This window comes from uncultured Thalassolituus sp. (genome assembly GCF_950066645.1).
Classification (GTDB): Bacteria; Pseudomonadota; Gammaproteobacteria; order Pseudomonadales; family Oceanobacteraceae; genus Thalassolituus.
Genome location: NZ_CATMFB010000017.1, coordinates 1 through 57671 on the forward strand (window position 1 = coordinate 1; position 57671 = coordinate 57671).

A 57671-nucleotide genomic window follows, 5' to 3' on the forward strand; every position below is an offset into this window, starting at 1 on the left:
CATTGCCATTACCTGCACTCACGATAACCGCTGTTTCAGCGACCGCGGGGACGGCAACGATCAGTGCTGCGGAGATCAGGGTATTTCTGAGTAAATTGACTAATTTCATACGGCCTTCTCCTTAAAACACCAGTGCCATACCAACGCGGTAAACCATGCCGGACTCACCTTCTGCGCCACCGACGAGTTCTTCATCGTTACGCTCTGCTTCAATCTTGAAGGCGGTTGCGCTGTCATAGTCGTAGCGGACACCCAGAATTATGCTGTTTTCTTTTGATTCCGCATTTTTCTGGAGTACTCCTACCACGCCGCTTTCCAGCTCATCTTCAGTGGCTACGTAAGTCAGATGGACGGTCGCCATGCCAAAGCGTTGAGCACCTCCGATCATGTAAGACACGCTGTCGTTGAAAATCGCGGTTTCGTGGTCGAGGCTGGTCCACTCAGCAATCGCGGAGGTGGAGCCGTTGTCATAAGAGAACGATGCCTGATAATACTTGGTATCGGACTCATCGGCAGTAAATTCATCGCCGACGCCAGCCAGAGTTGCTCCCGCGAGGAAGTTATCGAGGGCGCGGCCGGCGGTCGGGTCCAGATCCATTGAGAGCTTGGCGTTGTGATAACTGATGCGCCCGGTGATATCGCCTGATGTCAGGCTGAAGATAGCACCCCGGTTCGGATTCAGATCGAGATAGTATGTGTCACCGCCTGTTTCAAGGTCGCCACCAAAACGCCCGGTGTAAAGCTGAACATAACCATCCATGCCACCCAGAGTGAAGCGATGGGTCAGATCAATACCATTGAACGAAGACAGAGCGCTCGGCAGGTAAATCAGTGAGGAAGGTGTGATCCAGTTGTAGGCGTATCCAACTTCCAGGAAATCAGAGTAATGGTACGTTGGAGTGCGCAGGCGCCCCATGCGGATATCGGTATTCTCGTTCACTGAGTACGTGAAATATACCCACGAGGCCTCTGTTTTATAGTCATCGGCGCCACGGGATACCAGCTGCACAGTTGCAGAGGTTGAATCATTCACCTGCTTAACCAATTGCAGGCCTGCGATGGTCTGGTTCGCAAATGAGAGATCGCTGTCATAGCCGTCAGACGAGATGTCATCGGTGGACGTTATGCCGGCATTAACGTTCATAAAGCCATTGATCATCAGGTCACCCGCGAGGGCACCTGAACTGATGCCAGCCAGAGCGACGGCAAGTGCAGCGGATTTAAGTCTGAGCATATTAATGATTCCTTACAGGTAAGACTCACTAATAACCCTAGATTAACTTCCTCAGATGGCCTGTCGGGAGTGTTGCACCAAACCTGACATTCCTGTCAGCTTATATAATCATCAGACTTTTTCGGTCATCGATGTGATGTGCTTGATCTGGCGTGCAATCAGAGATTCTGTTTTTTCTGGCAGGCTGTCGAGCCAGTAGGCCGTCTGGCTGCTGCCATGGAAATCGCGGATGGCCGGGCCTTCGGTCCAGATCACGTCGTGTCCATGTTCCATCATTTCGATCATGGTCTGGCTGACCAGTATGCGACGCTCTTCGCTCTGAGTTGCAAGGTGTGCCGCCCAGTGCACTGTGTCACCGATGAGGCTGTACTGAGTAGAAACATCGTCCTGTAAGGGTGCCATCAGGACGGGGCCCCAATGTGCGGCGATGTTAAATTCCAGCGGCAGGATCCCCGCGTTATTTTCTCGCAGGTAATCTACCAGCCCGGTAAACAGGCGGGCAGCATAAAGGCAGTGCATGGCAGCGTTGCGATCTTTATTCGGAATACCGAACAGCATCACCACGCCATCGCCCAGAAAGCGGTCGACTTTGCCGTTGTATAGCTTTGCTGCCTGAGTCAGTAAACGGTGGTACTGATTGAGCGTACGCGTTAGCTCTTCTGCAGAGAGGCGTTGCTGTAGCAGCTCGAGATCCTGGATCTCGATAAACAGCATGGCACAGTCGTAATATTTCATCGGCTCCGGAAACGGACTCTCAGAATTGCCGATAAACTGCCCCAGGGCTTCATCCACCGCCTTTTTCTGTTCTTCACGGCGGGCAATTTCTTTCAGGGTATCGTGCAGAGAGCTGAGCTCCGGGTTATCTGGTCCCATCGGCAGACGCAGGGAGTCACCATCACGCCATTGGTTCAGGCGCAGCTGCAGTTGTCGCAGATAACGGATGTAGCGCTCGCTCAGCAGCCAGCCTGCAACTCCGCAGATCAGTGTCATCATGGCTGTCACTAGCAATGCGAGTGCGGCGAAACGTCCCGCCGAGGCGGTCGCAGGTGCGGTACTGGTATAGCCTTCAATCTGCCCGTAGAGGACGCCGTCCTGGCGGATTTCAACGGTAAGAGGCACAAGCCCTTCCTGATTTCTGCCTTTGGTCGCCAGGGGTTTGCCTTCGCGGTCGAGCAGTCGCAGTGCCGGAATACTGGCACCGGACTGCCACTCATCGAGGGTCAGATTCAGGGTGATTCTGTCGTCGCGAACGAGGCCGGGGGTCAGCAGGGCACCAAGGTGCTGTAGCTGACGTCTGTCATTGTCATTCTGTTCGCTGACGAGTTGCGTATAGAGGTGATTGTAGGTCACAGCGCTGATGATCACGCCGGAAAAGAGCACCATGACCGCTGCAAGCAGTCCCGCCCGTTGACTTGTGTTCAGTGTTTCACTGATTGAGCGGAGAATACTCATGTCACAACCTGAAATTTCGAAATTTTCCTTAACTTTAGTGATATTATATGCCGCCCCTGCCGTAACACCAGTGAAGTGTCCCGAATGGGTGAACGAATCGACAATCCGGTCGCGTGCTGAGCGGCCGGAAAACAGAATCCGATAGATTGAATAACCGAATTAGCTACGAGGAAAGATCATGAGTGATGTGAAACAGTCTCTGCAGGAAAAGCTGGAAAAGTTGGAAAAAGGCCTGTTCCTGATGAGTGTCGACCGTGTTCGCGCTCTGTCTGTTCACGAAACCGTTGAACTGATCGAAGAACTGCGCGCTGTTGTCGCCGCAGCAAAATCTGACGCAGACAAGCTCTGAGATTCTGCCAGCGATAACAGGAAGCGTCTGTGACTGAATTGGTATTGATCCGGGTAACTGGTGCTGACAGGCCCGGAGTCACTGCAACCATCAGCAGTATTCTCGCTCAGTACGATGTCACCATCATGGACATCGGGCAGGCGGAAATACATGACACCCTGTCTCTGGGGATTCTGGCGGCGATTCCTTCGCGTGCTGAGTCCGCACCGGTGCTCAAGGATGTGCTGTTTAAAGTGCATGAACTTGGGCTGTCGGTCAGTTTCACACCGGTTACCCCTGAGAGTTACGACCACTGGGTGGCTCAGCAGGGTAAGCCCCGCCATATCATTACCCTGTTGGCCCGCACGATCGAAGCCGGTGCCATTGCGCGGGTGACCACGATTGCAGCCGAGCACGGCCTGAATATTGACCAGATCAATCGTTTGTCTGGCCGGGTGCCGTTAGATAACGTCGCAGACACTACCCGCGCGTGCGTCGAGTTTTCGGTACGCGGTGCCGCAGATCAGGCGACCATGCGTGCCCAGTTCCTCGAAGCCGCCAATGAATTGGGCGTCGATATCGCCTTCCAGGAAGACGACATGTTCCGTCGTACCCGTCGGCTGGTGTGTTTTGATATGGATTCGACCCTGATCGAAACCGAGGTCATCGATGAGCTGGCCCACGCGGCAGGCGTGGGTGAACAGGTCGCGGAAATCACTGAGCGTGCAATGCAGGGCGAACTCGACTTTACCCAGAGCTTCGAGCAACGGGTGGCCTTGCTGAAAGGTCTGAGCGGTGATGTTCTGGAAGGCATTGCGGAGCGTCTGCCAGTGACTGAGGGGGCAGAGCGCCTTATCAGCAATCTGCGCGCACTGGGCTATAAAACGGCCATTCTCTCAGGTGGATTCAACTACTTTGGCCGCTATCTGCAGAAACGACTGGGTATTGATTACGTTTTCGCCAACGAGCTGGAAATGGAAGATAACCTGGTGACCGGCCGTGTGACCGGACGTGTGGTAGATGGTCAGCGTAAGGCTGAACTGCTGCGCGAGCTGGCTGATCAGGAAGGCATTCGTCTGGAGCAGACGATAGCCGTCGGCGATGGCGCCAATGACCTGCCGATGCTGTCGATTGCCGGTCTGGGTATTGCGTTCCGGGCGAAGCCTCTGGTCCGCGAAAATGCCAAGCACTCCATCTCAACGCTGGGACTGGATGGCATTCTCTACCTTCTCGGGTATCACGACCGCGATATCCACTGACAGGTTGCCGGAGGTTCAGCCTCCGGCGTCTTCGTCCGAGAAATCATACGTCATACCGGCCTGTGGGCCCTGGACGTAATAGCCCTGAATAAAGTGCACGCCATATTGCCAGATGCTGGACACAGCTGAAGCGCTTTCAACGAAGGGCGCGATACTCTTCTTGCCGCGTTCATGGATGTCGCCCAACAGCTGCTTGAGTACTTTTCCGCTCTGGGGATTATTCTCAAGCTCCTGAGTAAACGAACCATCGATCTTAACGTAATCCAGGTCCACCTTCTCGAGCAGATCCATCGGTGACAGTTCACAGCCAAAGCGGCTGACAGCTGTGCGGATACCGACGGCATGCATCTGATAACAGAAACGTTTCGCCGGAGCGATATGCCGTACGGCGTCCTCTTCTGTCATCTGGAAAATCACTGAGTCATGCTTCAGCTCCGCCGCTTTCAGAGCAACCTGCACCCAACCAGCCAGGCCATCATCACGTAGCGAGGCACCGGTCAGGTTAATAAAAATCCGGGTCTGGTTGCCTTTGCGCTGATGAACAGAAAGCAATTTGGTGGCGTGAAGAATCACCCAGCGATCTACTTTGCGTTTCAGTTCATCACTGATATCTGCGCTCAGCAGGAAGTCACCTGCGGAAATCTCGCTACCGTCTTTGTCGGGCATACGCAGCAGAACTTCGTAGTGCTCGGCATCTTCGCCACGCAGATTGATCAGAGGCTGGAACAGCAGTTTCAGGCGATTAGTTCTGACAGCTTCTGCCAGTTCGTCTTCCGCTTTGCGGAGTTCCTGTTCCTGATGCTCGTCTTCCGGCATGTAGAGATGGATGCCGTTGCCGGTTCTGTCGCCTTCGCTGACCGCTTCGGCCGCATTATGGGCCTGCTGCAATGCTTCGGCAGCGGCAGGGCTGTTGTCTGTGATTAGGGTAATACCGACACTGATGGTTGGTCTGATGGTCTGCTGTTCGAGATCAACCAGCAGGCCTGCAATGGCATCGACCAGCGCCTGTGCTCGCTGCTGAGCTTCTTCTGGCTGACGCCCTGGCATCATCCAGGCAAACGCTTCATCACTGATACGGGCGGTAATATCATACTGAATGGCATGTTCACTGAGGCACGCAGCAACCGCGCGTATGACTTCATCCGACTGCTGAATACCAACCGCACGTTTGATGTTGTCAAAGCCATCGACAGAAATGTACATCAGGGTGCTGTAACTTTTCTCAAGAACGGCCTGGTCAATCGCCCGGGTCAGGCGCTCCACGAAATAGTTCTTGTTATAAAGGTTGGTAGTGGCGTCACGTATACGCAGCTCATCCAGCTCAGCCTCAAGTACCTGAGTGCTTTCTTCACGCTTGATCTGCAGTTGCGTACAGGTTTCGTCGGCATACATCGCTTCACTGAACGACATCTGCATTGGGAAGTGAGAGCCATCAGGCAGGGCTCCGGTCAGGTGCAGAACGCGCCCCTCCGGTACCACGCCCTGATATTCTTTCAGGAAGGCTTTGAAGTCGCCCTGACTTTCAGCAGCGACCATATCCATGACCGGCATTCCTTCAAGTTCTTCGACCGAGTCATAGCCAAACATTTCCAGATACGCCTGGTTTGCGTAAACGTGCATGCCATCGTGTACGTAGGCAATGGGGTCACGCGAGCTTTCAAGCAGCAGACGGCAGCGTTTTTCTGCTTCGCGCAAACGGATCTGCAGAACCCGGATATCCTGACGTACACGCAACTGCTGAACTTCGCGTTGAATCATCAGCACCAGTGTATTGCTTTCTTCAAACGCCACCATGCCGGCGACACCCCGCAACAGGGCAGTCTCGTGCAGCATAGGTTCAACTTTACGGGGGGCGAGAATCAGTGGGATGTCGAGGTTCAGGCGATTAACCTGGTTTATCAACTCGCTGAAATCGATGCCATCCAGTTCGGGGTCGGCAACGATGACATCCCAGCGCGTAGCGCGGATGCTGTCTTCAAACTGTTGATGAGATGTGACCGTCTGTGCCCGGGTGGCCGAGCCGGAATTGCGGATCAGGCTGATCAGCTGTTCGGCATCGTTCTGGGTTTGCGTCAGCAGCAGCAAGTGCAGCGTATCGCGGGTGGAGACGGACATAGTGACCTCAGTGACGGAAAACCTAGGATTATAAAATGGCTGGCGCGCGTAAAAAACGCCAGAAAGTGACAAAGCTTGTCACTTTGTGTTCAAGGTCTCAGAGTTTGTTCCAGAGAGAGTCGAAATCGTCTTCGATCAGACTTGAGCCGGCCCGAGAGACTGGCTGCTGCGTGGCTGGCGTCATGCCTGCGGCGCGGAACTGGAACTGACCAAAACTGCTGGTAGAGGTCAGGCTGCGGCTCAACTGATAGCGTCCCTGCAGCTCATTATGCTGAAGCTCTATCTTGTTGCCGGTACGGAATGGAATACGTGGCAGAAGTACCGTTGCGGGCTGGGCAATGGCCTTGATGGCTGGCAGTACCAGCGCGCGCATCTGTGGTCCGTTACTGCCGGTTTTCTGCAGTAAACGGGCGGCAGCAACCTCGGCTTTGGGTGCCAGAAGCTCGACCCCCAGTTGTGTTCCCTGATCACGCAGATGACGGATCCAGCGGATGACACCGACAGACCAGTGGCGGACACCGGATTCCTGAATACCTATCAGCTCACCGGCCTGAATCGACGAAGGAACTTCGCCTTCCCAGTGCAGGCAGTAGCCGCCGGGGCTGGTATTGATCAGAACGACCGGATAGTTACTGTAGCGGACATCACTTTCACGGGCCGGGGAATTCTGGCCTTTGTGTTTGTTGATGAACTCGATGGCATCCAGATTCATGCTTGAGTTTTCTGGCATACGTGCGCTGCCACCGGCATCAAAGGCGTCGGCCCAGATGTCATCGGAGGCGACCCGGCCGGTATCAACTGAGCGGCCGGTATTCTGATCGCCCTCATAGGCACTCGGTTTGAAACCGAGCATGACCTGTTCGAAATCGCGGCGACCCGCCGTAAAGTAATGCAGTGCAGACAATCCCACACACACGGTCAGCTTGCCTTCGGTAGGCTGGCGCCGGAATGAACGCTGCCAGTGGATTCCCCAGGCCTGTACGGCGTGTGACACCAGGGTGTCGCTCATTTTGTCGGGAACCACGACGTCAGCATTGTCATCTGCTGCTGAGCGGTTCCAGCTCTTAAGACCATTCACCAGCTTGTTGGCGTTCAGGCTGCGGAAACTGGCTTTCTGTGCATCGCGGAGGTGGTGACGGTACTGGCCGGCACGGTCACGGTGCAGGTTAATGATGAAGAGCGCGCTTTCGTCGTCGGCAGGCGTCAGCTCAACCTGTTCAGACCAGAGTTCGCAGGCTTCATAAATCATGGCCAGATCCTGCTGGCGCAGGTTGCTGGGCTTAACAGTGCCGAGCAGATGAATGCGTACAAACACATCTTTGATACTGGTCGCAGTGCAGAGTCTGTTCTGCTGATCTTCGATCTCCAGCTTCTGCAGACGACGTGCCTCAGCCATCAGATACATCTGGTTGATATCAAGCCAGGATCGCTCTGGTGGCTGACAATAGAGCTGGAATGCCCGCAGGATGGTCTGTGAGCTGTCGGAGATTGCCCGGTGAAGTGCCGTTGGCAGATGGCGTGGCGTTTTCTCGCCAGAGGCCATATGTTGCAGGGTATGCGCAACGACCAGCTTGTAGCCAGTGGCCAGATGTCCCTGCAGAGCCTGACTCAGATTAGCAATTTTGAGCTGCTTATCATTCAGTGAGATTGATGATTGCAGGAAATGCTTATTCAGAACGGTACAGACTGAATAGATATACGGCCGGATAATCTCCAAGAACTCAAATCGGGTTGCCGCATGAGTTTTCCAGTTGTTCAGCTCGCGGATTGCCTGGTACAGGCGTCGTGACGCTTCCCCGGTGTTGGCCATGGGTAATGACTTGGCCCATTCGGAAAAGCTCTGTGCATTGGGTGCACAGAAAGACAGCTCTGTCTGACTGACCGTAGGGATATGTAATCTGATCGGTGAGTGTTGGCTGTCCATGCAATCCTGCTGATTATTTTGTACCTGAGAAAAAGTATATAGCCCTGATGGCGTGTTTTTTCCAGCTCTAACCTGCAATTAAATCGTTTAACGCGAAGAATGTGAATTGTGTTTACATTCGGTCGCTGCCAAATAGTGCGTTATTGGCCCGAAGTGAGTGATATATAAGGAACTTTATATGGCTCACCGGCAATTTCTCTGACCAGTTGCGGAACAAGATAACCGGGCAGGGTACTGCGTAATTGATGGTGCAGTCGCAATGCCGTGTCGTCGCCACTATCAAAGTGGTGAGTTCCCGTCACCGGATCGGGGAGGTGAAGGTAATAGGGTGTGATGCCAAAAGCAAACAAACGTTCGCTTAAATCAGAAAGAATCATTAGATCATCATTTACGCCTTTCAGAAGCACTGCTTGATTTAATAGCCATGTCCCTGAATTTCTTAATAATTTTAATGGTTCTTTGTGCGCTGGGGTCAGTTCGTCCGGGTGATTAATATGTAATACCACCACAGTGTTCAGGCGCGATATTTCCAGGCGACGGATAAGGGCGTCGGTAATACGTTCAGGGATAACGACGGGTAACCGGCTGTGAATACGCAGGCGGGTCAGATGTGGAATCGCCTCCGCCAGGCTGATCAGTTCCGACAATGCATCATCCTGCAGCATCAGAGGATCGCCACCACTGAGAATCAGCTCGCTGATGCTGCTGTCTGCGGCAATGTACTCCAGCGCCTGCTGCCAGTCGCGGCGGCCAAGGCGGTTAGCTGAATAATCAAAGTGGCGCCGGAAACAATAGCGACAGTTGATCGCGCAGCCTCCGGTCGCCAGCATCAGTGCGCGGCCCTGATACTTGTGAATAATGCCCTGGCGGGCATTACTGTGCTTTTCCGCCAGTGGGTCGGGCACGTAAGCCTCCACCTGCTGATTTTCGTCGGCGCGGGGTAGTACTTGCAACAACAGCGGATCGCGCGGGTCTCCGGGCTTCATCAGTGCGGCGTAACCGGGCGGCACCAGAACCGGAAACTGCTTAACGGCGGCTTTAATGGCGTCGCCTGCAATCAGTTCCGGTGAGAGTTGCAGGTACTCAAGCAGAGATCCGGCATCACGGAATGAAGCAGCAAGAATACTCTGCCAGTCGGCATGATCGGATGCCGGGACAGAGGAGCCGGATCGGGTTATGATACGCACCTGATTCAGTGTTCCTGACAATATTAAGTGGAAGTCGAAATGGCTAACTATTCTACCAACGAATTTAAATCAGGTCTCAAAGTGATGCTCGACAACGAGCCTTGCTCCATTATTGAGAACGAGTACGTCAAGCCGGGCAAAGGCCAGGCATTCAACCGCGTGAAGCTGCGCAACCTGCGCAACGGTCGTGTTGTTGAAAAAACCTTCAAGTCCGGCGACAGCCTCGAAGGCGCGGATGTGATGGAAATCGATATGGAGTATCTCTATACCGATGGTGAGTTCTGGCACTTCATGGCAACCGATGGTTCTTTCGAGCAGCACGGTGCTTCTGCTGAAGCGGTCGGTGAAACTGTGAAATGGCTGAAAGAGCAGGACGTCTACGCGGTTACTCTGTTCAATGGCGCGGTTCTGACCGTGGCGCCACCGAATTTTGTTGAACTTGAAGTCGTTGAGACTGATCCCGGTGTGAAGGGTGACACAGCCAACGGTGGCAGCAAGCCAGCGACACTGAGCACCGGTGCTGTGGTTAAAGTGCCACTATTCATCAACATTGGTGAAGTTCTGAAAATTGACACCCGCACAGGCGATTACGTCAGCCGTGCCTGATCAGAACCTCTGGAAACCTTCCTGTACCCGGGCTGCACTTGCAGCCCGGGCTGCGTTTTACCGCAGCATAAGGACGTTTTTTGCAGAACGGGACGTGCTGGAGGTTGAGACTCCATTGCTAAGCAGCGCCCCGGTGTCTGACCCCAATATTGAGCCCATGCAGACTGTTGAAGGTCGTTGGCTGCATACCTCTCCCGAATACGCGATGAAGCGTCTGCTCTGTGCTGGTAGCGGCGATATCTGGCAGCTCTGCAAAGTGTTCCGCGCCGGTGAGGCTGGCCGTCGCCACAATCCTGAATTTTCCATGCTGGAATGGTACCGGCTGGGCTGGACGCTGGATCAGCTGATGGACGAAGTCCGCGATCTGGTGCGAACCCTGTTTCAGCCCCGCTGGGCCGAGCTGCCGGAGCTGCGCATCAGCTATGACACAGCGCTGAGACAGTACGCCGGATTGGATGTCCACAATGCGTCTCCGGAAGAGGTTGCCGCATTGGGTATTCAGACCGCAGGCCAGGATTTGCAGCTCGGTCGTGACGGCTGGCTGGATGTCATTATGTCGCACCTGGTTGAACCGGCACTGCCGCAGGATACTCTGGTCTTTATTTCCGGGTTCCCTGCCTCTCAGGCCGCACTTGCCCGGGTAGCGAGAGCGCCAGATGGGCATCTTGTCGCGCAGCGTTTCGAGTTATTTTTTAATGGCACCGAGCTGGCGAACGGTTATCACGAACTGACGGATCCCGAAGAGCAGCGCCGCCGCTTTGACAATGAATCCCGGGGCCGGCCAGTTGATGAACGACTGCTGGCGGCCATGGTGTCCGGACTGCCCGACTGCTCTGGGGTCGCCATGGGCGCAGACCGCCTGTTGATGCACCTGACAGGCAGCCCGGCGATTGCCGATGTTATCAGCTTTGACTGGCACAGGGCCTGATCATGAAGTTGCGCACTCAGCTGTTTCTGTTGATTGCGGTGCTCTGTGTGATGATGGCTTTCAGTGCCATCGTTTTCTTCCGTCTGAGTGTTGAGACCGGCTTTTCCCAGTACCTCGAAGAGCGCGAGCCGCCGTTTCTGAAGACCCTGCAGCGACAGCTGGAAACCTATTACAGCCAGCACGGGAGCTGGCAGGCTCTGCTCCCGCAATGGTGGGAGTTCGTTGACCAGCACACGGCGCCGCCCGGGCCTCCGCCGGGTGACAGACCGGCGGCTGAGCATAAACCGGATGACCGGCCGCCCCCTCAGGCGAATGATGGCCCGGATATGCGCGAGGGCGGACCACCTCGTCTGCCGCTGTTTCTGCTGGATGCCGACCGTAGTCTGCTCGCCGGTACTGAGCGCGCCGAACCCGGCACTCTGCTGTCGCCACTGACGGTTGATGATCAGGTTGTGGGGTGGCTGGGACTGGCGCCGCGTCCAGAGGACACCGATCGCCGCAATCAGGGGTTTCTGGATGAGCAGTTATCGAACCTGCTGATAATTACTCTGGTGCTATTGGTTGCAGCACTGCTGGCTGCCTGGCGAATGTCCCGGCTCTGGCTGCGGCGTGTTGACGATATCATGCTGGGCATGAAGCACTACAGTCAGGGCGACTACGATTTCCGGGCGTCTGTAGCGGGGCGTGATGAGCTGGCATTGCTGGCGTATCGTCTGAATGAGTTAGGGCATACCCTCGCTGCAGGCCGCAGCGCCCGTGAGCGCTGGATGGCCGATCTGTCGCACGAGCTGCGCACGCCACTGTCGGTGTTACAGAGCCAGCTTGAAGCACTGCAGGACGGCATCCGCCCTCTGACCACTGAAGCGGTCGATACCCTCCATCTGCAGGTCACGCGGCTCAATGCGTTGGTCAGTGACCTTCAGCAGCTGACACTGTCCGATCTCGGGGCACTCAGTTATCAAAAAGTCTCCGTGGATATGGAACAGTGGCTCCGGGATCAGACATCACTCTGGCAGCCACTGGCAGATAAACAGGGGCTGAACCTGACGCTCGGGCAGGTCGCCGCGGTGAAGGTGCTGGCAGATACCAGTCGCCTCGGGCAACTTCTGGCTAACCTCCTGACGAACGCCATTAAATACACCAACGCCCCCGGAAGTATCTCCCTTTCATCGGTGAAAGATCGGGATTCGGTGCGTCTGGTGGTCGAGGACAGTGCTCCCGGATTATCGGACGAGGCACTGCAGCGTATGTTTGAGCCCTTGTTCCGGGGGGACAGCTCCCGCTCAGAAACTGCAGGCTCAGGCCTGGGCCTGAGTATCGCGCAGCGAATTGCAGAGGCTCACGATGGGGTGCTCAGTGCCGATGCTTCTCCCCTCGGAGGCATACGGATGACCCTCGTTCTGCCGGTATTGCAGAGGGAGGTGACGTGACCGGAATTCTGATCATTGAAGATGAAGTCGCCCTGGCAGAATTGCTGCGGGATTACCTTCTGCATGAGGGCTACCAGGTCACGCTGGCACATGATGGGGTGAGCGGCGCACAGCTGGCGCTCTCGAAGGCGTGGTCACTGATCCTGCTGGATGTCATGCTGCCGGGCAAAGATGGTGTGACACTGTGCAGAGAGTTGCGGGGTGTGTCAGCGGTGCCTGTGATCATGCTCAGTGCCCGGGTTGAAGAAGTGGATCGCCTGATTGGTCTTGAGTGCGGGGCCGATGATTACGTCTGTAAACCCTACAGCCCGCGGGAAGTCGTGGCTCGGGTGAAGGCGCAGTTGCGGCGCACTCAGATGTTAACGACGCCAGGGCGGGTGCGTGGACTGGTTGCCGACGAATCCCGCCTGGAAGTGGTGTTCGGTGATCAGCGGGTGATGCTCAGCACGGTTGAGTTCCGCATCCTGCATACTCTGATGGCCCGACCGGGACAGATCTTCAGTCGCGATCAGCTGATTGACCGCATCTATGATGACCGCCGGGTAGTGAACACCCGTACGATGGATTCTCACATCAATAAGCTGCGTCGCAAGCTCGCGACGATTGAGGCAGAGGGCGCGGTAGGGGCCGTTTATGGCGCCGGTTATCGCTATCAGCCCGACGTGTTATTGGGGGATGGCTGAACCGCAGGCGGATGACCTGCGGTTCGTTGTGTCAGGCGAGATCGGCGATGGCTTCGCCCATGCGTAAAGGCGAGCCCGCTGTCAGAGTTTCTTTCCAGTTCACGACGCCTTTCGGATGACACAGAATAACGGTGGAACCAAGCTTGAATCGTCCCATTTCTGCGCCCTTTTCCAGGGTAACGTCGACCGGTACGCCGTATTCACTGACTTTCAGTTCGCGCCGTGGCGGAGCAATATGTCCCGCCCAGACGGTTTCGACGGCGGCGACAATCATAGCGCCGACCAGAACCATGGCCATAGGCCCTTTGTCGGTGTCAAAAATACACACCACGCGCTCGTTACGGGCAAACAGGCGCGGCACATTTTCAGCGGTGGTCTGGTTAACTGAAAACAAGTCGCCAGGAACGTAAATCATCTCACGCAGCTTACCGGTCATCGGCATATGCACGCGGTGGTAGTCTTTTGGTGAGAGGTAAATCGTTGCGAATTCACCCCCCATAAAAGGTTCTGCGCGGGCAGTATCGCCGCCAAGCAATTCTGTCAGGCAGTAGTCCTGCCCTTTGGCCTGAAAAACCCGGCCATCAACAATTTCACCCAGTTGCGATACAGCACCATCCGCCGGTGAGGAAAGAACGGAGGCATCGCCTTCGATCGTGCGCGCGCCGTCTTCGAGTTCGCGCGTAAAGAAGTCGTTAAAGCAACGGAATTCAGCCGGTGTCTTACGCTTAGCTTCGTTCATATCGACGCCGAACTGTTTAATAAACAGGCTGATCAGTGGGTTTTTCACCCATTCCATCTCGGCGTCTGCCAGACAACCTACTGCGCGGGACAACAGGTGCTGAGGCACCAGATACTGGCTGGCAATAAATACTTTATCTTTGAAACTCATCAGGGTTTGTCTCCGGTTGTCACAGGTGTCGATTCGTCGTTGCCCCACTCAGACCATGAGCCCGCGTAGCCACGGATATCGAGGCCAAGAATTTTACCGACCAGATAGGTGAAGCCTGAGCGGTGATGGGTCTGGCAGTGAGTTGCGATGCGCTTGGTGCTGTCGATGCCGAGGCCGGCAAGTAGCTGGCGGAAACCTTCCAGCTCGTTGATCCGCAGGCCACGGCTTTTGTCCATGCCGAGGGTCCACTCGTAATTGACCGCGCCCGGAATATGACCGCCGCGCTTCGAGATGGCTTTCTCGCCTGTGTATTCAGCCGCCGAACGGGCATCCCAGACGGCAAAATCGGGTTGACCGATATTTTCCAGTATCTGCTCTTTCGTGAATGAGCAGTCGTGATGAATGGCACCGATCTGATAGTTGCTGGCGACAGGCGTCACTTCACCGGATTCGGTGGGGAGCCCCTCGTCCAGCCACGCAACCAGACCGCCATTCAGGTACGAGTACTTCTTGTGGCCGATGCAGTCGAGAACCCAGATCAGGCGACCTGCCCAGCCACCACCTTCGTCGTCCGAGCAGATGACGTGAGTGTCTGGCGTCAGGCCCAGCTCACTGAATACGGTTTCCAGTGCCTCTGCAGAAGGCAGCTTGCCCGGCGCAGGCGTGCCCGGCAGTTGCAGGCGTTTGAAGTCCAGATGAACAGAACCCGGAATGTGGTTCTGGACGAAGGTTTCGCCTTTGCACTGTTCGATAATCAGCAGATGGTCAGCTGGCAGTAGCCCGGCAAGTTGTGCGGGCTCAAGCAGCAGGGGAAGATCGGCCATAGAGATCACTCAGATAATTGCATCGATTGCCGCGCAGTGTATCCGAGTGATCTGCGTATGTCAGGCCTGCGAGGAGCGTCGCGGGCCTGCTTTCTGTTGAACAGTCAGTCTGCGTAGCGAGGTTAATCCTTTGCTGGTCACACTGCAGAGCTTTTTGAAGGCCTGATACTGTTCCGCTGTCAGGGCGCGCCCATCCGACCCTGGCGTCGCAATTACTATCCCCATGGGAGTCGTCCCCGCGGTGATGGACATCAGCAGCAGGTCGTCAGGCAGGCGCTCGACGTAGCTGCCGTGCATGCCCCGCAGGTAGGTCGCCTGATTGCTCTTATTCAGGTGAACGGCGGCGGTCTGCTTCATCAGCTGACGTAACAAGGGTGCTGCTTTCAGCTGAAACCGGGTTTGTGTCAGAGGTTCAATGCCCTCAGCGTTTTCGCTGTAGACCACACGCAGACACTCGCGACTCTTATCGGGCAATAACACGCAGGCGTGCTGGATGCCGATGCCGGTGGTGATGCCTCGCAACACCCCGCGCATCAGATAGTGCCAGTCGCCGAAGCTCGCGGGTTCTGTGGTTAACTGATCAAGCAGTTTTTTAAGGTATTCATTGCCTTGCTGGACCGGTGCGTCGGGCAGGTTATCCCGTGGTGGCGTCAGCGGTGTCACATTCGAAGGGGCGGATGCTTTTGTCTCCGCGACCGGTCCGGTGTCAGCAGCTGGCGCCGGTGATGCGGCTTTTTCTGTCGGTGATATGTATTCGGGGTAGCTCTGCTGTGCGGGCTCCGGGCTTGCCAGCAGTGACAGACCCGATGAGGTTCCGCTACGGCGCAGTCTTGCCTCATCAAGCTGAACTATCCGGCATTCCTGCACGATCTGATGCACTTGTCTGCCCTGGGCGTGGCTGGTCAGTGCCAGCCAGCGATCGCAGCGGCGACCTTCGGGAGCCAGATGCAGTTGCCAGGCGGTTCCTGCGGCGGTCACTGCCAGCATCGCTGGGGTCTGGCTCTGGTGTATCAGGCGACGTCCTTCATCCAGCATTCGTGGATCTTCGCGACGCAGGGTTTTCCAGCCCTGAGAATCCGGGAGGATGTTTTCTTTGAAGACATCCAGCACGGCTTCTGGCAAGTGGTGACGACGTGCAAGTCGCAGCCAGTTCTGACGGTTATCTCCGAAAACCCGCACAGAGGCAGTCATCAGATCATCGCCTTCGCTGAGTCGGTGCAGCCAGTTACGACTGCTGTCGGAGACCAGCAGCCAGGGCCAGATCACCGAATGCGTCAGCATGGCGGTCCAGTAAGCGCTGGCGGCGACCTGTCCGCGGGCTGCAGCCCATTGAGCGGCCAGGCATCCCGCCATGTGAGCCGTAATGATGGCCTGGCGGTAATGACGGGCGCTTTCGCCGTCGTCATCGGTGACCACCGGGAGTTGTTTGACCAGTTTCACCAGTTCCTGCATGCCCAGTAGCGACAGACAGCTGTACGCCCCGGTCAGTTGCTCGCGGCAATCCGGATTCTGATTGACGGCAGCCTGCAGCAGATGCCAGCACAGCGCCGGATCGGCCTCTGTCACAGGCACCAGGGTGTCGAAGCTGACCTGTGGATCACGCAATGCGCGGCGCAGGGCTTCCCGGGTTTCTGCCATGATCGGCAGATCACGGAACGTCAGCACTTCTTCCCACTGAGCAGCGCTCGGCGGGTTATAAGACGGAGTAGGCATAGAGTGGTTTGTTAAACAGTGATTTGTGACCTTTACTTACTATAGTCGTAACCCACTCAATGCCACGCTGCTTCTCTGTGTCATTTTGTCACGGGTTGCAAACGACCTTTAATCTTCGTGAGGGACGAAGCTGGATGCTTTTTATATTGGGAGTTGTCGTTGTCTTCGGCAGTGTCGGTGTCGGCTATGTAATGTCGCACGGGCAGCTGCTTGCGTTGTGGCAGCCCTTTGAAATCCTCATTATCTGCGGCGCTGCCTTTGGTGCCTTCCTGTTATCGAACCCGTGGCACGTGGTCTGGTCGTCGTTCCGCATGGTGCCTCAGGTCATTATGGGCAGTCGCATTAACAAGGCCATGTACATGGATGTCCTTGGGTTGCTCTACGACATTCTTAATAAGGCCAGACGCGAAGGCATCATGGCCATTGAGAGTGACGTCGAAAACCCGGAGACCAGTGCGATTTTCTCCCGCTACCCGGTGATTCAGGCGAACACTGAGCTGTCGTTTTTTATCGCTGATTATTTCCGCATTATCGCGGCGGGTAACCTGACCTCGTTTGAACTTGAGTCGCTGATGGATCAGGAAATCGAGGCTCGTCTGCATGAGCTGGAACAGCCCGGCATGGCCGTTGGCAAAGTCGCTGATGCGTTACCGGGGTTCGGTATTGTCGCAGCGGTGCTGGGCATCGTGATCACTATGGGTGCCATTGGTGGCGAGATAGAAGAGATTGGTGCCCACGTTGCCGCAGCCCTTGTAGGTACGTTCAGCGGGGTGTTGCTGGCGTACGGTCTGGTCGGGCCGATGGCTTCCGTGATGCGTCATCTTGCAGAAGAAGAAATCAAACTTTACGAAGCCACGAAAGCCTGTGTGATTGCCTCTCTCAATGGCCTGCCTCCGCAGCTGGCGGTAGAGTTCGGGCGTAAATCACTGTTCACCCATGGACGCCCAAGCTTCGACGAAGTCGAGAGCAAGGTACGCAGTCGTTGATGGATAGCCGCTGATGGAAAAGCTCAGTCCTCATCAGAACATCATTGTCCGCCGCTACAAAAAGGGCAAACACGAAGATCACGGGGGTGCCTGGAAAGTCGCCATGGCAGACTTCGCCCTGGCGATGATGGCGCTGTTTCTGGTGTTGTGGGTAATCAATTCATCGAATGAACAACAGCGAGCTGCCATCTCTGGCTATTTTCAGGACCCGAAAGCCTTCGAAGAGGGTAAACGGGTACCCTCTAAATACGTGATTGATCTGGGCGGTTCGCCGACGACATCCAATAACATTGCGGTCAGTGAAAATATTGATCCGGACAATGTGCTGCAGGCCGACGAAATCGAGAGCATGGCTGAAGCCATCGAACAACGCCGGATGCAGGATATGATGGCGAAAATTCAGGCGCAGATTAATGCCAGCCCGACGTTGAGTCCGTTCAAAAATCAGCTCCTGCTGGATATCACCACCGAGGGCCTGAGGCTGCAGATTGTAGATCAGACCAATCGTCCGATGTTTGATCCGGGCAGTGCCAAGCTCAAATATTATTCAGAAGATATTCTCTGGGAAATGGCTCCGATGCTTGCCGGGCTTGATCATCGCCTGTCGATCACCGGACATACCGACGCTTCCCGTTTGTCCGGTCAACGTGATGAGGATGACCTGAACTGGGGGCTTTCATCGATGCGCGCGGATTCAGCGCGGCGGGCACTGATGGAAGCCGGAGTGCCGAAAGAGCAGATCGCTCAGGTGATCGGCATGGGAGATACGGCACCTCTGGATACTGATAACCCGGACGCTTCTGTTAACCGGCGGATTGCCATTACATTGCTGAATAAAAAATCGGAAGAAACCGTCGAAGGGCGCGGCAGCGCCGAGTACAACTTCGTGAATGGCGAAGAGGTGCCGGCCGACGACAACCGTACCCCTGTCATCAATGAAGCGGGTTCATTGCTTGAGCAGTTGCGCAAAAAGCGCGAACGTCAGGACAACAGCTACGATAATCCACCGAATAAACAGGAAGTGTTCTGGTAATCCTCAGGTGAGGGTCTGCAGTATCCGCCGGTAACTGTCGAAGCGCGACTGGCTCAGTTCGCCAGCCTCCAGAGCAGCGCGGATCGCGCAGCCAGGCTCTTTCTCGTGAGCGCAATCGCGGAAGCGGCATTCGCCGGCGGTGGTTCTCAGTTCCCGGAAACCGTACAGGACTTCTTCAGGCGTCATATGCCAGAGCCCGAATTCACGGATTCCCGGAGAGTCAATCAGATCGCCACCGGCCGGAAAGTGATACAGGCGTGCAGTCGTTGTGGTGTGACGGCCCTTACGGGTGTTCTCAGACAGTGCACCAATGCGCAGATCTTCGCCGGGCAACAGCGTGCTGATCAGTGACGACTTACCCACCCCTGACTGCCCGACAAAAACACTGACCTTATCGTTCAGAAATTCTTTCAGCCCGGTCAGGCTGCTTTCATCCCGGCTGCACAGTTGCATGGTGCGATACCCCAATGCTTCATAGGCACTCAGCAGGGCATCGAAATGTGGCCGGGTCGTGTCGTCAATCAGGTCGGTTTTGTTGAGCAGCAGGATGGGCTCGATATCGCAGTTTTCAGCGGCAACCAGATAGCGGTCGATCAGGTTCGGATGTGCTTCGGGTTCCGGGGCAATCACCAGCAGAATATGATCAATGTTGGCCGCGACCGGCTTAATTTCATTGTAAGGATTCGGGCGCGACAGTTCAGACTGCCGCTTGAGTACGGTTTCTACGACGCCGGTGAGTACGCCGTTAGTCTCTGGTCCGGGACGGAAGACGATGTGGTCGCCTGTGACCAGTGATCCGAGGTTAGCGCGCAGAAAGCAGCGGAAGCGCTGGCGCTGATTATCTTCTACTTCGACCTGCGTACCGAAATGCGCAATCACCAGCCCATGGACTTCTTCACCGAGTTCTCCGGCGCTGAGCTGATCCGTGATCTGAGCTTCTTTGCGTTTTGCCCGCGAAGCTTTTTCCTGCTGGATCTTTTCTACCCGCCAGGCCTGGCGACGATTGAGTTTGCGTTTCGACATAGTGCTACAGAATAAGATAAGGCGGTCATTGTCCTTGTTGGCTGAGTCTGGTGCAAGTTGCTATCCTTCGGGTTCAGTTTATGCGGAATGCAGCTATGAGTCAGAAAGATAATCTGGTCTGGATGGACCTTGAAATGACCGGCCTGGAGCCGGAGCAGGACGTTATCATCGAAATCGCCACCATAGTGACGGATGGCGACCTGAATGTGATCGCCGAAGGCCCTGTGATTGCGGTTCATCAGCCCGATATCCTGCTTGATGCTATGGACGAGTGGAATACCCGGACTCACGGAAACTCTGGCCTGACTCAGCGGGTACGCGAGAGCCAGCAGGACACCCGCGCCGCCGAGCTGGCGACACTGGCGTTCCTGCGTGAGCATGTGAAAGAAGGTACCTCGCCTCTGTGCGGCAACAGCATTCATCAGGACCGTCGTTTTCTGGTGAAGTACATGCCCGAGCTGGAGCGCTATTTCCACTACCGGAATATTGATGTATCGACGCTCAAAGAACTTGCCAAACGCTGGAAGCCGTCAGCGGTGTCTTCATTTCAGAAGCAGGGCAGCCATCAGGCGCTCGATGATATCCGCGAGTCTATCGCCGAGATGCAGCATTACCGCGAACATTTTCTCGCGCTCTGAGTGGTGCAGGCATAAAAAAAAGAGGGCTCAGCCCTCTTTTTTTATTGCCGGAGTACCGGATTATTCAGGGTGCTCTTCAGGTCAGCGCCATTTTGCGCACCATGCGATACACCACACCCGGGAACAAACGCTTCAGAACAGGGCCCATTCCCTCTTTCCCTTCTGCGATCACTACCTGCTCTTTTTCTGCAGCCACGGCATCCAGAATACGGGCGACAGCGGTATCGACCGGCATACCATTTTTAATCACAGTATCTTCGACTTTTTCCTGTGCTGTACCTTCCCGGCGTGCTGTATCAATAATATTGGTACGCACAAATCCAGGGCAGATGGTGGTCACCCGCAGGCCTTTGTCATGAACTTCTGAACGCAGTGAATCCATAAAACCGATAATCGCGTGCTTAGAAGAGCAGTATGCCGAGCGATAAGGAATACCGATCAGACCGGCAATACTGGAGGTCGTCACTATGTGGCCGGAACCTCGGGCGAGCATGCCCGGCAAAACCTTACGGGTAATCGCGACCTGAGAAAAATAATTCAGCTCCATCACCTTACGGTAAATATCGGCGTCTGTTTCTGCGATCAGAGAACGTTGCGTAATCCCGGCATTATTGAACAGGTAATCGACGGCGCCCATTTCGGTAAACACCGTATCCGCTGCGGCAAGCACATCGGCTTCTTTCAGCATATCGAGCGGCAGTACCCGGTGCTGCTCCGGGTTGGCGCAGGCCTGGCGAACACGCTCAAGTTCTTCCGGGCGACGTGCCGACAGAATCAGCCGGGCGCCGAGTTTGCTCAGGTCATAACAGAGTTGTTCGCCGATACCGGATGATGCGCCAGTAATCCACACCAGTTTGTTTTTGAAAACGGCTTCCTTATTCACGGGTTTTCCTCTGTTATTCGTAGTAAAAGAAACCGAACAGTGGCAGAGGGGCGGGGATGGGTCAACATCCTGAAAAGACAGAAAAGAAGCTTTTAATGCCGGGTCTGTTGTTGCAGCGCCCAGTCGATGTGCTCATCGACCAGAGCAGAAATCTGGCCGCGACGTTGAGTCAGTATTGCCTGAATATCGAGACTTGAAGGTGCATTTCCCAGCGCGACAGCAATATTGCGCATCCAGTTTTCATAGCCCGTGCGGCGGATGGGCATCCCTTCGGTTTTTTTCAGGAAGGTGGGTTCATCCCAGGCAAACAGCTCCAGCAGCGTTGCTTTATCCAGCTGGTGGCGGGGGCTGAAGTCTGACTCTCCGGTTGTACCGCTGAAGCGATTCCAGGGACATCCGATCTGACAGTCGTCACAGCCAAAAATCCGGTTGCCGATGCCTGACCTGAGATCTTCCGGAATCGGGCCGTTCAGTTCTATTGTCAGGTAGGAAATGCAGCGTCGCGCATCAAGCACATACGGGCCAGCAAAGGCCTGTGTCGGACAGATATCGAGGCACGATGTGCAGCGTCCGCAATGGTTCGTTTCCTGGGATTCGCTGGGCGGTAACGGCAGGTCAGTAAGGATTTCACCGAGAAAAAAATACGAACCGGCACGGCGGTTAATCAGCATCGTATTTTTGCCAATCCAGCCCAGGCCAGCCTGCTGTGCCAGTGCGCGTTCAAGCAGGGGCGCGCTGTCGACAAATGCGCGGAAACCGAAAGGGCCGATTTCTGCCTGAATTCGCTTGCCCAGATCGGTCAGGCGCTTACGGATCAGCTTGTGATAGTCACGGCCGAGTGCGTAGCGCGATATATAGGCATTGTCGGGGTCGCTGAGGTGCTTGAGCAGCTCAATACCCGGCGCGAGGTAATCCATGCGGACACTGATCACACTCAGGGTGCCGGGGTGCAGCTCGTCGGGTAGGGCACGCATCGGACCGCGCTCAGTAACGTGATCGGCCATGTAGGTCATTTCGCCGTGATAACCGGCTTCCAGCCAGCGCTCCAGGGCGGCTTTATGATTGCCTGTGTCGGTGCTGCTGATACCCGCCTGCTGAAAGCCGGCCTCCTCGCTGAGCTGCAGGATGCGCTGTCGCAGTTGACTGAGCTGTTCTGGAGAAAGGTCTGGCATGAGGCTAACGGACGCGGCTTCCTATATAATCCCGGCAATCTATCACAAACACAGGTTTCACCGCGATGAAACGCCCATTTTCTGCCCGAGATCACCTGCCCGGCCGGATCGACAGTGTCGCTGGGGTGCGTGAACTTGATCGCCTGATTATTCAACGCATGGGCGACGATGGCTCTGAGTTAATGAATCATGCAGGCGAGGCAGCTTTTGCGCTGCTGCTGTCGCGTTGGCCAGACGTCAGTCACATCGCCCTGATTGCCGGTGCAGGTAACAACGGCGGTGATGCGTTTGTTGTGGCCGGTTTGGCCCGCCTCCATGGTATTGATGTGTCGCTCTACACTCTGGGTGATCTGAGTCGCCAGAGCAGTTCTGCCAGAGCGGCCCGCGAGGGGGCTCTTGAAGCCGGTGTGACAGAGACTGAGTTTGCCGGAGAAATCACGGGATCGGCAGAACTCATCGTCGATGGCCTGCTGGGTACGGGACTGAATGCTCTGGTGCAGGGGGATTTTGCCGAAGCGATTACGGCGATGAATGAGCATCCTGCGCCGGTGCTGGCCCTTGATGTGCCCTCAGGACTGAATGCCGCAACGGGCCAGCAGATGGGGCTGGCAGTGCAGGCTGATCTGACGGTGACTTTTATCGGGGTGAAACCGGGGTTGCTGACCTGTGATGGCCCGGATGTCTGTGGTGATCTGTCATTTGCACCGCTGGACCTTGGTGCCGCTGAAAAAGTGCGCGTCGAGCCATTGGCCGAGCGTATCAGCTGGCACCTGCTTGACCAGCAGGATCGCCGTCTGCCACAACGGCGGGGTAATTCCAATAAAGGCCAGCATGGTCACGCTCTGCTGATCGGAGGGGAGCTGGGCTATGGCGGAGCCATCCGTATGGCCGCTGAAGCCTGTGCGCGCTCGGGGGCGGGGCTGATTTCCTGTGCGACCCGGCCTGAGCATATGCCCGTGATTCTGGCGGCCCGTCCCGAATGTATGGTGGCTGGCGTTACCTCCGGCCTCGAGTTGCAACCACTTCTGGAACGCGCCACCGTGATTGGTTGTGGTCCGGGACTTGGGCGCAGTAGCTGGTCGGAACTCCTGCTGCAGCAGGTACTCTTATCGGATCTTCCTGTGGTCTTAGATGCCGATGCCCTGAATATTATTGCCTCTCCGGGCTGGCAGACTGCGTTTGAAGAGCGCGACGCGGTGATGACGCCGCATCCGGGAGAAGCGGCGCGACTGCTTAACTGCACCGTGGCGGATATTCAGGCCGACAGGACCGGCAGTGCGCAGGCTCTGGCGAAACGCTATCATGCCGTGGTCCTGCTGAAAGGGCAGGGAACTGTCCTTGCTCACCCGGATGGGCGTCTTGCTGTCTGTACCGATGGTAATCCCGGGATGGCCACGGGCGGCATGGGCGACGTGCTGACTGGTGTGATAACGGCATTACTGGCGCAGGGGCAATCTCCGTGGGAAGCAGCATTGTATGGCTGTGCTCTGCACAGTGCGGCTGCAGACCTGGCGGTGTCTGAGAGTGGCGTCCGCGGTCTGCTGGCCACGGATCTGATGCCTTATCTGAGAGAACTGGTGAACTGATGACGACGAGTATCCGCCTGACAGGTGAAACCGCGATGCTGGCATTCGCAGCCCGGATGGCTCCACTGTTGCGTGAAGGTGGGCTGATCTTTCTGGAAGGTACGCTGGGGGCAGGTAAGACGACGCTCAGCCGTGGCCTGATCCAGGCCTTTGGTCATGAGGGGGCGGTGAAGTCGCCAACCTACACTCTGGTTGAAGAATATTCGGTGGCCGGCCTGCGTGTCTGTCACTTTGACCTCTATCGTCTGGGGGACCCTGAAGAACTTGAATATATGGGTATCCGGGAGTACCTCGACGAAGGTACGCTGTGTCTGGTCGAATGGCCGGACAAAGGCGCAGGGGTGTTACCTGACCCTGATCTGGTGATTGCTATTGACGATGCCGGTGACTCGCGGATACTGAACTGGCAGGCACACACGCCCCGAGGGCAACGCTGGAGTGAAGGACTGGCAGGACTCGTATAAGAATGAAGTGGAAGATACGTCAACTGGCCGGACTGCTGATGCTGCTGATGGCGGCGGCCAGCACGAATGCCGATGTGAATGACATCCGGATCTGGCAATCGCCAGAGAGCGTTCGTCTGGTGCTGGACCTCAGCCGGGCGCACGAGCACAAAATATTTCAGTTGAAAAATCCTGACCGCATCGTGGTCGATCTTGCAGACGCCGATCTGAAGATGGATATGAGCAAGGTGGAAAACAATTCCACCGAGATTATTCGTCTGCGCCACGGCCGTCGTAATAAAAATGATCTGCGTCTGGTGATCGAGACACGTTCGACGATGGCCTACAGCAGCTTTCCCGTGGCTCCCAACGAAGAAATACGCCATGACCGTCTGGTGATTGACCTGGACCGGCCGGTGACCGGTGCGACCGCACGGCCAGCCGTGGTCAAAAAAGCGGACAGTTATGAAGCCTCAAGCCGCGACATCATTATTGCTATAGACGCCGGACACGGGGGCGAAGACCCGGGAGCAATCGGCCCGGGCAAAGTAAAAGAAAAGCACGTTGTCCTGGCCATTGCCCGGGAATTGCAACGACTGCTCAATAATGAAAGCGGGTTTGCTCCTTATATGGTGCGCACCGGTGATTATTATGTCGGTCTGCGTGATCGTTCCGAAAAGGCACGAAAAGCCAACGCAGATTTCTTTGTCTCCATTCATGCAGATGCCTTTAAGCACCCGAGTGCCAAGGGCAGCTCAGTGTTTGTCCTGTCGGATCGTGGCGCAACCAGTGAAACAGCGCGTTATCTGGCCGATAAAGAAAATGCCTCCGATCTGATCGGGGGGGTGACGCTGGGGGATCGGGATGACCATCTGGCCCTGACCCTGCTTGACCTGTCGATGACTCATAAGCGGACGGCCAGCGTTCAGATTGGTGAAGAAATCCTGGGTGAAATGGGAAAAATCAGCAAGCTGCACAAGCGTGATGTTGAAGAAGCCGCGTTTGTGGTTCTGAAATCGCCCGACATGCCAGCGCTGCTGGTCGAAACCGGATTTATTTCGAACCCTTCAGAAGCCCGTCAGCTTCAGACAGAGAGTTATCAGAAAAAAATGGCGCGGGCGATTTTTAACGGCATCCGTGATTATTTTTATCGACACCCGCCAGCGGGTACTATGGTGGCTGCGCGACAGAAAGCCGCCAATACGTTTGTTGAATACGTTGTCCGTAAAGGCGATACCCTTTCTGAACTGGCGGTTCAGAATGGGATGGACGTTAAAGCACTGCGGGATCTGAATGGTCTGAACAGTGACTCATTGAGAGTCGGTCAGCGCCTACGGATTCCAAATTCATAATGCCGGAAACAGCATGAGCCGAATTCATTTATTATCTCCCCGGCTGGCGAACCAGATTGCCGCCGGAGAGGTGGTCGAACGTCCGGCCAATATCATTAAAGAACTGGTCGAAAACTCCATGGATGCCGGCGCTACTCAGGTTGATGTCGAAGCTGAGCAGGGTGGAGTTAAGTTACTGCGTGTCCGCGATAATGGACACGGAATCGATAAAGACGATCTTTCGCTGGCGCTCAGTCGTCATGCCACCAGTAAAATCACCACGCTCGATGATCTTGAAGCCGTTGGCACTATGGGCTTTCGTGGTGAGGCCCTAGCGAGTATTTCATCGGTGTCGCGGCTGACACTGACGTCGCGGGCAGAAGGCGGAGACGAAGCATGGCAGGTCTCAGCTGAAGGTCGGGATATGCAGGCTGAAATTCGTCCGGCTGCGCACCCGACGGGCACTACGGTCGAAGCCCGCGATCTGTTTTTTAATACGCCCGCGCGGCGGAAGTTTCTGCGCACAGAAAAAACCGAATTTTCGCATCTCGAAGAAACACTGAAAAAACTCGCCCTGAGTCGTTACGACGTCGCTTTTTCTCTGCGACACAATAACCGTACCATTCATGCACTGCGCCCGGCGCCCCGTACGATTGATCGCGAAAAGCGCATCGCCACGCTGCTGAGCCCTCAGTTTATTGATAATTCGGTGCACATCGATGTTGAAGCTGCTGGCCTGCATATCGAAGGCTGGGTCGGTTTGCCGACCTTCTCCCGTTCGCAGGCGGACATGCAGTACTTTTTTGTTAATGGGCGTGCCGTACGGGACAAACTGGTTGTTCATGCGATTAAGCAGGCGTACCGGGATGTGCTCTATCACGGTCGCCACCCAGCCTTTGTACTCTACTTATGGTTAGACCCCCGGTTGGTAGACGTTAACGTGCACCCGACTAAACACGAGGTCCGTTTCCGTGATGGACGCCTGGTGCACGATTTTATTTTCCGGTCACTGCACCGCGCCCTTGGGGACGTGCGTCCTGACCAGTCGACCGCCGCGTTAACTCCCGCCCCCTCACAGGTTGTCAGTGGTACCGAAGCCGGCGAGTTTCAGGGTCAGTCACGCCTCGACTGGCAACCTTCGGCGGTGGCATCACCTGCGTCGTTCCAGCCGGGAGGCTACGCCAGTGGTGTTGCTGAAAGCCGCCCGACCGGCGCGGAGGTAGCCAGTCAGCTGCGTTCTTTTGAACAGATGACGCAGCCACTGCGCGAGCCGGTCCCTCTTCCGGAAAGTAATGAACAGGACATGCCCCCGCTGGGCTTCGCTGTGGCGCAGCTGCACGGTATTTATATCCTTGCCCAGAACGCTCAGGGGCTGGTGGTGGTAGATATGCACGCGGCTCATGAACGCATCACTTACGAGCGTCTGAAAGTTGCCGTAGATGATCAGGGAGTACAGAGTCAGCCGTTGCTGGTGCCAGTGACGCTGAGTGTCAGCGAGCGTGAGGCTGACGCAGCCGAGCAGTACGCCGAAGACTTCCGGCAGCTGGGCGTTGAGCTGGCCCGCGTCGGGCCGGAGAATATTATGATCCGCCAGATTCCCGTTCTGCTACAGCAGGCGGAGGTGCCTCAGCTGATCACCGATATGCTCGGTGACCTGATGGAGCATGGGGCGTCAGACCGTATCCTGGCTCATCGCAATGAACTGCTGTCGACCATGGCCTGCCATGGCTCCGTGCGGGCGAACCGTCGACTGACGATCCCTGAGATGAACGCACTGTTGCGTGATATGGAGGCGACAGAGCGCTCGGGTCAGTGCAATCATGGCCGCCCGACCTGGACACAGATGAGCATGTCCGAGCTTGATAAGCTGTTTCTGCGGGGACGTTGATGTCAGAACCTGTGACTAATGAGCTGCCGCCGGCAATTTTTCTGATGGGGCCGACCGCCTCCGGAAAAACCGCACTCGCACTGGAGCTGGTAAAACGTTATCCCTGCGAGATCATCAGCGTGGATTCGGCGCTCATATACAAAGGCATGGACATAGGCACGGCGAAGCCGGATACCGCCATGCTGGCCGAGGCACCGCATCGTCTGATTGATCTGATTGATCCGGCAGAGGCGTATTCTGCGGCAACATTCCGCAATGATGCGCTGCGGGAAATGGCAGACATCACCGCGGCCGGAAAGGTACCGCTGCTGGTGGGTGGCACCATGATGTACTTTAAGTTTCTGCGCGATGGCTCAGCCGAGCTGCCGACCGCCGATGAGGCGATCCGGGCGCAGTTACTGGAAGATGGACTCAAATATGGCTGGCCGGAGATGCACCGGCGGCTTGCCGAGGTGGACCCCGAGTCGGCCAGACGACTGAAACCCATGGACTCCCAGCGCATTCAGCGTGCACTGGAGGTCTGGATGGTGTCAGGAAAAAACCTGAGCGATCACTGGGCGGAGCAGAATTCCGAACCTTTGCCCTATCACGTGGTCAATCTTGCTGTCTGTCCACCGGACAGAAAGCGACTTCATGACAGGATTGCCGAGCGCTATCGTATTATGATGTCGCAGGGGTTTGTTGAGGAAGTCCGGGGGCTCTGGCAACGGGGGGATCTGCATGAAAATATGCCGTCCGTCCGTTGTGTTGGTTATCGTCAGGTCTGGGACTACCTGGAAGGGCGGACCGACTATGATGAAATGGTGGAACGCGGCATTATTGCGACCCGCCAACTGGCGAAAAGACAGATTACCTGGCTGCGCAGCTGGCCCGATCTTCACTGGTTAGATACCGATGATCCGGATATTCTGCGAAATGCCTTGAAAATACTTAACGCCAACGCCATATTTAGCGCATCGACCTGATTCCTTAGCATATTACTCAGATTTACGGCCTGGGTGTGGCCGCTGAGTAGCAGATTCTGGTTGACCCCGGGGCTTTATAAATTATATTCCGCTGTCCCCACATTGGACGGCACCTTCTCACATTAGGAGAATAACTATGTCAAAAGGGCACTCTCTACAAGACCCTTACCTGAATCAGCTGCGCAAGGAACGTATTCCTGTGTCCATCTTCCTGGTTAACGGGATCAAGCTGCAGGGACAGATCGAATCATTTGACCAGTTTGTGATCCTGTTGAAAAACACGGTATCTCAGATGGTTTATAAGCACGCAATTTCTACCGTTGTACCGTCTCGCAACGTTCGTCTGGCGCCAGCCGATCAGGTCGAAGGTGCAGACGCCGAGTAATATCAGCAGGAGCCACTGCCTTGTTCTTTGAACGTCCGGATAGTGGTGGCGAAACCGCAGTACTGGTTCACGTGGATTTCCCGGAAGGGGCAAATCGCGAAGATCTGAATGAATTCCGTGAACTGGTCATTTCGGCCGGGGCCGACCCAGTCGGCCTTGTGACCACCAAACGTCCTACCCCTGACGTTAAAACCTTTGTTGGTAAGGGGAAAGTTGAAGAAATCGGAGACCTGGTGCGTATGAATGACGCCCAGATCGTTATCTTTAATCACGCCCTGTCCCCCAGTCAGCAGCGAAACCTCGAACGCGAACTCAAGTGTCGTGTGCTCGACCGTACCGGTCTGATTCTCGATATATTTGCGCAACGTGCCCGTACCCATGAAGGTAAACTTCAGGTTGAACTGGCGCAGCTGCAGTATCAGGCGACCCGGCTTGTACGGGGCTGGACCCACCTTGAGCGTCAGAAGGGTGGTATCGGTATGCGCGGCCCGGGGGAAACCCAGCTCGAGACCGACCGTCGACTGCTGCGGGAAAGGGTTAAAAGCATCAATGCCCGTCTGGAGAAAGTGCGTGCACAACGCGACCAGAACCGGCGGGCTCGTCAGCGCTCGGCGGTGCCGACCGTTGCCATCGTGGGTTACACCAACGCAGGCAAATCGACCCTGTTCAATGCGCTCACAGAGTCAGACGTCTATGCCGCTGACCAGCTGTTTGCAACACTTGACCCGACACTGCGCCGCTTTGATATCGACGATGTGGGCGAAATTGTTCTGGCTGATACGGTAGGGTTTATCCGCCATCTGCCACACAAGTTAGTGGAAGCGTTCCGTGCGACTCTGCAGGAAGCCGCAGAAGCTGACCTGCTGATGCACGTTATCGACTGTGCAGCACCCGAACGTGAGATGAATATCGAACAGGTGGAGCTGGTATTAGGCGAAATCGGCGCGGATGAATTGCCAGAGCTGCGGGTCTACAACAAAATAGATCTTCTGGAGCATGGCGAGGCCCGGATTGACCGCGATGACACCGGACAGCCTGTGGCTGTGTGGTTATCAGCACGTGAACGTAAAGGCTTTGATCTGCTGCAGCAGGCGATGGGTGAACTGTTGGGCGAAGAGCTGTTCAGTGACGATATTGAACTGCGCCCGGAAGAAGCGCGGCTGCGTGCAATTCTTTACGAATTGGGCGGCATCCGCACTGAAGAGTTCGCCGATAATGGCAACATGTTGCTTGGCGTAAGAATGCAGTTGCAGGATTTCCGTCGGGCATTGTCCCGTGCGGGCATACGTGAAGAGCGATTTATCGCGCCGCCAGAAGAACCCTGGCACTGAAGAAGCCCCGGAAAGTGGCCGGGGCGCAGAAATCCGTTATCATTACTATTCTGACTAAACCCGGCACACACTGACTGGAGTGAACTATGGCCTGGAACGAGCCTGGTGGCAAAGGCAATCCCAAAGATCCCTGGGGCAACAGGGGCAACAATAATGGTGGGAATCAGCCGCCGGATCTGGATGAAGTCATCCGTAAACTGACCGACAAATTTAACCGTCTGTTGGGTGGAAAGCCCGGCAATGGCAATAACGGTGGTGACGAGGGAAGCATCGTTGGCTTCCTGATTGTTGCTGCAGTGATTGCTGTCGTCCTCTTTGTGATGAACGCTTTCTATACCCTGGATACCCAGGAACGCGGTGTTGTATTACAGACCGGTAAGTTCGACCGTATTGAAGGCGAAGGTCTGCACATGAAAATTCCGGTGATTGAAGAAGTCATCATCGTGAATACTACCCGTGTCCGTGAAGCAGAAATCCGCGAAAGCATGCTGACCGAAGACGAGAATATCGTCGACGTAAAACTGAACGTTCAGTACCGGGTAACTGACCCTGCGGCGTTTGCGCTGCGTGTCGAAAACCCTGAACTGACACTGATGGATGCCGCTGAAAGTGCGCTTCGTCATGAAGTCGGTTCGACCGCAATGGACCCGATTCTGACGACTGGCCGTGCTGTTCTGGCGGATGCCGTGAAGATCCGTTTGCAGGATTACCTCGACCGTTACGAAACCGGTATCACTCTGACAAACGTCAACATTAAAGACGCAACACCGCCAGCGGCAGTGAAAGAAGCGTTCGATGACGTTCAGCGTGCCAAACAGGATAAAGAGCGCACTATTAACGATGCTGAAGCCTACGCCAACTCGGTCGTGCCGGAAGCTCGTGGTCGTGCACAACGTCAGCTTGAAGAAGCCCGCGCTTACAAAGAGCGTGTGATCGCCCGCGCACAGGGTGAAGCAGACCGCTTCTCAGCACTCCTGTCTGAATACAAAAAGGCACCACTGGTCACCCGTGAACGTCTTTATATTGACGCCGTTACCCAGGTATACACCACGAGCAGTAAAGTTCTGGTGGATGTTGAAGGGGGTAACAACATGATGTACCTGCCACTGGATAAACTGATGCAGCCTGTGCAGGCCGCTGCCCGTGAATCAGGTATGACTAACTCTGATATTTCCCGTCTGACAGATCAGGTTGTTAATGAGCTGCGTGCCCGTCAGAACAGCACAAGCGTCCGCAGGGAGGGTCGTTAATGTCTACGAAAGCTTTTTCATCGTTGATTGTCATCGCCCTGGTGGTGCTGATTGGTAGTCAGAGTTTCTACATCGTTAAAGAAACTGAACGTGCGATCAAACTCCAGTTTGGTGAACTGATCGATGCCGACGTTGAACCCGGTATCGACTTTAAAGTCCCGTTTGTGGATGTGATCAAACGCTTTGATGCCCGCGTTCTGACGCTGGATACTCAGCCTTCGCGATTCCTGACATCGGGTAAAAAATACGTGATTGTTGATTCGTATGCGAAGTGGCGCATTAAAGATGTGCGTGCTTACTACGAAGCGTCATCCGGTGACCGTACCCGCGCAACCGCACTTCTGGAAAACCTTGTGAACAAAGGACTGCGTGACGAGATTGCCGCGCGTACTCTGCACGAAGTGGTTTCTGGTGAGCGTGACCAGCTGATGACTCAGCTGACGGCGTCACTTAACCTCGAAACTCAGAAAGAGCTGGGTATCGAAGTTCTGGACGTGCGCGTAAAAGCGATCGACCTGCCAGACGAACTCAGTCAGTCGGTGTACAACCGTATGTCTGCAGAGCGTAGCCGGGAAGCCCGTGAACACCGCTCACAGGGTAAAGAGCTGGCTGAAGGTATCGAAGCAGATGCTGAGCGTCAGCGCACGGTGATCGAGGCAGAAGCTTACCGCGAAGCTGAGCAGATCAAGGGTGAAGGGGATGCAGAGTCGTCACGCATTTACGCAAAAGCGTACAGTGCTGACCCTGAGTTCTACTCATTTACCCGTAGCCTCAAGGCCTACACCGAAACCTTCCAGGGCAATGATGTCCTGCTGCTTGATCCTAAAAGCGACTTCTTCCGTTATCTGAACGACGCTAAGGGCAAGTAATTACCTGACTGGCCGGTCAGGCAGGGGAGAACGCAGGCAATGAGCCTGCGTTAAACCATGTTCATCGCCGGCCAGCTTTGGTAGAATCCCGCAACCGGGCCGGTCGCCCGGTTTTTTTGTGCAGTTTTTCGACAGGAACATACCTTGTCTCAGGACCTCTGGACCGAGCTGGCGCTGGCTGTTGCTCTGGTTTTTATCATTGAGGGGATACTTCCTTTCCTGAACCCCGGACGCTGGCGGCGACTGGTGGGACAACTGGCACGCACAGACGACCGGACTATGAGACTCACCGGCTTGGCCAGCATGTTGTTCGGCCTCGCCCTGTTATATCTGATCAAACACTGAAGGCTGGAATATGACTGGAGCTGACCGCTGGCTGTTGCCTGATGGTATTGACGAAATTCTGCCGCCGCAGGCGCGCCGTATTGAGCAACTGCGCCGTCATCTTCTCGATTATCTGGATGCCTGTGGCTATGACTTCGTCATTCCACCTGCACTGGAATATCTTGATTCACTGCTTACCGGCACAGGCAAAGATCTGAACCTGCGTACCTTCAAGGTCACTGACCAGCTTTCAGGCCGCATGATGGGTCTGAGTGCTGATACAACGCCGCAGGTTGCCCGCATTGATGCACACAGCCTGGCACCGGAAGGCATCAGCCGTCTGAGCTACTGCCGCACTGTGTTCCACGCCAAGTCTGGCTCTCTGCTGGCGAGTCGTACCCCGACTCAGATTGGCGCAGAGCTGTATGGTGAAGCCGGCATCGAAGCCGACGTCGAAATCATCAGTGTGATGCTCAGCCTGCTGCAACAGGCAGGTCTTGAGAACGTTCACCTTGATCTCGGTAACGTAGGCGTTTTCCGTGCATTGGCCAGGGTCGCTGGTCTGACCGATGCTCAGCAGACAGAATTGTTTGATCTGCTGAAACTGAAATGCGCTACCGACACTCAGGCCTGGGTGGCGCGTGAACTGAATGATGCCCGTCTGGTAGAAGCCTTTTCTGTGCTGGCCGGGCTTCAGGGCAGTGCAGAGTCGCTGGCGGGTGCGTTTGATCGCCTGCAGGCTCTGGTGCCGGAAACTGCGGAAGAAATTGGTCACATCCGCAGCGTTGCTGAGCGACTTGCAAAGCGCTTCCCGGCGACCTCTATGATGTGTGATCTGACTGAGCTGCGTGGTTACGACTACCACACAGGTCTGGTCTTTGCTGCCTATGTACCCGGCTATGGAGATGCTGTGGCACAGGGTGGTCGTTACGATGAAACCGGTGCAGACTTCGGACGTGCGCGTCCTGCGACCGGTTTCAGTGCCGATCTGAAAGTACTGGCGCGCCTGGGAAGGCGGACGGAGTCAGTCAAGCAGACGGTCGCTGCTCCCAGCTCCGATGACCCGGCGCTGTGGCAGGCTATCCAGCAGTGCAGAAGTCAGGGAATGCGCGTGCTGGTGCAACTGAATGGCGATGCGGTCGAATGCGACCAGCGCCTGCAACTTCTGGACGGCAAGTGGCAACTGGTTAACGCCTGAAGAACTAAAGCCGATAACAGGCCTTGTTTGCTCAGAGTGAACTGGCCTTAACTAACGATTGAGTGAAAGAACCGCCATGGGCAAAAGCGTTGTTGTTCTGGGCACCCAGTGGGGTGACGAAGGTAAGGGTAAAATTGTTGACCTGCTGACTGAAAAAGCAGCGGCAGTGGTTCGTTTTCAGGGCGGTCATAATGCCGGCCATACCCTCGTGATCAATGGTGAAAAAACTGCACTGCACCTGATCCCGTCCGGCATCCTGCGCGATGGCGTACGTTGTGTGATCGGTAACGGTGTGGTGCTGGCACCGGATGCACTGTTGAAAGAGATCCGCGCTCTCGAAGATCGTGGTGTCCCTGTGATGGAGCGTCTGCGTGTGTCTCACGCCTGTCCGCTGATTCTGCCATATCACGTGGCTCTGGATCAGGCGCGCGAAATCAAGCGTGGCAACGCCAAGATTGGTACGACCGGCCGCGGAATCGGGCCAGCGTACGAAGACAAAGTCTCGCGCCGCGGACTGCGTGTTGGTGACCTGTATCAGCCAGAATTTGCTGACAAGCTGAAAGAAGTCATGGAATTCCATAACTTCTCTCTGACTCAGTACTACGGTGTAGACGCGGTCAGCTACGAAGAAACCCTGGCGGCATGTATGGACTGGGCAGCGCAGATTAAAGACATCGTCGTTGATGCAGTTGATCTGGTGCATGAGATCCGTGAAACCGGCGGCGACATCATGTTTGAAGGTGCTCAGGGTACGCTTCTTGATATCGACCACGGCACCTATCCGTTCGTGACCTCGTCAAATACCACGGCTGGTGGTGTGGCGACAGGTTCGGGTGTTGGTCCGCTGTACCTGGATCAGATTCTGGGTATCACCAAAGCTTACACCACCCGTGTCGGATCAGGTCCTTTCCCGACTGAACTGTTCGACTCCGTGGGTAAGCACCTGGCGGACGTAGGTAAAGAGAAGGGCACCACCACTGGTCGTGACCGCCGTTGTGGCTGGTTCGATGCCATGCTGGTGAAACATGCCATCCGTGTTAACTCGATTAATACTATCTGCCTGACCAAGCTGGACGTACTGGATGGTCTGGAGACCATTAAAGTCTGTATCGGCTATCAGGACGAGCAGGGCAACCCTCTGAAGGTGCCAGCGTCTGCGGATCAGTTTGAGAAAGTGACACCGGTATACAAAGAACTGCCAGGCTGGACTGAATCCACCTTTGGTGCGAAGAGCATTGAAGACCTGCCAGAAAATGCCCGTGCGTATATCCGCTTTGTTGAAGAAGCGATTGGTGCTCCGATCGATATTATTTCTACCGGCCCTGATCGCGTAGAAACTATCGTTCTGCGTCACAGCTTTGAACTCTGATTATTCAGAAGTGTCAGAAAACCCGCTCCGGCGGGTTTTTTTATGCCTGTCATTAATGACGATAAATTGACCATTGGCTATTTCATGGCCTTAATGAAAAAGTATTCCGGACGCTCTGCGTCAGTGCTTTGGCAAGCTTTTGCCACCTTTTCTGAGTGGCGTAAAACCTCTTATCTCTTTCTGAATTTTAATTAATAACAAAGTACCAGTTGTTGAGGATAAATTCGGTCATTTGTCCTATTTATCTGGTACTTATTTATTATATTTGCCTGATTATTCCTCACTGGTGGTGTTTGGGCACACTCGTTGCTCCTATACATGTGTCAGCGACTGGCTGGCAAAGCGTTGGGCGTATGGCAGTCGGGGCTTACTGGCCACTGCCTGAATTTATGAACAGTAGAGGAATGAAATCATGCTGGATCTGTATGACTACCCTGTTGTCGTTGAGTTGCCTGTCTCCTGGGGCGAGATGGATTCATTTCAACATGTGAATAACGCGGTGTATTTCCGCTATTTCGAGAGTGCCCGGGTGAAATATGTGGAGAGCATCCGCATCGAGGAGTTTATGAAGTCCACAGGAATGGGACCGATTCTCTCAGGTACATCGGCTAAGTTTTATGCTCCTCTGAAATATCCTGACACCATCAGTGTTGGCATCAAGAGTGTGAAGCTGGAATCCGGTCGTATTCATCAGGAATACGGCGTCTGGAGCCACGAGACCTCCCGCCTGGTGGCGAAAGGTGAAAGCACTATGGTGTTCTTCGATTATAAGAAAGGTTGCCCTTGCGATATCCCTGAAGGGTTGCGCGAGAATATCCTGAAGCTGGAGCCCTATCTGGCCGAGGATAATAAAGTCACCGAGCAGGCCTGAAGGCGCAGGGGTGATGTATCAGCCGGATAACCGCAGCCCTTTCTCTCTGAAAAGGCTGCGGTATCCGGTTATTTTTTCACGATGATGTCGTAAAGATCTTTGCGACGGTCTTTCAGGTTGCGGACAGAGCCTTCGTTGTGAAGAATCCGCAGTTTGTCCATATCCAGATCTGAAAACAGCAGCATTTCGGTATTGGCTGTCGCCTCTGACAGTACGGCATCGTGTGGGAACGGGAAGTCAGATGGTGTCAGCACGGCTGACTGGCTGTACTGAACATCCAGGCTTTCCACCTCTGGCAGGTTACCCACACTGCCGGCGATGACGACATAGCACTCATTCTCAATGGCTCTGGCCTGGGCGCAGTGGCGGACACGCAGGTAACTGTTCTTAGTGTCTGTCCAGAAGGGTACAAACAGAATTTCCATACCCTGCTCCGACATGATGCGGCCCAGCTCCGGGAATTCAACGTCGTAGCAGATCAGAATGCCGACACGACCCGCGTCGGTTTCGAATACCTGAAGCTGGTTTCCGCCACGGATTACCCAGTCGTTTTTCTCGTGAGGGGTAATGTGAATCTTGCGCTGTTCGTCGACTTTACCACTGCGATGACAGAGATAAGATACGTTATAGATCGTCCCGTCTTCGTTGATCGGCATCGAACCGGTAATAATATTGGCGTTGTATTCGACCGCCATACGGGACATGGCATCGCGGATTTCGTCGGTAAAACCAGCCAGAAAACGAATTGCTTCAGTCTGAGATGTTTCCGGGCAGAGGCCCATCAGAGGCGCGTTAAAGAATTCGGGAAAGACGATAAAGTCACACTGATAATCGGACACAGTATCAACGAAATATTCGACCTGCTTGAGCAGTTCTTCCAGTGAGCTTACCAGACGCATCTGCCACTGTACGGCGCCGACACGTACCGTAGTTTTACGGGACAGAAGCACGGTATCTGTCGGCTCATACAGAATGTTGCTCCATTCGAGCAGCGTTGCGTAACCCACCGACGCAGAATCTTCAGGCAGGTACTTACGTAACAGACGCTTTACCTGAAAATCGTTGGAAAGCTGGAACGACAGAATGGGGTCATAAATTTCTTTCGTATCCACTTTCTGGATGTAGTCCATGGGGGACATTTCATCCTGATAGTTGTGGTAACTGGGAATACGACCACCGGCCAGAATGGCCTGAAAATTATACTGACGGCAGAGTTCTTTACGGGCATCGTAAAGACGGCGGCCGATACGCATACCGCGGTGTGATTTTTTAATAACGACATCAAGCCCGTAGAGCGCATCGCCCTCGGGGTCGTTCGATACTACGTCGTTACTGTCGACAATGTCTTCGTAAGTATGCGGATTGGAAAAACGCTGGTAATCGACCTGAACAGACAGGGCGATCCCGACCAGCGCGTCGCCATCAATGACACCGATCTGACCTTCCGGAAACTCATCAATAAGACGCTGAATAGTATGCTGTGGCCAGGCGCCGCCGAGTTCAGGGTAGGCCTCATCCATCAGTATCTTGATCTGGTCGTACTGAACCAGTGAGAGATTACATAATTCAAGGTGAAGGCGTTCGGATGCCATGTGATTACTTCTCTGTCTGCTAAGGCGGGTAAGACCGCTAATTTAGCAGGAATATCCGCCTGTTGAACAGACAGGAAGCCGGAGCCCGGCGGCGGGCTCCTCAGGCACAGGAGTTACTCAGGGCGCGGGCCGCGTGGTGGACGGTCGTCGTCACTGCGGAACTGCCACCATGAACGTTCAGCACGAGGGCCACGTCCGGCTTTACCATGACGTGTGATCTCAGATTCCAGTGTCAGTTGAGCGATTTCTTTTCCGCCTACGCTGACGGTATAACTACCGTCTTTTTTCAGCAGCGCAGAAGAATACGTCAGCGACTGGAAATCACGAGGCGCAACGTAATCCAGAAGAAGTTCACCTTGTGCATCTCTGATGGTGAAGTGATCGCCTGTGGACAGAGGGCTGTCCAGGTTGACCTGAATGATCGGTTGGGTTGAGGTGTCTGACGGTGTCTGTGCCATGCCGCTGCTGCCATGGGCGATCAGCGTACCACCTGTCAGGTTGAAGGTGCCGTCGACATCGATATAACCATCACGCTGGCTGAGTGGCCCGTTGACGATGAGTGTGCCACCGGACATTTCGGCGTGACCGTTGGAGTCGAATCCGTCACCGCCTGAATGAACAATGGTGTAGCCGCCGCGGATACTCAGCAGGCCATCGATGGCTTTTCCGTGCCCGCGACCGCCGCGTTCTTCTTCCGCGGCTGCTTTCTGCTCTGCTGTTTTCTTCAGCGTGACATTGAGGCCGTCATCCTTTGCATTTACTTCGATGTTGCCACTGTGGATCGTGATATAACGGCTCTCGATGGCTTCATACGACTGGGTGATTTTCAGGTTTCCGCCCGCAATGTCGACCTTATTCGCCCCCATGATGCCGTCGTCTCCGGCACTGATGGTGATATCGCTGTCTTCGAGATTCACGAATCCTTTGTCTTCACGCTCAAGGTTATCCGATTTAATCGCATCACCACCGGCGACAATCTGTACGTTTGAGCGACGGATGTCGACACTGTCTTTACCCCGGATGCCTTCGTCTTTGGCATCAACAACCAGAGTGACATCGCGCAGGTCGAGATCATCTTTACCCACAACGGCATCTTCCCGCAGACCCTTCACTGTAAGAGAGGCACCAGTGCCGCCTTCAATCCGAAGGTCTGCGCGGGAGAACAAAGCGCCCTGTGGCTCGTCGTTACTCACACTGCCATCACTATCAGAAATCAGGTTGTCAGACTTCTCCGCAAGACGGACAGTGACATCCCCGGATTTCTGAATATACAGCGCGGCGCTCTGATGACTGATGACGCGGGCACCATCGAGAATCAGTGTGACTTCTTCATCGCCCGCATTGACGATCAGAGAACGTCCGGCGCTGTCTCCCGAGAGGCGGTAGTCGCCTCCCTTTGCAATGGTAATGCTGTTTTCGTCAACTGACACCGCGCCGTTAACCGCTTCGGGCTGAGCGAGATTAATGGTCTGTGTTGCGGCGTGCGATGCGCCGGAGGCGATCGCCAGGCCGGTAAATAAAGCGCTGTAGCTGAATCGTGAAAAGGTACTCATTCTGCGAACTCTCCGTGGCTAGATAATAAAGTGCAGGTGTCACACCCGTGCAGGAACGTAATTCATCGAGCAGTGGCTCGTGTTGATCGGCTTTTAATCTGACTTCAATGACTTTCTCAATCAGTTTTCCGCCCTGATTATTTTTGATCGTATCTGAGCGGATAAAGTAACTCTGAACACGGGATTTGTTTTCCAGATGAGCTTTGATATCTGCCCACTGGCGACTCTCACTGTATTTGAGGATCAGCATATACGAGGGCTCGAAACTGACAGACCGTGACAGGCCCCAGAGAACGACGGAAATAAACAGGCTGGCGATGATAGAAAGCTGGTAATACTCCACGCCGTTGGCAATGCCGACGGTAATTGACCAGAAAATAAATGCAGTATCCCGCGGGTCTTTCACAGCCGTCCGGAAACGGATAATAGAAAGCGCACCGATCATCCCTAATGACAGCATCAGATTGCCACTGATACCGATCACGATCGCGTTGATCGCAATCGCAACCATGACCAGTGTGATATTAAAATTCTTGGAATAAAGAACGCCGTTGTAAGTCTGCCGGTATACCCAATATATAAACATCGCCATTACAAACGTGGCAGATAACGAAATAAATATCTGTAATGATCCAAGGGTTGAATCCAGCATCAGCTGGCTTGAATTAAACAGAGAACTGAGATCAGTGGGGGTCATAATAATCAGTCGTGGTCGATGAATTAAGCGCTGTAAAACTCGCGCATGTGCATACGCCCAAGGCAATATTTACTGATTGCCTGAGCGGTCGTCCCGTTGAGACGGAAAATCTGTGGAAACCACCCAGGGAGACAGTGATTGAATTTCACTTCCATAATGATGGTGTCACCCCGTTGAATCTGCTCCATTTCCAGTGAGTCGCAGAACAGATCGGTTTCCTCTGTGCTGATCCGGAGATTCATATCGAACGTCACCCGGATGTCGTTGTAGTCCATGAGATACACTTCACGGTCATAATCGATCATCGCGGTAGGGCGGAAATAGCGGCGCTTGAGATCAAAAAAGATAGAGCGAGCACTGTTGGAATCTATGTCCAGTAACCAGTCGTAATCGCCCTCAATCATCTGATAGGCCTGCTCGCGGGAAATCGTTACCGAACTTTTATCCACAAACTGATTATGTTTCCGTTTGCGTTCGAGCTTTGCCCAGTTCTGATCGGGTGAATAGACGCGGATCCGGTATTTATCGCGCTCTTCGATACCATCAAGCTTGTCTTCGACCGAGGTATTCAGAATGTCGTCAAAGTAGAGGCTGCGGATAAAATAACCGCGTTCACTTTTCTGATTCGGATCGCGCTCCATCAGCTCACTCAGCAGGGCGCGTGCGTATTCGTAATCTGCATGACTGATAAAGAACTTTACTTCGTGACGTTTGACCGACAGGGCCTGCGTTCTGAGGGCCTTCATATCAGCGTCCTGTCCCGGATGTTTCCTGGTAGAAAACTTCAGTGATACTCAGGTCATTGCCCGGGCGGCCCATAGTGAAGGAGCCTTCGTAATTTGGCGGTGCGAGCAGGGTCATCCTGTCGATCTGTGATTTACCGTCGCGCGCCGTCAGCACCAGGGTTTCACCGTTCCCCAGATTAAAATTCAGCCTGGCACTGCCATAGGGCGCTGAATCGGATGCTTTTCCATACACCCTGAGCGTCTGATGTGAGCCGATCACCCAGTCGCTGGTGAACTGCCACTTAGTAGGATCATCAAGATTATCGGACAGAAAATAGCCCTTCATACTGATGCTGTTCAGTGTCGGGTTGTAGAGATCCAGCCAGTCTTCTTTTGCGTTGTTCGTGAAGGACGCTTCTTTCAGATAGACCGTACTGGCGCTCTGGCTCTGGCTCAGCCAGAACAGCGCCGGAGTCAGAAGCGTGAACAGTAAGACCAGAATGTGAAGAGGTTGAAATCTCGGCATAGCTCTGTGGCTGCAATATGACAGAATTGCTGCATTTTAATGCAATTAAGATGTATTCGTATTTATTTTTGTATAGAAGTGTGGGACGCACGGAACCCTCGCAGATCACCATAGTGAGCCGGCTGTTCGGGATGTGAGATTCTGAAATGCGTTCTGGAAGAGAATGGTAGGCAGTAGCTGTCATCGGCGTTGTGATACGCGCGGGGTACGCCCCTTGTATGTCAGTGATATGACAGCAACAGCCTGTCCCAGCAGTTTCAGCGTATTGTATGCGGATAATTTCATTGAACTCCGTTGGCCGTATTGGACAGCAACGCCATGGTGCCAGCATAGCTGTCACAGAACGGACACGTCCCGTCTCCTTACTGAGCGCTCCAAAAATGGGGGACGAACAATGAACAATACGAAATTAATAGCGCAGCTTACGTTGCTCGCTGCGGCAGTTACGCTGACGGCGTGTGGTGGAGACAGCAATAACTCCGATTCAGATGATGTCGCTACAGAGCTGCCTGTGGTGGAAACACCTCAGAATGAGGCATCACCGGGTGATGACGACAGTCGCCACTCTGTCTTTACACTTGGGGTTTTGCCGGACACCCAGGGTGGCTCAGATGCTACCGGACAGGCGCATGTTGCCATACACCCAATGGATGAGGTTCTGAAGCACCAGTTAGCCGCTGGTGTGAATCTGGTCATCCCGGTTGGCGATCTGACCGATAAAGGTTCTGCTGTGGAATGGGAAGAGTGGACCAGCGTTGCTCGCCCATACAAAGAGCAGGGTATGGAGTTTCTCCCGGTAATGGGTAATCACGAGCTGAATTATTCATATACCACGGGTTGGATAAACGCGATGCGGGAATTTATTCCTGAAGATGCAGTGCATATGCCGGGCTACGAGTGGATAAATTATTACGTTATCCGTGAAAACGTTCTGATGATCGGCCTTGCATACTACAACCTTCCTCTGGCAATTAATTGGATAGAAGACGTTGTCGCAACGCACCGCGCTGACGTAGATCACATTGTGGTTGCGAGTCACGATGGTCTGATTGGCGCCAAGTATGGTCAGACTCGTGAGCAGATTGTTGAAGGCACAAAAGATGACGACTGGGTGTACAGCGTTGCGGATGAAATTCGCGCATTTTTTGCAGAGCATGATGTCATTTATGTACAGGGGCACGAGCACCAGTACCAGCGATCTCTTATTGCGCGTGATACCGCTCAGACGTCTTTCCCATCAGGTTCAACACCCGAAGGCGGAAACTACCGTATGAACGTCTATACCCAGATTCTGTCCGGTAATGCCTCTTATAAGGGGTATGAATTCCGTTATGGTGAGCGTGAACTGGTGCAGATGATCGTCGCTCAGAAAAACGCGACCATGAGCGGGGGATCTGATCACTTTGATGTGAATTCCAGCTGGTTGCGGTTTGATAATGATCGGGTGGATTACGCCTCTTACTACGCAGAGCATACCGCTCAGAATAACAACAGTGATCAGGATTTTGATGCAGACTGGCACCTGATGGATAAATTCAGTCGCACAATTAATCGCTGTGAAACCGTGATTTATCCTAACAATATTCCTGAAGGTACGCGGGCAGTTATGGTCTTTCAGCCAGAGTACCTGACGGATTACTGTCTGGCTGACGATGGTTCTATGGCGCGTCTGGTCGGTGGAAGTAACGATACGTTTAACCGTACCGACAGCCGTACTCGCGATATGGGCTATACCCCAGGGTTCAGCCGTGCAGAAACCCTGACAGACCTGACCCGCCTTGCCTATCAGTGGTTGTACCAGTACCACGAAAGCTGGACTCCGAATCTGAATTCTGGAGTACGGGTGATTCCAGACGGCGAGGCCGGCGAACTGGTCATTCCTGAAGTCACGGTCGATCTGAAAGAGCACGTTACTCTCAGTTGGACGCCAGCGACGGAAACTACGGTATCTGACATTCTGATTGTATCGGGCACTCAGAATCAGACAGGCGTGTATCAGGGAGATTACGGTGAACCTAAAGATATGCAGGCAGATACCGGACTGACGGTGAAAGACGGCGATGGTGATGATATGGCGAAGCCAGCCGTTGTTCTGCCGGCCAGCGCAACTGGCTCGTGGGATATTTCAGACGCAGTGGCTGATCCCTATGCCGTCGCCTTCACGGCTTCTGAAAATGTCACAGGAGACGGCGTGATACTGGCCCGTCGTGCCGGCGATAGCTGGCAGCCATTGGCAGATACTGGCTGCATTATTGAAGGCATCTGGCTCGAAAGCTATATCACCAGTCCGCCAGCCCGAAGTGCAGCGTGCGAAGGTAGTGCTGTGTTGGGTTATGACGCGGACGACAACATCTGGTGGTCGATTCTCACCGAGGATACAGAGCTGGCACTGATCAGCCGCTAATTCCTACTCACATAAGCCCCGGCCAGTCCGGGGCTTATTCCGGATTCAGATGTTCTGACAGATAATCCAGCAGCATACTGACCTTCAACGACAGCTGTCGCCCGGGTGGATACAACGCCCAGATACCATCATCAGGCGGGGCAAACTTTTCCAGTACTTCCACAAGTTCGCCACTCTGAAGTGCGGGTTCAACGTAGTAATCCGGCAGCTGAATAATGCCCAGTCCGCGTCGTGCCGCATCGAGCAGAGCATCGCCACTGTTACAGCGCAGGCGGCCATCGACCTTCATCATGCGTTCGCCACCGGCATCATGAAATCGCCAGTAATCCAGAGTTCCAGGCATACAGGTATGAGAATGCAGCGCGTCGGGTGTTTCGGGTTTGCCGTGGCGTCGCAGATAGTCCGGTGATGCGCAGGTGAACAGACGGCGGTTGCCCAGACGTCTGGCGACCAGATCCTGACTCTCAATGCGTCCCAGCCTGACGGCCAGGTCGTAATTTCCCGCAATGATATCGAGTGTCTTATTCGTGAGTTCGCAGTAGAGACTGATCTCGGGGTACAGGGTGAGAAACTGATTCAGAAGGGGAGCCAGATGGCGCTCTCCGTAGGTCACGGGTGCGGTTATCCGGATCAGTCCCTGAGGCACACTCTGCAGCTGATTTACCGCTCTTTCTGCGTTGCTCAGGGCATCCAGTAAGGGGCGGCAGGACTGATAGTAAATCTGACCCGCCTCCGTCAGACTGACACGACGGGTCGTGCGATAAAACAGATCAATGCCCAGGCGTTTTTCCAGCATACGTATCTGTCGGCTGACCTGTGCTGTGGATATTCCGAGGTCTTCAGCAGCGCGTGTGAAATTGCCGCTGTCGGCCACCGCCAGGAACTCACTGACGCCCTGCCACTGTTGAATCATTATTACCTGTGTGTAAAAGTGATTTTATAAAAACCCGGATTATCCATATCTGGTAACGAACTACAATCGGAAGCTGAAAACACATAACGGAGAAGTACACCATGTCTGAAACAATCACCTGCCGCGCGGCTATTGCCTGGAAAGCTGGAGAGCCCCTGTCTGTTGAAGAGGTTCAGGTAGCCCCCCCGAAGGCTGGCGAGGTCAGGGTTAAGATTGTGGCGACCGGTGTGTGCCATACCGATGCATTCACTCTGTCTGGTGAAGACCCTGAGGGTATCTTCCCGGCGATTCTGGGTCACGAAGGCGGTGGCATTGTTGAATCGGTTGGCGAAGGCGTAACCAGCCTGAAGCCGGGCGATCATGTGATTCCGCTGTACACCGCAGAATGCCGCGAGTGCAAATTCTGTAAATCCGGCAAAACCAACCTGTGTCAGGCGGTACGTGCGACTCAGGGGAAAGGCCTGATGCCGGACGGCACCTCACGCTTCTCTCAGAACGGCAAACCGATCTTCCATTACATGGGTTGCTCGACCTTCGCTGAGTACACCGTGCTGCCTGAAATCTCACTGGCAAAAGTGAACCCGACGGCACCGCTTGAAGAAGTGTGTCTGCTGGGTTGTGGTGTCACGACCGGAATGGGCGCAGTTATGAACACCGCCAAGGTAGAAGAAGGGGCGACTGTCGCAATCTTCGGCATGGGCGGCATTGGTCTGTCTGCCGTGATCGGTGCGACCATGGCAAAAGCTTCCCGCATCATTGCTATCGACATTAATGAAAGCAAATTCGATCTGGCGAAACAGCTGGGCGCAACAGATTGCATTAACCCGAAAAACTACGATAAACCGATTCAGGATGTGATCGTAGAACTGACCGACGGCGGCGTGGATTACTCATTTGAGTGTATCGGTAACGTCGATGTGATGCGTTCTGCACTTGAATGCTGCCACAAAGGCTGGGGCGAATCGGTGATTATCGGTGTTGCGGGTGCAGGCCAGGAAATTTCTACTCGTCCGTTCCAGCTGGTGACTGGTCGTGTATGGCGTGGCACCGCCTTTGGTGGTGTGAAAGGCCGTACCGAGCTGCCTGATTATGTTGAACGTTACCTGGCTGGCGAATTTAAGCTGAGCGATTTTATTACGCACACCATGGCGCTGGATAAAATTAACGAAGCCTTCGACCTGATGCACGAAGGTAAAAGCATCCGTAGCGTTATTCATTATTGATCCGGAGTGCAGGGATGAAAAAAGTCAGCGAATATCTTTGCTTTAACGGACGTCAGCTTCAGTACAGTCACACCTCGGCCGTACTGAACTGCGAGATGCGTTTCGGAATATTTCTTCCGCCGCAGGCAGAAAAGAAAAAGGTACCAGTGCTTTACTGGCTGTCAGGGCTGACCTGCACCGACGAAAATTTTACCCAGAAAGCCGGGGCTCAGAGAATCGCGGCCGAACTGGGTATCGCGTTGGTGATGCCTGACACGTCACCACGCGGTGAAGACGTGCCTGATGACGAAAATGGTGCATACGATTTTGGGCTTGGCGCAGGCTTTTATCTTAATGCGACTCAGGCTCCGTGGTCGAAGCACTACCGCATGTACGACTATATCGTCAGCGAACTGCCTGAGTTGATCGAAGCAGAGTTCTCTGTGAACGGCATGCGCAGCATCAGCGGGCACTCGATGGGGGGGCATGGTGCCATCACGATTGGCCTGAAAAACCCCGACAAGTACCGCAGTATTTCGGCATTCAGCCCCATCAGTAACCCAGTGAACTGCCCATGGGGGCAGAAAGCGCTTGGTCTTTACCTGGGCGACGATCAGGAAGCCTGGGCGGCGTATGACTCAAGCGAGCTGCTCCGCCGGGCCACCGAACAGCTGCCACTGCTTGTCGATCAGGGCCTGGCGGACAACTTCCTCACCGAGCAACTGCGCCCCGAAACCCTCGACGACGCAGCAACGGAATCGGGCTACAGAATGACCCTGCGCCGCCAGCCGGGGTATGACCACAGTTATTTCTTTATCTCGACCTTTATCGAAGATCATCTGCGTTTTCATGCGCAACACCTTATCTGAGGGAGACTCAGGTGTCTTTTGCCCGGCTATGCCGGGCTTTTTTTTATCGCATTACTGTGACACCGGATGAAAGTGTCGGGCACAGTGTCTGTGTCAGGCTGTGAAGGAGTCGTAACAGGGCCATGGATGAGAAAACCGGGAAGTTTTACAGCGATCACGTCAGTGATGTATTTGCGCGTTACGATGCTGTTGATAGCCCCGTCGCTAAGTATTTCTCGCAAGCCTTTCCTCAGCTGGGCAGCAGAATACTCGATATTGGATGTGGCACAGGGCGTGACCTGCGGGCCTTAATCGCAGCAGGCTACAAGGCCTGCGGAATTGAGCCCGTCGACGAATTAAGAAAACGGGCAATTCAGAACCATCCAGAGCTGAGTGATTGTCTGAAGCCGGGAGTTCTTCCCGGATATAAAGAAGAAAAAAAGTACGACGGTATTCTCTGTAGCGCTGTGTTAATGCACATTCCTCAAGGCCAGCAGCTCGAGGCCTTTCTTGATATCCGCAACTTACTGAGGGTAGGCGGGCACCTGTTACTGTCAGTTCCAGAAAACCGTAATGATCTCGACGAAGAATTAAGAGATCCCAATGGTCGATTGTTTATTCCGACTGATCCACAAAGAATCCGCCTGATAGCCGAGCAGATCGGATTTACTTTTCTTAGTTTAAGTACTGACGACGATGCTCTGGGAAGGGCGGGACATTCCTGGAATACGCTGATATTCGAGAAATCCAGTGAGGCAAACCGGCCGCTGGATCGTATCGAGTCTGTATTGAGAATCGACAAAAAAGTCGCTACCTACAAGCTCGCGCTGCTACGGGCTTTCTGTGACATCGCAGAACGTGATGAGAACGCCGTAACATGGTTCGCCGATGGTTACGTAGGAATGCCGATAGAAGCGCTGGCAGAGTGTTGGTTAGCGTATTACTGGCCGCTCGTTGCTGCTCCTGTGCATATTCCGCAGAGTCAGACAGACTTCGAGTATTCAAAAAAGCGTCTTTTAATCAGAGAAAGTTTGAAAAAATTAATCGAGCTGGCCTCGTATGGAGAGGAAATTACCCCTGAAACTGCCTATGCAATCCTACTGGCTTCATGGAAGAAAGGAACTTATTCGAAAGATATTAAAGCGCAATTAAACCTAGTTCTTAAGACATTCACCAAGGCGATCATTACAGGCCCCGTACGTTACTCAGAGGGTGGAGGCATGTATCACTATGACGCCTCTGCATCACTTGTAATGATTGAGTCTGATTTATGGCGGGAGTTCTGTTTATCCAGTCACTGGATCAGAGACTCAATTATTCTCAGGTGGGCAGAATTGTCTGAAAAGTTCGCAAGGAAGAATTGTCCTGAGATAAACAAAGGAATAGCTCTTCCGTTCCTATTGCCGAACGTTGACTTAAAGCGAGAGCAGTCTATTGCCCGTCAGATGTATGAGGAGCATCCGAACCTTACCTGCGTATGGACGGATAAAAAGATTACTCTTGCTTCGATGGATGTCGATCATGCGTTGCCGTTTTCTCTCTGGCGAAATAATGATTTATGGAATCTCCTGCCTGCAGCACGAAAGGTGAATAACGAGAAGCGGGATAAAATCCCAACACCTGAATTATTACGTCGCCGCAAGGAAGCGATTGTCGAAACCTGGCGCTTTGCTAATGATAAGCAACCGCTCGTTTTTGAGTTCGAAATATATCGAACGTTAGGAAGATTCCGTGAGGAGTCCTGGGAGCAGGAGCTTTTTCAATATATGTCTGAGCGAGCAGCAGTGGCGATTTATCGGCGGGGCGAGACTGCGTGGGATTTTGGTGCTTAACCGTTACATTGCTGGCTGTAGGGTGCGCACTGCGCACCTTCAGCCGGTAGTGCGATCTCAGATATCCGCAAAATCAGACACGGCTTTATGCGCCGCATCCGTCGGTAATTCTGTATCGCGGATAACCCAGCAGGTCTGCATTCCTGCTTCTTTGGCTGCGTCCAGTTCTTCTTTGATATCGGATAAAAACAGGACGTCGCTGGCCTGCAGGCCTTCGTGGGTTTTCTGTAGCTCGGCGAGGATGTTCAGGTACGATTGAGCTTCGCGTTTGTGGCCCATCAGGGTGTCGAAGTGTCCGCTGAACAGTGACAGGAGGTCGCCGTCCTGTGAGTAGCCAAAAAACAGCTTCTGCGCTTTTACTGAACCTGATGAATATACGTAGACCGGAAGCTCTTCGTCGTACCATTTTTCAAGGTGTTGGGTGGCGTCAGGGTACATGTGTGCTGCGTAGTCCCCGTTCTGGTATCCCGCCTCCCAGATTAATCCCTGCAGCGTTTTTAACGGTGTCGCTTTGCTGTCTTTTGCGATCCAGGTCTGCAGCTGATCAATCAGCTGGCTGACGTCGGCCGGGTCTATGTCGTTGCCTTCGGCAGCGGCCAGTTCTGCGGTCTGCTTCAGGGCGCTCTGCACGATGTCGTCGTCGAGGTGCTCGCGCACGTAGTCTGGCAGGTGCTCTGCAGCGTAGGGGAACAGCACATCTTTCACAAAACTAATGGAAGAGGTGGTGCCTTCGATGTCGGTCAGTATCAGTTTGACGTTCTGCATCAGTATTTTACTTACCTTCAGTTCTCTAGGCGGTTAAAGCGGGTAGCAATGTCGCTGCCGGTGAAGTTCGCGACCCAGCCTTCCGGGTTGTTGAACAGGCGGATGGCGATAAAGTTCGGGTTAGGCCCCATATCAAACCAGTGGGTCGTGTTCGCGGGTACGCTGATCAGGTCGCCCTGAGTGCAGAGCACTTCGTAGACTTTTTCACCGATATGCAGAGTAAACAGCCCCTGACCGCCAACAAAGAAGCGTACTTCGTCTTCGCTGTGGGTGTGCTCGCTGAGGAATTTCTGACGGAATTCATCTTTCTGCGGGTGATCGGCCGCGAGGCTGACGACGTCCACGGTCTGGTAGCCGTCTTCCTGCATCAGACGGTCGATGTCTTTGCGGTAAGCGGCGATCACATCTTCCTGAGAGGCACCCGGCTCCAGTTCAGCGTCGGTCTGCCACTGTTCGTAACGTACACCGGCTTCAGCCAGGTGAGCGGCCATTTTTTCTTTGCTGTCGGTGGTGAACAGCAGGTTGGTGACGTCGTGGTCTGTGTATACGCGGAGTACGCTCATAATGGCCTCACGGTTGGCGTATTTTTAATAATTCGAGTTGGTAGCCTAACAGGTGTTCGATCGCCTCCAAGTGGCGGTAACACTCGGTCAGGTCTTTGCCCCAGGTATATACCCCGTGGCCACGGATCAGATAGGCATGGCCCTGACCGTGTTGCTGCATGTGCGTTTCTACCTGCGCTGACAGGCGGTCGATGTCCTGATCATTAGGAAAGATCGGGAAGGTCACTGTGCCTTCGTGCGTGGTCTCACCGGCGAAAGCTTTCTGAAGCTCCCAGCCAGTCATGCTCAGGCTGTCTTCAGGCCAGATCTGCGACAGTAATACGACCGTGGGCGAGTGGGTATGGAGGACCGCGCCAATGCCGCCGTCGCGACGATACAACTGGGTATGCAGTCCTGTTTCAGCCGAGGGTTTTCCCGGCGACAGCGGGTTGCCTTCCATATCGACGGCGAGAATATCTGCCGGGGTCAGTTCGCCTTTGTGTTTGCCCGAGCTGGTCAGGGCACAGACGTTTTCATTCAGGCGCACCGAATAGTTAGAGCTGGTCGCCGGAGACCAGTTGTTACCGTACAGGATACGGCCATAGCGGCACAGGTCTTCAGCGGCGCGCTGAAATTCGACTTTGCTGTATGCGCTCATCGGCGGTTTACCCTTCTACCATCGCGGTGATTTTTTCGATCGTTGGTTCCAGCACCACCCCTTTTTCGGTCACGATGGCATCAATCAGTTCTGCCGGGGTGACATCAAACGATGGGTTAATGGCTTCGCAGCCCTGCGGCGCAATCTGCTGACCATTCAGTGACGTTACTTCTGACATCGGGCGCTGTTCAATCGGAATTGCTGCGCCGTTATCGAGGGTCAGGTCAAAGGTGGTGGTTGGTGCGGCGACCATGACCTTCATTCCGTGATGTTTCGCCAGCACGGCCAGGCTGTAGGTACCAATCTTGTTGGCAACGTCGCCGTTGGCTGTAATGCGGTCGGCGCCGACGATCACCCAGTCAGCACCACCGGCGCGGAACAACTGCGCTGCAGCACCGTCGCACACCAGTTTCACCGGAATATTATCCTGCATCAGTTCCCACGCGGTCAGGCGCGCGCCTTGCAGCCATGGGCGGGTTTCACCAGCATAAACCTGTGTGACTTTACCATCGGCAAACGCGGTGCGGATGATTCCCAGTGCGGTACCGTGGCCCCCGGTGGCCAGTGCGCCGGTATTGCAGTGGGTATAGATACGGCTGCCTTCATGAATCAGAGACGCACCGAACTGACCCATCGCCAGGTTTGCGGCGATGTCTTCTTCGTGAATCTTCTTGGCTTCGGCGACCAGAGCATGTGGGTCGTCCGTGCCCAGACCCGCCATGCGCTCCAGTGCCCAGAACAGATTAACGGCCGTTGGGCGGGATTCCGCCAGCACCTTGTAGGTGGCCTGCAGATCACGACCGTTAAGGGCATCCAGTGCATAACCATAAGCTGCGGCAATTCCGATGGCTGGCGCGCCCCGTACCACCATGTCGCGGATAGCATCTGCTACTGCCGCTGCGGTGGTGTAGTCGTGCACTGTGTGCGTGTGCGGTAACACTCGCTGATCCAGCAGGTGCAGTGACTGGCCCCGCCATTCGATGGCATGGAAGGAAGAGGAATGCGCTGTCATAAGATGGATGGCCCGGGTGTTCAAAGGGCCGCATTCTATCACTAGCTATCCGGTGAGTGGGAAGAAAGCAGGCATCGCGTGATCCATCCTTGTGGATGAAATATTGTATTGATAATCATTGTTATTTAGCATGATCGAAATAACATCAGGGATGATTTATGAAACGGCTGGCGATGGCGGCAGTGACGCTGGTAGTTGCGCGACAGGCGGGTATGGCGGTCTCTCTTTATCTGCTGGGTATGGCAGGCGCTTCAGTCGCTGCTGGGGATGCACAGGACGCTATTCATTGTCTGTCAGGTTTTTTCGCCTTTGCTGTGCTTGCCTACCTGAGCAGTGCACTGACGGAGGTGGTTCAGGCACCTCTGCAGGCTGGACTCTGGCGGCAATACTGTCTTCGCACTCTGGATGAGTTCAGGGCCAGTCGACTTCTGAGTACCCGACACAATCGGGAGAAGCTCGGCCAATGGCTGATGTCTGAAGCGGGTGTGACACTGCACGACGTTGTACCGGCGGCGATAAATCTGCTGTCGGCGGCTCTCAATATTGGGCTGACCCTTCTGGTTTTCTCTCTTCTGCTCGGTTTTGAATTTCTTGCGGCGATTGCGATTGCGTCGTTTCTCTCATTGATGCTGGTGGTGATATTTCGTCGGCACACCGGGCGTCTGGCGAATCAGTTGCAGCAGGATCGGACACGGCTGAACGGCTGTCTCAGTCTGGCGGTGACGGGCAGTTCAGTGATTTCGGGCTCATCCGGGTTGTTCGCAGAGCAGGAGAGGCGTCTGTCGCAGAATTTTCGCGAGTTTGGCAGGACCTCGCTGAAGCATGTCATTCTTGAGCAGTCGCTTTCCACAGTACCCGTCGTGCTCTCGGTTGTGTGCGTGATGGTCTATGTTCATGGTCAGGCAAATGCACTGACACATACCGGCGAGATGATTGCAGTGCTTCCGAGGGTGCTGCAGTTTTTTGGCATAGTGCACGAGTTAAGCCTCGTCAGCAGCAGGAGCTTTTTCTTAGCTCGGAAGGCCTCGAACCTGCGCAGCTTTATCAGCACGCTCGTCCCTCTGAATATTGAAGGGGAGATGGATCTCCGGGTTCACAATCTTACGCACAATCTATGGATAACACCTCAACAGCTTTGTGATCTTGTCAGTAGCCGCCAATGTGCGAGTGGTCGGGTTCTGATTACTGGCAGTAACGGCGCGGGAAAAAGCACCTTATTAATCAGACTGACCAACCTCCAGGATTGCTTACTGCTTCCGGCTGGCGAGCAGATTTTCGCGGAAGAGGCGGGCCTGTCTTCCGGAGAAGCAGCGAAATTCAGACTGGATCGGATTCTTGATGTGAGTACAAACTTACCGCCGGTGCTGTTGCTAGACGAGTGGGACGCAAATCTGAGTAAAGAAGCGACAGCGGAATACAGCGCCAGACTGGATGATCTGGCTGCGGATCATCTGGTGATTGAGGTCAGGCACTGAACTGCCTCTGCCCGGTACGGATATCGGGCAGAGACCACAGAATCAGAGCAGCTTCTGCATCGAGTGGAACGCCTGAATCAGGCCGTTGGTTGAGCCGTCAAAGCCTTCTGGTACGTCCTGAGATTCGAGTGCACCAAGCACTTTATTGCCCAGTTTCTTCCCGAGTTCGACGCCCCACTGATCAAAGGAGTTAATACCCCAGATCATTCCCTGAGCAGCGACTTTGTGCTCGTAGAGAGCAATCAGTGCGCCGACCACCTGAGGTGTCGATTTCGGGAAGTAGAGGGTATTCGACGGGCGGTTGCCGGCGATCACCTTCTGAGGTGCCAGCACTGTGGCTTCGCCGATACTCATGCCTGAGGCCACCAGTTCGTCGACGGCTTCCTGCTCACTCTTGCCTTGCAGCAATGCCTGGCTCTGCGAAAGACAGTTAGATACCAGCAAGGCATGGAAGTTATCGATCGGGTTGTGACTCGTCATTGGCATAATGAAGTCACAGGGTGAAAAGTGTGTGCCTTGATGCAGCAGCTGGTGGAACGCGTGCTGACCGTTCGTGCCTACGCCGCCCCAGATGACCGGGCCAGTGTTGTAGTCGACCTGGTTACCATCAATGGTGACGCTCTTGCCGTTACTTTCCATATCGAGCTGCTGCAGGTGGGCAGGCAGCGACCGCAGGTAGTGGTCGTAAGGCAGTATGGCGTGCGAGTTCACGTTAAAGAAGTTCACGTACCAGACTCCCAGCAGCGCCATAATCACCGGCATATTGTGCTCCAGAGGTGATGTACGGAAGTGCTCGTCCATGGCGTACGCTCCGCGCAGCAGGTCGCGGAAGTTATCAATACCAATCGCCAGAGCGAGGGGCAGACCAATCGCCGACCAGAGCGAGTAACGCCCGCCGACCCAGTCCCACATTGGGAAAATATTCTCTTCGGCAATGCCGAACGCGGTGGCTTTCTCAACGTTTGACGATACCGCGGTAAAGTGCTTGCTGAGGTCTTTTTCGGTGCCACCGTTGTCCAGGAACCACTGACGACAGGCCATGGCGTTCTTCAGGGTTTCCTGAGTACCGAATGACTTGGACTGAATAATGAAGAGGGTCGTGGCCGGATCCAGACGCTTAAGAATCTCGGTGATGTGAGATCCATCGATGTTGGCCAGATAGTGAATATTCAGGCGGCTGTCCCAGTAGGGCTTCAGCGCACTGGATGCCAGCTTAGGCCCGAGGAAGGAACCACCGATACCAATAGAGACAACGTCGGTAAAGGGTTTGTTGTTGTAGCCACGCCATTGGTTACGGCGGATCTTCCAACAGAATTCTTCCATCCGATGCACGGTTTCGCGAATCTCGGGCATGATGTTGACGCCATCGACCATGATGTCGCGGTCGCCGAAGTTACGGAGTGCCGTATGCAGAGCCGGGCGGTTTTCGCTGCGGTTGATTGCTTCGCCATTGAACATAGCGCCGATCTTGGCAGGCAGATCCTGTTCGCGTGCCAGGCTGAGCAGCAGCGACATGGTCTCTTCGGTGATACGGTTCTTGGAAAAATCCAGGCTCAGGCCGGCTGCCTCAAGATGGAAATTATGAAAGCGGTTGGGATCTTCAGAGAAAAGATCACGCATGTGCACATCGCGCAGTTTACTGAAATGGACTTCCAGATCTTTCCAGATCGCAGACTGGGTCAGGCTTCCGTTGTATGCCATTGGTTTCCCTTAAATTTTTCCAGGAGGGTAATGACAGAAGTATACGGGCTGGCTGCATACTGGGCAAAGGCGGTGGCGCACAATGGCCGAACGTTCGCTTTGTAAGGCTGAATGCCGGGCAATAAAAAGGCCACCCGGAGGTGGCCTGGCTGTTCGGTGACGCTGACGGATCAGGCAACCTGAACAGGAATGTCGAAGCTGGTGTGGCTGACGGTGTTGTCCGCATTCATGTACACCATCTTTGGTTTGAACTCAGCCAGTTCTTCTTCGCTGTAGTTCGCGTATGCGCAGATGATGATGCGGTCACCAACGCTAGCGTGATGAGCTGCCGCGCCGTTGACAGAGATAATGCCGGAGTCGTCTTCGCCACGGATGATGTATGTGGTGAAACGCTGACCATTATCAATGTTATAAATCTGGATTTGTTCAAACTCACGCATACCCGCGAGGTCCAGGAGCTTGCCGTCAATGGCACAAGAGCCTTCGTAATTCAGCACAGAGTGAGTCACACGTGCCTGATGCAGCTTGGCTTTCAGCATGATGGTTTGCATGGGTAAACCCTTTAGTTCTCTGTTCGGACAATTCGACGCCGTTAATCGCGCGGCTGTCTGAACTGTTCATTTCTTGGCCTATAGGCGTAAGGCGCGCAAGTATGCCTTAAACGATTCCGCGATTCAATGTTACGACCAGATTATCAATAAGGCGCGCATTGCCGAGGAACGCAGCCCCCAGAATGACCAGCCTGCGATCACCGCTAGCCGCTTCTGCCAGCGACTCTGCTGAGCGTACTTCGAGGTAATCGGTCCGGAAACCCCGTTGATTAAGACGCTCTGTTGCGTTCTCCAGCACGCTGTCTGGCCCTGAGCCTGCTTCCAGCTCGGCTGCAATTTCGCGCAGCGTCTGAAAGAGTCCCGGCGCCAGAGCCCGCTCTTCTGCGGTCAGGTAACCATTGCGTGAACTCAGTGCCAGCCCGTCTTCTGCACGCGCTGTCGGAACCGTGACGACCTCAACTGGCATGCACAGGTCATCGACCATCTTGCGGATCACAGCAACCTGCTGGAAGTCTTTTTCACCGAAAAAGGCCTTATCCGGCAGTACCTGATTGAAGAGTTTAGTCACTACTGTGGAAACGCCATCAAAATGCCCCGGGCGACTGCCGCCGCACAGGCCTTCGGAGACAACGGGCACGTGAACGATGCTCTGTTCGTCCTGACCGTTCGGGTACATTTCGTCCACGTCCGGAGCAAACAGCAGGTCGCAGCCCGCAGCATCCAGCTGAGCCTGATCTTCGGGCAGGGTGCGTGGATAACGCTGCAGATCGCTCTTGTCGTTGAACTGCAGCGGATTCACAAACACACTGCTGACAACAAAATCGCACTCTTCACGGGCGCGGGTGATCAGGCTGATATGACCGGCATGGAGATTACCCATGGTCGGCACAAAGCCGATGGTCTTACCTGCCATGCGGGCAGCCTTCACCTGGCTGCGGAGTTCGGCGATGGTGTGCAGGGTAATCATGCGTCGAATCCGTGTTCTGGCCCAGGGAAGGTACCTGCGCGGACGTCGTCAGCGTAGGTCTTAAGAGCCTCAGGGACGGTACGGCCGTCAGTCATGTAGTTTTTCACGAACTTCGGAATGTGCCCGGTGTTCAGCCCCAGCATGTCGTAGCAGACCAGTACCTGAGCGTCGGTATCTGCGCCCGCACCGATCCCCACGACGGGCACGGTCACGGCTTCGGTAATGCGCTTTGCCAATGGGCTTGGCACGCATTCCAGCAGAATGATGTCAGCGCCGGCGTCGGCCAGTGCTACCGCGTGAGCCACCATGGCGTCGGCTTTCTCTTCTTCACGTCCCTGTACCCGGTAGCCGCCGAACTTATTGACAGACTGTGGGGTCAGGCCCAGGTGTGCACATACGGGGACGCCCTGGCGCGAGAGGCTTTCGACCAGAGGTACAAGCCAGTCATCGCCTTCAACTTTGACCATATGTGCGCCGGCCTGCATAACGGCTCTGGCGCTGGCGACACCTGTCTCGATATCACCATAAGTCATAAATGGCAGGTCGGTCATGATCAGTGCCGGACGTGCTGCCCGGGCGTTGCCACGGGCTACCGCTGCGGTGTGATACACCATCTCTTCGAGAGTGACAGGCAGGGTGGAGTCACGGCCCTGCAGGACCATACCCAGGGAATCACCGACCAGCAGTGCTTCAATACCTGCGTCAGCGGCTAGCTGAGCGAAGGTCGCGTCGTAGGCGGTAAGAACAGAAAACTTCTCACCTTTATCTTTCAGGGTCTGCAGTGTGCGGATACTGATTGAGCTCATGATCTCTCTCCGTTTACACCCGGTTCGGGTCTGGGCGTATGGTGCGGATTGTGCGTTATAAGTCAATAACGGGGTGATGGAGTTGGTGCAGATCGCCGTCAAATTCCGGCTCTGCGTCAGCCAGCTTCTGGCCATCCGGGAGCTGCAGGTCCGGGGCGATCTCAAGTAACGGGCGGACGACGAAACTGCGTCGCGTCATTTCTTTATGAGGAATCGTCAGGCGTTCATCGGCGTACGTCAGGTCGCCATAAAGAAGGATATCCAGATCGATGCAACGCTCTCCCCAGTGGCGCAGCTTCTCGCGTCCCTGGTCTCTTTCCTGTTGTTGCAAGGCATCCAGTAAGTCGAGAGGTACCAGCGTTGTGGTGACCTCAGCGACGGCATTCAGGTAGTCCGGCTGGTCCAGCGGGCCCAGAGGTTTACTACCGTACAGGGATGACCAGCAGATCAGCTGTGTGTCAGGAAGAGCGCGCAGGGCACGCAGCGCGGTAATAATCTGATCTTCAGGGCCATTCAGGTTGGCCCCGAGAGCAATGTACGCCCGGCTCATGGGAAATTACTGCCGGGAAGACGGATTACGGCGACGGCGCGGACGGCGGCGTTTCTTGTTCGCGCTGTCGTCTTCCGGCACGTACTTGACCGGTTCTGGGGTAATGTCTTTCTGAGCCTGAGTCCAGAAATCACACAGCTCACCCAGGTTTTCGCCCGACTGATGACGCAGCAGCAGGAAGTCATATGCTGCGCGGAAGCGAGGATGCCCAAGAAACTCAGCAATCTTCTTGCTG

At 54.6% G+C, this 57671-nt stretch carries 54 protein-coding genes (1 of these 54 running past the window's edge); 27 read left to right on the plus strand and 27 right to left on the minus strand.

Annotated elements, in window-relative coordinates; translation table 11 throughout:
- Positions 1-121: 121 nt before the first annotated feature.
- Positions 122-1234 (minus strand): porin, encoded by a 1113-nt coding sequence (locus Q1L85_RS14285; protein ID WP_300433459.1) that lies wholly within the window; start codon positions 1232-1234, stop codon positions 122-124.
- 111 nt (positions 1235-1345) lie between these two features.
- Positions 1346-2686, minus strand: coding sequence for an adenylate/guanylate cyclase domain-containing protein (locus Q1L85_RS14290; protein ID WP_300427997.1), 1341 nt, complete (start codon positions 2684-2686; stop codon positions 1346-1348).
- A 178-nt stretch (positions 2687-2864) separates the two neighbouring features.
- Here Q1L85_RS14290 and Q1L85_RS14295 point away from each other — a divergent pair, with 178 nt between their 5' ends.
- Together Q1L85_RS14295 and serB are read left to right on the plus strand one after the other, a co-directional pair.
- The gene (locus Q1L85_RS14295; RefSeq protein ID WP_300427998.1) at positions 2865-3035 is read left to right on the plus strand and encodes a hypothetical protein; all 171 of its coding nucleotides are present in this window, start codon (positions 2865-2867) and stop codon (positions 3033-3035) included.
- 29 nt (positions 3036-3064) lie between these two features.
- Positions 3065-4273, plus strand: a complete 1209-nt coding sequence (gene serB / locus Q1L85_RS14300; protein WP_300427999.1) for a phosphoserine phosphatase SerB — start codon at positions 3065-3067, stop codon at positions 4271-4273.
- Between the two features lie 15 nt (positions 4274-4288).
- Here serB and Q1L85_RS14305 read toward each other — a convergent pair whose 3' ends face one another.
- The 3 genes from Q1L85_RS14305 to epmB form a co-directional block, all read right to left on the minus strand.
- Positions 4289-6388: an EAL domain-containing protein gene (locus tag Q1L85_RS14305; protein WP_300428000.1), complete on the minus strand. Its 2100-nt coding sequence runs from the start codon at positions 6386-6388 to the stop codon at positions 4289-4291.
- A 97-nt stretch (positions 6389-6485) separates the two neighbouring features.
- Entirely contained in the window at positions 6486-8312 is a 1827-nt protein-coding gene (locus Q1L85_RS14310) for a hypothetical protein (RefSeq protein WP_300428001.1), read from the minus strand.
- Between the two features lie 140 nt (positions 8313-8452).
- Entirely contained in the window at positions 8453-9499 is a 1047-nt protein-coding gene (gene epmB, locus Q1L85_RS14315) for an EF-P beta-lysylation protein EpmB (RefSeq protein ID WP_300428002.1), read from the minus strand.
- 39 nt (positions 9500-9538) lie between these two features.
- Between epmB and efp the strand changes: the two genes are divergently transcribed.
- Genes efp through Q1L85_RS14335 form a run of 4 tightly spaced genes read left to right on the plus strand, consistent with a single transcriptional unit; the run spans position 9539 to position 13146 of the window.
- Positions 9539-10105, plus strand: coding sequence for an elongation factor P (efp, locus tag Q1L85_RS14320; protein WP_300428003.1), 567 nt, complete (start codon positions 9539-9541; stop codon positions 10103-10105).
- Complete coding sequence (epmA, locus tag Q1L85_RS14325; protein WP_300428004.1) at positions 10098-11033, plus strand: EF-P lysine aminoacylase EpmA; 936 nt, start codon at positions 10098-10100, stop codon at positions 11031-11033. The genes efp and epmA overlap by 8 nt, the downstream gene beginning before the upstream one ends.
- A 2-nt stretch (positions 11034-11035) precedes the next feature.
- Entirely contained in the window at positions 11036-12463 is a 1428-nt protein-coding gene (locus Q1L85_RS14330; RefSeq protein WP_300428005.1) for an ATP-binding protein, read from the plus strand.
- Complete coding sequence (locus Q1L85_RS14335) at positions 12460-13146, plus strand: response regulator (RefSeq protein ID WP_300428006.1); 687 nt, start codon at positions 12460-12462, stop codon at positions 13144-13146. Before Q1L85_RS14330 ends, Q1L85_RS14335 begins: the two co-directional genes overlap by 4 nt.
- 31 nt (positions 13147-13177) lie before the next feature.
- On the opposite strand, the gene asd is transcribed toward Q1L85_RS14335, so the two are convergent.
- Genes asd through Q1L85_RS14350 form a run of 3 tightly spaced genes read right to left on the minus strand, consistent with a single transcriptional unit; the run spans position 13178 to position 16572 of the window.
- The gene (asd, locus tag Q1L85_RS14340) at positions 13178-14035 is read right to left on the minus strand and encodes an archaetidylserine decarboxylase (RefSeq protein ID WP_300428007.1); all 858 of its coding nucleotides are present in this window, start codon (positions 14033-14035) and stop codon (positions 13178-13180) included.
- On the minus strand, positions 14035-14859 hold the full coding sequence (locus Q1L85_RS14345) for a sulfurtransferase (RefSeq protein WP_300433460.1): 825 nt from the start codon (positions 14857-14859) through the stop codon (positions 14035-14037). Before Q1L85_RS14345 ends, asd begins: the two co-directional genes overlap by 1 nt.
- A gap of 60 nt (positions 14860-14919) precedes the next feature.
- Complete coding sequence (locus Q1L85_RS14350; RefSeq protein WP_300433461.1) at positions 14920-16572, minus strand: hypothetical protein; 1653 nt, start codon at positions 16570-16572, stop codon at positions 14920-14922.
- A 134-nt stretch (positions 16573-16706) separates the two neighbouring features.
- Between Q1L85_RS14350 and motA the strand changes: the two genes are divergently transcribed.
- Complete coding sequence (gene motA / locus Q1L85_RS14355) at positions 16707-17558, plus strand: flagellar motor stator protein MotA (protein ID WP_300428622.1); 852 nt, start codon at positions 16707-16709, stop codon at positions 17556-17558.
- A gap of 13 nt (positions 17559-17571) precedes the next feature.
- Positions 17572-18591, plus strand: a complete 1020-nt coding sequence (gene motB / locus Q1L85_RS14360; RefSeq protein ID WP_300428624.1) for a flagellar motor protein MotB — start codon at positions 17572-17574, stop codon at positions 18589-18591.
- Positions 18592-18594: 3 nt separating this feature from the next.
- Here motB and rsgA read toward each other — a convergent pair whose 3' ends face one another.
- On the minus strand, positions 18595-19614 hold the full coding sequence (rsgA, locus tag Q1L85_RS14365) for a small ribosomal subunit biogenesis GTPase RsgA (protein WP_300428626.1): 1020 nt from the start codon (positions 19612-19614) through the stop codon (positions 18595-18597).
- A 95-nt stretch (positions 19615-19709) separates the two neighbouring features.
- Here rsgA and orn point away from each other — a divergent pair, with 95 nt between their 5' ends.
- Complete coding sequence (gene orn / locus Q1L85_RS14370) at positions 19710-20252, plus strand: oligoribonuclease (RefSeq protein WP_300433462.1); 543 nt, start codon at positions 19710-19712, stop codon at positions 20250-20252.
- Positions 20253-20328: 76 nt separating this feature from the next.
- Here the strand turns inward: orn and Q1L85_RS14375 are convergent, their stop codons facing one another.
- Entirely contained in the window at positions 20329-21135 is an 807-nt protein-coding gene (locus Q1L85_RS14375) for an SDR family oxidoreductase (protein WP_300428677.1), read from the minus strand.
- Positions 21136-21227: 92 nt separating this feature from the next.
- Entirely contained in the window at positions 21228-22307 is a 1080-nt protein-coding gene (queG, locus tag Q1L85_RS14380) for a tRNA epoxyqueuosine(34) reductase QueG (protein WP_300428675.1), read from the minus strand.
- Positions 22308-22372: 65 nt separating this feature from the next.
- On the opposite strand from queG, the gene Q1L85_RS14385 reads away from it, so the two are divergent.
- The 13 genes from Q1L85_RS14385 to Q1L85_RS14445 all read left to right on the plus strand — a co-directional run bounded on the left by Q1L85_RS14385 (position 22373) and on the right by Q1L85_RS14445 (position 36117).
- Positions 22373-23893, plus strand: a complete 1521-nt coding sequence (locus tag Q1L85_RS14385; protein WP_300433463.1) for an NAD(P)H-hydrate dehydratase — start codon at positions 22373-22375, stop codon at positions 23891-23893.
- A complete protein-coding gene (gene tsaE / locus Q1L85_RS14390; protein ID WP_300425984.1) occupies positions 23893-24357 on the plus strand; it encodes a tRNA (adenosine(37)-N6)-threonylcarbamoyltransferase complex ATPase subunit type 1 TsaE in 465 nt (154 codons plus the stop codon). Before Q1L85_RS14385 ends, tsaE begins: the two co-directional genes overlap by 1 nt.
- A 2-nt stretch (positions 24358-24359) precedes the next feature.
- Entirely contained in the window at positions 24360-25688 is a 1329-nt protein-coding gene (locus Q1L85_RS14395) for an N-acetylmuramoyl-L-alanine amidase (RefSeq protein ID WP_300425986.1), read from the plus strand.
- A gap of 13 nt (positions 25689-25701) precedes the next feature.
- Complete coding sequence (mutL, locus tag Q1L85_RS14400) at positions 25702-27555, plus strand: DNA mismatch repair endonuclease MutL (RefSeq protein WP_300425987.1); 1854 nt, start codon at positions 25702-25704, stop codon at positions 27553-27555.
- Positions 27555-28520, plus strand: coding sequence for a tRNA (adenosine(37)-N6)-dimethylallyltransferase MiaA (gene miaA, locus Q1L85_RS14405; protein ID WP_300425988.1), 966 nt, complete (start codon positions 27555-27557; stop codon positions 28518-28520). Before mutL ends, miaA begins: the two co-directional genes overlap by 1 nt.
- Before the next feature lie 136 nt (positions 28521-28656).
- Positions 28657-28905 (plus strand): RNA chaperone Hfq, encoded by a 249-nt coding sequence (gene hfq, locus Q1L85_RS14410; protein ID WP_300425990.1) that lies wholly within the window; start codon positions 28657-28659, stop codon positions 28903-28905.
- Between the two features lie 20 nt (positions 28906-28925).
- The gene (hflX, locus tag Q1L85_RS14415; RefSeq protein WP_300425991.1) at positions 28926-30236 is read left to right on the plus strand and encodes a ribosome rescue GTPase HflX; all 1311 of its coding nucleotides are present in this window, start codon (positions 28926-28928) and stop codon (positions 30234-30236) included.
- Positions 30237-30322: 86 nt separating this feature from the next.
- Positions 30323-31486, plus strand: coding sequence for an FtsH protease activity modulator HflK (gene hflK / locus Q1L85_RS14420; protein WP_300425992.1), 1164 nt, complete (start codon positions 30323-30325; stop codon positions 31484-31486).
- Entirely contained in the window at positions 31486-32355 is an 870-nt protein-coding gene (gene hflC, locus Q1L85_RS14425) for a protease modulator HflC (RefSeq protein ID WP_300425993.1), read from the plus strand. Before hflK ends, hflC begins: the two co-directional genes overlap by 1 nt.
- 144 nt (positions 32356-32499) lie before the next feature.
- Positions 32500-32700, plus strand: coding sequence for a DUF2065 domain-containing protein (locus tag Q1L85_RS14430; protein ID WP_300425994.1), 201 nt, complete (start codon positions 32500-32502; stop codon positions 32698-32700).
- 10 nt (positions 32701-32710) lie between these two features.
- A complete protein-coding gene (locus Q1L85_RS14435) occupies positions 32711-33877 on the plus strand; it encodes an ATP phosphoribosyltransferase regulatory subunit (RefSeq protein ID WP_300425995.1) in 1167 nt (388 codons plus the stop codon).
- A gap of 76 nt (positions 33878-33953) precedes the next feature.
- Positions 33954-35246: an adenylosuccinate synthase gene (locus Q1L85_RS14440; RefSeq protein ID WP_300426016.1), complete on the plus strand. Its 1293-nt coding sequence runs from the start codon at positions 33954-33956 to the stop codon at positions 35244-35246.
- Between the two features lie 412 nt (positions 35247-35658).
- Positions 35659-36117, plus strand: coding sequence for a thioesterase family protein (locus Q1L85_RS14445; protein WP_300425996.1), 459 nt, complete (start codon positions 35659-35661; stop codon positions 36115-36117).
- A gap of 68 nt (positions 36118-36185) precedes the next feature.
- On the opposite strand, the gene Q1L85_RS14450 is transcribed toward Q1L85_RS14445, so the two are convergent.
- The 5 genes from Q1L85_RS14450 to Q1L85_RS14470 form a co-directional block, all read right to left on the minus strand.
- Positions 36186-37709, minus strand: coding sequence for a bifunctional GNAT family N-acetyltransferase/carbon-nitrogen hydrolase family protein (locus Q1L85_RS14450; protein ID WP_300425997.1), 1524 nt, complete (start codon positions 37707-37709; stop codon positions 36186-36188).
- Between the two features lie 113 nt (positions 37710-37822).
- The gene (locus tag Q1L85_RS14455; RefSeq protein WP_300425998.1) at positions 37823-39262 is read right to left on the minus strand and encodes a carbohydrate-binding domain-containing protein; all 1440 of its coding nucleotides are present in this window, start codon (positions 39260-39262) and stop codon (positions 37823-37825) included.
- Complete coding sequence (locus Q1L85_RS14460; RefSeq protein WP_300425999.1) at positions 39171-39959, minus strand: DUF4956 domain-containing protein; 789 nt, start codon at positions 39957-39959, stop codon at positions 39171-39173. Before Q1L85_RS14460 ends, Q1L85_RS14455 begins: the two co-directional genes overlap by 92 nt.
- 23 nt (positions 39960-39982) lie before the next feature.
- Positions 39983-40705, minus strand: coding sequence for a polyphosphate polymerase domain-containing protein (locus Q1L85_RS14465; protein ID WP_300426000.1), 723 nt, complete (start codon positions 40703-40705; stop codon positions 39983-39985).
- A 1-nt stretch (position 40706) separates the two neighbouring features.
- Entirely contained in the window at positions 40707-41210 is a 504-nt protein-coding gene (locus Q1L85_RS14470) for a lamin tail domain-containing protein (protein ID WP_300426001.1), read from the minus strand.
- A 394-nt stretch (positions 41211-41604) separates the two neighbouring features.
- On the opposite strand from Q1L85_RS14470, the gene Q1L85_RS14475 reads away from it, so the two are divergent.
- On the plus strand, positions 41605-43614 hold the full coding sequence (locus Q1L85_RS14475) for a metallophosphoesterase (RefSeq protein WP_300426003.1): 2010 nt from the start codon (positions 41605-41607) through the stop codon (positions 43612-43614).
- A gap of 34 nt (positions 43615-43648) precedes the next feature.
- Here the strand turns inward: Q1L85_RS14475 and Q1L85_RS14480 are convergent, their stop codons facing one another.
- The gene (locus Q1L85_RS14480) at positions 43649-44527 is read right to left on the minus strand and encodes a LysR family transcriptional regulator (protein WP_300426004.1); all 879 of its coding nucleotides are present in this window, start codon (positions 44525-44527) and stop codon (positions 43649-43651) included.
- 101 nt (positions 44528-44628) lie between these two features.
- Between Q1L85_RS14480 and Q1L85_RS14485 the strand changes: the two genes are divergently transcribed.
- The 3 genes from Q1L85_RS14485 (at position 44629) to Q1L85_RS14495 (ending at position 48409) form a co-directional block, all read left to right on the plus strand.
- Complete coding sequence (locus Q1L85_RS14485; RefSeq protein ID WP_300426005.1) at positions 44629-45750, plus strand: S-(hydroxymethyl)glutathione dehydrogenase/class III alcohol dehydrogenase; 1122 nt, start codon at positions 44629-44631, stop codon at positions 45748-45750.
- 14 nt (positions 45751-45764) lie between these two features.
- A complete protein-coding gene (gene fghA, locus Q1L85_RS14490) occupies positions 45765-46598 on the plus strand; it encodes an S-formylglutathione hydrolase (RefSeq protein WP_300426006.1) in 834 nt (277 codons plus the stop codon).
- Positions 46599-46720: 122 nt separating this feature from the next.
- Positions 46721-48409: a methyltransferase domain-containing protein gene (locus tag Q1L85_RS14495; RefSeq protein ID WP_300426007.1), complete on the plus strand. Its 1689-nt coding sequence runs from the start codon at positions 46721-46723 to the stop codon at positions 48407-48409.
- A 57-nt stretch (positions 48410-48466) separates the two neighbouring features.
- Here Q1L85_RS14495 and mtnC read toward each other — a convergent pair whose 3' ends face one another.
- The 4 genes from mtnC to mtnA are packed head-to-tail and all read right to left on the minus strand — an operon-like array spanning position 48467 to position 51386.
- Positions 48467-49174: an acireductone synthase gene (gene mtnC, locus Q1L85_RS14500; RefSeq protein WP_300426008.1), complete on the minus strand. Its 708-nt coding sequence runs from the start codon at positions 49172-49174 to the stop codon at positions 48467-48469.
- 17 nt (positions 49175-49191) lie between these two features.
- Positions 49192-49737: an acireductone dioxygenase gene (locus tag Q1L85_RS14505; protein ID WP_300426009.1), complete on the minus strand. Its 546-nt coding sequence runs from the start codon at positions 49735-49737 to the stop codon at positions 49192-49194.
- Positions 49738-49744: 7 nt separating this feature from the next.
- Positions 49745-50374: a methylthioribulose 1-phosphate dehydratase gene (locus Q1L85_RS14510; RefSeq protein ID WP_300426011.1), complete on the minus strand. Its 630-nt coding sequence runs from the start codon at positions 50372-50374 to the stop codon at positions 49745-49747.
- 7 nt (positions 50375-50381) lie between these two features.
- Entirely contained in the window at positions 50382-51386 is a 1005-nt protein-coding gene (gene mtnA, locus Q1L85_RS14515; RefSeq protein ID WP_300426012.1) for an S-methyl-5-thioribose-1-phosphate isomerase, read from the minus strand.
- Positions 51387-51544: 158 nt separating this feature from the next.
- Here mtnA and Q1L85_RS14520 point away from each other — a divergent pair, with 158 nt between their 5' ends.
- On the plus strand, positions 51545-52861 hold the full coding sequence (locus Q1L85_RS14520) for an ABC transporter ATP-binding protein (protein ID WP_300426013.1): 1317 nt from the start codon (positions 51545-51547) through the stop codon (positions 52859-52861).
- Between the two features lie 42 nt (positions 52862-52903).
- Here Q1L85_RS14520 and pgi read toward each other — a convergent pair whose 3' ends face one another.
- The 6 genes from pgi to pcnB all read right to left on the minus strand — a co-directional run.
- Entirely contained in the window at positions 52904-54562 is a 1659-nt protein-coding gene (pgi, locus tag Q1L85_RS14525; RefSeq protein ID WP_300433465.1) for a glucose-6-phosphate isomerase, read from the minus strand.
- 170 nt (positions 54563-54732) lie between these two features.
- Positions 54733-55113, minus strand: a complete 381-nt coding sequence (gene panD, locus Q1L85_RS14530; RefSeq protein WP_300433467.1) for an aspartate 1-decarboxylase — start codon at positions 55111-55113, stop codon at positions 54733-54735.
- A 106-nt stretch (positions 55114-55219) separates the two neighbouring features.
- Positions 55220-56080 (minus strand): pantoate--beta-alanine ligase, encoded by an 861-nt coding sequence (panC, locus tag Q1L85_RS14535; RefSeq protein ID WP_300433468.1) that lies wholly within the window; start codon positions 56078-56080, stop codon positions 55220-55222.
- The gene (panB, locus tag Q1L85_RS14540; protein WP_300433469.1) at positions 56077-56886 is read right to left on the minus strand and encodes a 3-methyl-2-oxobutanoate hydroxymethyltransferase; all 810 of its coding nucleotides are present in this window, start codon (positions 56884-56886) and stop codon (positions 56077-56079) included. Before panB ends, panC begins: the two co-directional genes overlap by 4 nt.
- A gap of 55 nt (positions 56887-56941) precedes the next feature.
- Positions 56942-57436: a 2-amino-4-hydroxy-6-hydroxymethyldihydropteridine diphosphokinase gene (folK, locus tag Q1L85_RS14545; RefSeq protein ID WP_300424354.1), complete on the minus strand. Its 495-nt coding sequence runs from the start codon at positions 57434-57436 to the stop codon at positions 56942-56944.
- 6 nt (positions 57437-57442) lie between these two features.
- Positions 57443-57671: the 3' portion of a polynucleotide adenylyltransferase PcnB gene (gene pcnB / locus Q1L85_RS14550; protein WP_300424353.1), read on the minus strand. The gene runs 1118 nt beyond the window's last position; 229 of the gene's 1347 nt are visible here — the last part of the coding sequence; its start codon lies off the right edge, out of view; it ends in the stop codon at positions 57443-57445.

What these genes read in the sequence shown, in the direction of transcription:
- miaA (WP_300425988.1), top strand. Translation starts at nt 27,555, where the DNA reads ATGTCAGAACCTGTGACTAATGAGCTGCCGCCGGCAATTTTTCTGATG.
- hfq (WP_300425990.1), top strand. Translation starts at nt 28,657, where the DNA reads ATGTCAAAAGGGCACTCTCTACAAGACCCTTACCTGAATCAGCTGCGC.
- hflC (WP_300425993.1), top strand. Translation starts at nt 31,486, where the DNA reads ATGTCTACGAAAGCTTTTTCATCGTTGATTGTCATCGCCCTGGTGGTG.
- Q1L85_RS14460 (WP_300425999.1), bottom strand. Translation starts at nt 39,959, where the DNA reads ATGACCCCCACTGATCTCAGTTCTCTGTTTAATTCAAGCCAGCTGATG.
- motB (WP_300428624.1), top strand. Translation starts at nt 17,572, where the DNA reads ATGGAAAAGCTCAGTCCTCATCAGAACATCATTGTCCGCCGCTACAAA.
- efp (WP_300428003.1), top strand. Translation starts at nt 9,539, where the DNA reads ATGGCTAACTATTCTACCAACGAATTTAAATCAGGTCTCAAAGTGATG.
- Q1L85_RS14310 (WP_300428001.1), bottom strand. Translation starts at nt 8,312, where the DNA reads ATGGACAGCCAACACTCACCGATCAGATTACATATCCCTACGGTCAGT.
- folK (WP_300424354.1), bottom strand. Translation starts at nt 57,436, where the DNA reads ATGAGCCGGGCGTACATTGCTCTCGGGGCCAACCTGAATGGCCCTGAA.
- Q1L85_RS14435 (WP_300425995.1), top strand. Translation starts at nt 32,711, where the DNA reads ATGACTGGAGCTGACCGCTGGCTGTTGCCTGATGGTATTGACGAAATT.
- Q1L85_RS14330 (WP_300428005.1), top strand. Translation starts at nt 11,036, where the DNA reads ATGAAGTTGCGCACTCAGCTGTTTCTGTTGATTGCGGTGCTCTGTGTG.
- Q1L85_RS14440 (WP_300426016.1), top strand. Translation starts at nt 33,954, where the DNA reads ATGGGCAAAAGCGTTGTTGTTCTGGGCACCCAGTGGGGTGACGAAGGT.
- Q1L85_RS14510 (WP_300426011.1), bottom strand. Translation starts at nt 50,374, where the DNA reads ATGAGCGCATACAGCAAAGTCGAATTTCAGCGCGCCGCTGAAGACCTG.
- mtnA (WP_300426012.1), bottom strand. Translation starts at nt 51,386, where the DNA reads ATGACAGCGCATTCCTCTTCCTTCCATGCCATCGAATGGCGGGGCCAG.
- rsgA (WP_300428626.1), bottom strand. Translation starts at nt 19,614, where the DNA reads ATGTCGAAACGCAAACTCAATCGTCGCCAGGCCTGGCGGGTAGAAAAG.
- orn (WP_300433462.1), top strand. Translation starts at nt 19,710, where the DNA reads ATGAGTCAGAAAGATAATCTGGTCTGGATGGACCTTGAAATGACCGGC.
- hflK (WP_300425992.1), top strand. Translation starts at nt 30,323, where the DNA reads ATGGCCTGGAACGAGCCTGGTGGCAAAGGCAATCCCAAAGATCCCTGG.
- Q1L85_RS14455 (WP_300425998.1), bottom strand. Translation starts at nt 39,262, where the DNA reads ATGAGTACCTTTTCACGATTCAGCTACAGCGCTTTATTTACCGGCCTG.
- motA (WP_300428622.1), top strand. Translation starts at nt 16,707, where the DNA reads ATGCTTTTTATATTGGGAGTTGTCGTTGTCTTCGGCAGTGTCGGTGTC.
- Q1L85_RS14445 (WP_300425996.1), top strand. Translation starts at nt 35,659, where the DNA reads ATGCTGGATCTGTATGACTACCCTGTTGTCGTTGAGTTGCCTGTCTCC.
- Q1L85_RS14520 (WP_300426013.1), top strand. Translation starts at nt 51,545, where the DNA reads ATGAAACGGCTGGCGATGGCGGCAGTGACGCTGGTAGTTGCGCGACAG.
- mtnC (WP_300426008.1), bottom strand. Translation starts at nt 49,174, where the DNA reads ATGCAGAACGTCAAACTGATACTGACCGACATCGAAGGCACCACCTCT.
- Q1L85_RS14495 (WP_300426007.1), top strand. Translation starts at nt 46,721, where the DNA reads ATGGATGAGAAAACCGGGAAGTTTTACAGCGATCACGTCAGTGATGTA.
- Q1L85_RS14470 (WP_300426001.1), bottom strand. Translation starts at nt 41,210, where the DNA reads ATGCCGAGATTTCAACCTCTTCACATTCTGGTCTTACTGTTCACGCTT.
- Q1L85_RS14345 (WP_300433460.1), bottom strand. Translation starts at nt 14,859, where the DNA reads ATGGCCGATCTTCCCCTGCTGCTTGAGCCCGCACAACTTGCCGGGCTA.
- fghA (WP_300426006.1), top strand. Translation starts at nt 45,765, where the DNA reads ATGAAAAAAGTCAGCGAATATCTTTGCTTTAACGGACGTCAGCTTCAG.
- Q1L85_RS14475 (WP_300426003.1), top strand. Translation starts at nt 41,605, where the DNA reads ATGAACAATACGAAATTAATAGCGCAGCTTACGTTGCTCGCTGCGGCA.
- Q1L85_RS14480 (WP_300426004.1), bottom strand. Translation starts at nt 44,527, where the DNA reads ATGATTCAACAGTGGCAGGGCGTCAGTGAGTTCCTGGCGGTGGCCGAC.
- tsaE (WP_300425984.1), top strand. Translation starts at nt 23,893, where the DNA reads ATGACGACGAGTATCCGCCTGACAGGTGAAACCGCGATGCTGGCATTC.
- Q1L85_RS14290 (WP_300427997.1), bottom strand. Translation starts at nt 2,686, where the DNA reads ATGAGTATTCTCCGCTCAATCAGTGAAACACTGAACACAAGTCAACGG.
- Q1L85_RS14350 (WP_300433461.1), bottom strand. Translation starts at nt 16,572, where the DNA reads ATGCCTACTCCGTCTTATAACCCGCCGAGCGCTGCTCAGTGGGAAGAA.
- mutL (WP_300425987.1), top strand. Translation starts at nt 25,702, where the DNA reads ATGAGCCGAATTCATTTATTATCTCCCCGGCTGGCGAACCAGATTGCC.
- Q1L85_RS14305 (WP_300428000.1), bottom strand. Translation starts at nt 6,388, where the DNA reads ATGTCCGTCTCCACCCGCGATACGCTGCACTTGCTGCTGCTGACGCAA.
- Q1L85_RS14285 (WP_300433459.1), bottom strand. Translation starts at nt 1,234, where the DNA reads ATGCTCAGACTTAAATCCGCTGCACTTGCCGTCGCTCTGGCTGGCATC.
- Q1L85_RS14385 (WP_300433463.1), top strand. Translation starts at nt 22,373, where the DNA reads ATGAAACGCCCATTTTCTGCCCGAGATCACCTGCCCGGCCGGATCGAC.
- Q1L85_RS14450 (WP_300425997.1), bottom strand. Translation starts at nt 37,709, where the DNA reads ATGGCATCCGAACGCCTTCACCTTGAATTATGTAATCTCTCACTGGTT.
- Q1L85_RS14295 (WP_300427998.1), top strand. Translation starts at nt 2,865, where the DNA reads ATGAGTGATGTGAAACAGTCTCTGCAGGAAAAGCTGGAAAAGTTGGAA.
- panC (WP_300433468.1), bottom strand. Translation starts at nt 56,080, where the DNA reads ATGATTACCCTGCACACCATCGCCGAACTCCGCAGCCAGGTGAAGGCT.
- asd (WP_300428007.1), bottom strand. Translation starts at nt 14,035, where the DNA reads ATGAGTTTCAAAGATAAAGTATTTATTGCCAGCCAGTATCTGGTGCCT.
- Q1L85_RS14485 (WP_300426005.1), top strand. Translation starts at nt 44,629, where the DNA reads ATGTCTGAAACAATCACCTGCCGCGCGGCTATTGCCTGGAAAGCTGGA.
- pgi (WP_300433465.1), bottom strand. Translation starts at nt 54,562, where the DNA reads ATGGCATACAACGGAAGCCTGACCCAGTCTGCGATCTGGAAAGATCTG.
- panD (WP_300433467.1), bottom strand. Translation starts at nt 55,113, where the DNA reads ATGCAAACCATCATGCTGAAAGCCAAGCTGCATCAGGCACGTGTGACT.
- Q1L85_RS14505 (WP_300426009.1), bottom strand. Translation starts at nt 49,737, where the DNA reads ATGAGCGTACTCCGCGTATACACAGACCACGACGTCACCAACCTGCTG.
- Q1L85_RS14465 (WP_300426000.1), bottom strand. Translation starts at nt 40,705, where the DNA reads ATGAAGGCCCTCAGAACGCAGGCCCTGTCGGTCAAACGTCACGAAGTA.
- panB (WP_300433469.1), bottom strand. Translation starts at nt 56,886, where the DNA reads ATGAGCTCAATCAGTATCCGCACACTGCAGACCCTGAAAGATAAAGGT.
- Q1L85_RS14395 (WP_300425986.1), top strand. Translation starts at nt 24,360, where the DNA reads ATGAAGTGGAAGATACGTCAACTGGCCGGACTGCTGATGCTGCTGATG.
- queG (WP_300428675.1), bottom strand. Translation starts at nt 22,307, where the DNA reads ATGCCAGACCTTTCTCCAGAACAGCTCAGTCAACTGCGACAGCGCATC.